The sequence below is a fragment of the Achromobacter pulmonis genome, assembly GCF_902859765.1.
Classification (GTDB): Bacteria; Pseudomonadota; Gammaproteobacteria; order Burkholderiales; family Burkholderiaceae_B; genus Achromobacter; species Achromobacter pulmonis.
In genome coordinates, this window is sequence record NZ_CADIJV010000013.1 from 57,672 (window position 1) to 110,102 (window position 52,431).

At 62.5% G+C, this 52,431-nt stretch carries 64 protein-coding genes (1 of these 64 cut by a window edge); 47 read left to right on the forward strand and 17 right to left on the reverse strand.

Going from position 1 to position 52,431, the window contains the following annotated elements; translation table 11 throughout:
* Positions 1–146 carry the final stretch of a GNAT family N-acetyltransferase gene (locus HV701_RS12990; RefSeq protein WP_175133439.1) on the forward strand. 340 nt of this gene lie to the left of the window's left edge, so 146 of the gene's 486 nt are visible here — the last part of the coding sequence; its start codon lies off the left edge, out of view; it ends in the stop codon at positions 144–146.
* Positions 147–261: 115 nt separating this feature from the next.
* The gene (locus HV701_RS12995; protein WP_175133440.1) at positions 262–894 is read left to right on the forward strand and encodes an FMN-binding negative transcriptional regulator; all 633 of its coding nucleotides are present in this window, start codon (positions 262–264) and stop codon (positions 892–894) included.
* On the opposite strand, the gene HV701_RS13000 is transcribed toward HV701_RS12995, so the two are convergent.
* On the reverse strand, positions 854–2,122 hold the full coding sequence (locus HV701_RS13000) for an MFS transporter (protein ID WP_175133441.1): 1,269 nt from the start codon (positions 2,120–2,122) through the stop codon (positions 854–856). The two genes, HV701_RS12995 and HV701_RS13000, sit on opposite strands and share 41 nt — an antisense overlap.
* Positions 2,123–2,199: 77 nt before the next feature.
* Between HV701_RS13000 and HV701_RS13005 the strand changes: the two genes are divergently transcribed.
* From HV701_RS13005 to HV701_RS13015, 3 genes are all read left to right on the forward strand, one after another.
* Positions 2,200–2,940 carry an ArsR/SmtB family transcription factor gene (locus HV701_RS13005; RefSeq protein ID WP_175133442.1) on the forward strand — a complete coding sequence of 247 codons (741 nt, stop codon included), beginning with the start codon at positions 2,200–2,202 and terminating at the stop codon, positions 2,938–2,940.
* Between the two features lie 133 nt (positions 2,941–3,073).
* On the forward strand, positions 3,074–3,724 hold the full coding sequence (locus HV701_RS13010; protein WP_175133443.1) for an N-acetyltransferase: 651 nt from the start codon (positions 3,074–3,076) through the stop codon (positions 3,722–3,724).
* A gap of 227 nt (positions 3,725–3,951) precedes the next feature.
* Positions 3,952–4,224, forward strand: coding sequence for a hypothetical protein (locus HV701_RS13015; protein WP_175133444.1), 273 nt, complete (start codon positions 3,952–3,954; stop codon positions 4,222–4,224).
* Between the two features lie 76 nt (positions 4,225–4,300).
* Here HV701_RS13015 and HV701_RS13020 read toward each other — a convergent pair whose 3' ends face one another.
* The 3 genes from HV701_RS13020 to ypfJ all read right to left on the reverse strand — a co-directional run bounded on the left by HV701_RS13020 (position 4,301) and on the right by ypfJ (position 6,637).
* The gene (locus HV701_RS13020; protein ID WP_175133445.1) at positions 4,301–5,068 is read right to left on the reverse strand and encodes a DUF1828 domain-containing protein; all 768 of its coding nucleotides are present in this window, start codon (positions 5,066–5,068) and stop codon (positions 4,301–4,303) included.
* A complete protein-coding gene (locus HV701_RS13025) occupies positions 5,065–5,601 on the reverse strand; it encodes a hypothetical protein (protein WP_175133446.1) in 537 nt (178 codons plus the stop codon). Before HV701_RS13025 ends, HV701_RS13020 begins: the two co-directional genes overlap by 4 nt.
* Positions 5,602–5,782: 181 nt before the next feature.
* Entirely contained in the window at positions 5,783–6,637 is an 855-nt protein-coding gene (gene ypfJ, locus HV701_RS13030; protein ID WP_175133447.1) for a KPN_02809 family neutral zinc metallopeptidase, read from the reverse strand.
* Positions 6,638–6,725: 88 nt separating this feature from the next.
* Here ypfJ and HV701_RS13035 point away from each other — a divergent pair, with 88 nt between their 5' ends.
* The 4 genes from HV701_RS13035 (at position 6,726) to bamC (ending at position 10,304) form a co-directional block, all read left to right on the forward strand.
* Complete coding sequence (locus tag HV701_RS13035) at positions 6,726–7,352, forward strand: L-threonylcarbamoyladenylate synthase (protein ID WP_175133448.1); 627 nt, start codon at positions 6,726–6,728, stop codon at positions 7,350–7,352.
* 169 nt (positions 7,353–7,521) lie between these two features.
* Entirely contained in the window at positions 7,522–8,169 is a 648-nt protein-coding gene (locus HV701_RS13040) for a site-2 protease family protein (protein ID WP_175133449.1), read from the forward strand.
* A gap of 87 nt (positions 8,170–8,256) precedes the next feature.
* Positions 8,257–9,162 (forward strand): 4-hydroxy-tetrahydrodipicolinate synthase, encoded by a 906-nt coding sequence (dapA, locus tag HV701_RS13045; RefSeq protein ID WP_175133450.1) that lies wholly within the window; start codon positions 8,257–8,259, stop codon positions 9,160–9,162.
* 17 nt (positions 9,163–9,179) lie between these two features.
* Entirely contained in the window at positions 9,180–10,304 is a 1,125-nt protein-coding gene (bamC, locus tag HV701_RS13050; protein ID WP_175133451.1) for an outer membrane protein assembly factor BamC, read from the forward strand.
* Positions 10,305–10,483: 179 nt separating this feature from the next.
* On the opposite strand, the gene HV701_RS13055 is transcribed toward bamC, so the two are convergent.
* The 3 genes from HV701_RS13055 to mutS all read right to left on the reverse strand — a co-directional run bounded on the left by HV701_RS13055 (position 10,484) and on the right by mutS (position 14,791).
* Positions 10,484–10,711: an endopeptidase gene (locus HV701_RS13055; protein ID WP_175133452.1), complete on the reverse strand. Its 228-nt coding sequence runs from the start codon at positions 10,709–10,711 to the stop codon at positions 10,484–10,486.
* A 217-nt stretch (positions 10,712–10,928) separates the two neighbouring features.
* Complete coding sequence (locus tag HV701_RS13060; protein ID WP_175133453.1) at positions 10,929–12,122, reverse strand: ribosomal protein uL16 3-hydroxylase; 1,194 nt, start codon at positions 12,120–12,122, stop codon at positions 10,929–10,931.
* On the reverse strand, positions 12,119–14,791 hold the full coding sequence (mutS, locus tag HV701_RS13065; RefSeq protein ID WP_420867815.1) for a DNA mismatch repair protein MutS: 2,673 nt from the start codon (positions 14,789–14,791) through the stop codon (positions 12,119–12,121). The genes HV701_RS13060 and mutS overlap by 4 nt, the downstream gene beginning before the upstream one ends.
* Positions 14,792–14,960: 169 nt before the next feature.
* On the opposite strand from mutS, the gene HV701_RS13070 reads away from it, so the two are divergent.
* Together HV701_RS13070 and HV701_RS13075 are read left to right on the forward strand one after the other, a co-directional pair.
* Positions 14,961–16,244 carry a tyrosine-type recombinase/integrase gene (locus HV701_RS13070; RefSeq protein WP_175133454.1) on the forward strand — a complete coding sequence of 428 codons (1,284 nt, stop codon included), beginning with the start codon at positions 14,961–14,963 and terminating at the stop codon, positions 16,242–16,244.
* 51 nt (positions 16,245–16,295) lie between these two features.
* Positions 16,296–18,077, forward strand: a complete 1,782-nt coding sequence (locus HV701_RS13075) for a P-loop NTPase fold protein (protein WP_175133455.1) — start codon at positions 16,296–16,298, stop codon at positions 18,075–18,077.
* Between the two features lie 31 nt (positions 18,078–18,108).
* Here the strand turns inward: HV701_RS13075 and HV701_RS13080 are convergent, their stop codons facing one another.
* Positions 18,109–18,381: a helix-turn-helix transcriptional regulator gene (locus tag HV701_RS13080; protein WP_175133456.1), complete on the reverse strand. Its 273-nt coding sequence runs from the start codon at positions 18,379–18,381 to the stop codon at positions 18,109–18,111.
* Between the two features lie 220 nt (positions 18,382–18,601).
* Here HV701_RS13080 and HV701_RS13085 point away from each other — a divergent pair, with 220 nt between their 5' ends.
* Positions 18,602–19,009: a hypothetical protein gene (locus HV701_RS13085; protein ID WP_175133457.1), complete on the forward strand. Its 408-nt coding sequence runs from the start codon at positions 18,602–18,604 to the stop codon at positions 19,007–19,009.
* A gap of 10 nt (positions 19,010–19,019) precedes the next feature.
* On the opposite strand, the gene HV701_RS13090 is transcribed toward HV701_RS13085, so the two are convergent.
* A complete protein-coding gene (locus HV701_RS13090) occupies positions 19,020–19,436 on the reverse strand; it encodes a hypothetical protein (RefSeq protein WP_217467962.1) in 417 nt (138 codons plus the stop codon).
* Positions 19,433–20,227, reverse strand: coding sequence for a ParB/RepB/Spo0J family partition protein (locus HV701_RS13095; protein ID WP_175133458.1), 795 nt, complete (start codon positions 20,225–20,227; stop codon positions 19,433–19,435). Before HV701_RS13095 ends, HV701_RS13090 begins: the two co-directional genes overlap by 4 nt.
* Positions 20,228–20,343: 116 nt before the next feature.
* Between HV701_RS13095 and HV701_RS13100 the strand changes: the two genes are divergently transcribed.
* Positions 20,344–21,006 carry a hypothetical protein gene (locus HV701_RS13100; protein WP_175133459.1) on the forward strand — a complete coding sequence of 221 codons (663 nt, stop codon included), beginning with the start codon at positions 20,344–20,346 and terminating at the stop codon, positions 21,004–21,006.
* Positions 21,007–21,053: 47 nt separating this feature from the next.
* On the opposite strand, the gene HV701_RS13105 is transcribed toward HV701_RS13100, so the two are convergent.
* Entirely contained in the window at positions 21,054–21,290 is a 237-nt protein-coding gene (locus HV701_RS13105; RefSeq protein WP_175133460.1) for a hypothetical protein, read from the reverse strand.
* Positions 21,287–21,415 (reverse strand): hypothetical protein, encoded by a 129-nt coding sequence (locus HV701_RS26950; RefSeq protein WP_276529849.1) that lies wholly within the window; start codon positions 21,413–21,415, stop codon positions 21,287–21,289. Before HV701_RS26950 ends, HV701_RS13105 begins: the two co-directional genes overlap by 4 nt.
* 364 nt (positions 21,416–21,779) lie before the next feature.
* Here HV701_RS26950 and HV701_RS13110 point away from each other — a divergent pair, with 364 nt between their 5' ends.
* Positions 21,780–22,481 (forward strand): hypothetical protein, encoded by a 702-nt coding sequence (locus tag HV701_RS13110; protein ID WP_175133461.1) that lies wholly within the window; start codon positions 21,780–21,782, stop codon positions 22,479–22,481.
* Between the two features lie 157 nt (positions 22,482–22,638).
* Here HV701_RS13110 and HV701_RS13115 read toward each other — a convergent pair whose 3' ends face one another.
* Positions 22,639–23,751, reverse strand: a complete 1,113-nt coding sequence (locus HV701_RS13115; protein ID WP_175133462.1) for a hypothetical protein — start codon at positions 23,749–23,751, stop codon at positions 22,639–22,641.
* Positions 23,752–24,348: 597 nt separating this feature from the next.
* Complete coding sequence (locus tag HV701_RS13120) at positions 24,349–25,020, reverse strand: S24 family peptidase (protein WP_175133463.1); 672 nt, start codon at positions 25,018–25,020, stop codon at positions 24,349–24,351.
* Between the two features lie 37 nt (positions 25,021–25,057).
* Between HV701_RS13120 and HV701_RS13125 the strand changes: the two genes are divergently transcribed.
* Positions 25,058–25,297 (forward strand): helix-turn-helix domain-containing protein, encoded by a 240-nt coding sequence (locus tag HV701_RS13125; protein WP_175133464.1) that lies wholly within the window; start codon positions 25,058–25,060, stop codon positions 25,295–25,297.
* A gap of 146 nt (positions 25,298–25,443) precedes the next feature.
* Here HV701_RS13125 and HV701_RS13130 read toward each other — a convergent pair whose 3' ends face one another.
* Positions 25,444–25,941 carry a hypothetical protein gene (locus HV701_RS13130; protein WP_175133465.1) on the reverse strand — a complete coding sequence of 166 codons (498 nt, stop codon included), beginning with the start codon at positions 25,939–25,941 and terminating at the stop codon, positions 25,444–25,446.
* A 73-nt stretch (positions 25,942–26,014) separates the two neighbouring features.
* The gene (locus tag HV701_RS13135; protein ID WP_047991489.1) at positions 26,015–26,218 is read right to left on the reverse strand and encodes a hypothetical protein; all 204 of its coding nucleotides are present in this window, start codon (positions 26,216–26,218) and stop codon (positions 26,015–26,017) included.
* Here HV701_RS13135 and HV701_RS13140 point away from each other — a divergent pair.
* Positions 26,217–26,483, forward strand: coding sequence for a hypothetical protein (locus HV701_RS13140; RefSeq protein ID WP_060721559.1), 267 nt, complete (start codon positions 26,217–26,219; stop codon positions 26,481–26,483). The two genes, HV701_RS13135 and HV701_RS13140, sit on opposite strands and share 2 nt — an antisense overlap.
* An 11-nt stretch (positions 26,484–26,494) precedes the next feature.
* Here HV701_RS13140 and HV701_RS27025 read toward each other — a convergent pair whose 3' ends face one another.
* On the reverse strand, positions 26,495–26,827 hold the full coding sequence (locus tag HV701_RS27025) for a hypothetical protein (protein WP_420867816.1): 333 nt from the start codon (positions 26,825–26,827) through the stop codon (positions 26,495–26,497).
* A 178-nt stretch (positions 26,828–27,005) separates the two neighbouring features.
* Here HV701_RS27025 and HV701_RS13150 point away from each other — a divergent pair, with 178 nt between their 5' ends.
* The 31 genes from HV701_RS13150 to HV701_RS13300 all read left to right on the forward strand — a co-directional run bounded on the left by HV701_RS13150 (position 27,006) and on the right by HV701_RS13300 (position 52,309).
* Positions 27,006–27,533 (forward strand): phage regulatory CII family protein, encoded by a 528-nt coding sequence (locus HV701_RS13150; RefSeq protein ID WP_047991486.1) that lies wholly within the window; start codon positions 27,006–27,008, stop codon positions 27,531–27,533.
* Positions 27,534–27,682: 149 nt separating this feature from the next.
* Complete coding sequence (locus HV701_RS13155; RefSeq protein WP_175133467.1) at positions 27,683–27,832, forward strand: hypothetical protein; 150 nt, start codon at positions 27,683–27,685, stop codon at positions 27,830–27,832.
* On the forward strand, positions 27,825–28,130 hold the full coding sequence (locus HV701_RS13160; protein WP_175133468.1) for a hypothetical protein: 306 nt from the start codon (positions 27,825–27,827) through the stop codon (positions 28,128–28,130). The genes HV701_RS13155 and HV701_RS13160 overlap by 8 nt, the downstream gene beginning before the upstream one ends.
* Positions 28,121–28,603 carry a nuclease domain-containing protein gene (locus HV701_RS13165; RefSeq protein ID WP_175133469.1) on the forward strand — a complete coding sequence of 161 codons (483 nt, stop codon included), beginning with the start codon at positions 28,121–28,123 and terminating at the stop codon, positions 28,601–28,603. The genes HV701_RS13160 and HV701_RS13165 overlap by 10 nt, the downstream gene beginning before the upstream one ends.
* Entirely contained in the window at positions 28,600–29,445 is an 846-nt protein-coding gene (locus HV701_RS13170) for a helix-turn-helix domain-containing protein (RefSeq protein ID WP_175133470.1), read from the forward strand. Before HV701_RS13165 ends, HV701_RS13170 begins: the two co-directional genes overlap by 4 nt.
* Positions 29,417–30,175: a replication protein P gene (locus tag HV701_RS13175; RefSeq protein ID WP_175133471.1), complete on the forward strand. Its 759-nt coding sequence runs from the start codon at positions 29,417–29,419 to the stop codon at positions 30,173–30,175. The genes HV701_RS13170 and HV701_RS13175 overlap by 29 nt, the downstream gene beginning before the upstream one ends.
* Positions 30,172–30,612, forward strand: coding sequence for a VRR-NUC domain-containing protein (locus tag HV701_RS13180; RefSeq protein WP_175133472.1), 441 nt, complete (start codon positions 30,172–30,174; stop codon positions 30,610–30,612). Before HV701_RS13175 ends, HV701_RS13180 begins: the two co-directional genes overlap by 4 nt.
* Entirely contained in the window at positions 30,612–31,256 is a 645-nt protein-coding gene (locus HV701_RS13185; protein ID WP_175133473.1) for a hypothetical protein, read from the forward strand. The genes HV701_RS13180 and HV701_RS13185 overlap by 1 nt, the downstream gene beginning before the upstream one ends.
* A 508-nt stretch (positions 31,257–31,764) precedes the next feature.
* Positions 31,765–32,772 carry a hypothetical protein gene (locus HV701_RS13190; RefSeq protein WP_175133474.1) on the forward strand — a complete coding sequence of 336 codons (1,008 nt, stop codon included), beginning with the start codon at positions 31,765–31,767 and terminating at the stop codon, positions 32,770–32,772.
* Positions 32,773–33,001: 229 nt separating this feature from the next.
* Positions 33,002–33,331: an HNH endonuclease gene (locus HV701_RS13195; protein WP_254595169.1), complete on the forward strand. Its 330-nt coding sequence runs from the start codon at positions 33,002–33,004 to the stop codon at positions 33,329–33,331.
* 200 nt (positions 33,332–33,531) lie between these two features.
* Entirely contained in the window at positions 33,532–34,014 is a 483-nt protein-coding gene (locus HV701_RS13200) for a phage terminase small subunit P27 family (RefSeq protein WP_068951814.1), read from the forward strand.
* Between the two features lie 3 nt (positions 34,015–34,017).
* Positions 34,018–35,736: a terminase large subunit gene (locus HV701_RS13205; RefSeq protein WP_175133476.1), complete on the forward strand. Its 1,719-nt coding sequence runs from the start codon at positions 34,018–34,020 to the stop codon at positions 35,734–35,736.
* Positions 35,736–36,962: a phage portal protein gene (locus tag HV701_RS13210; protein WP_175133477.1), complete on the forward strand. Its 1,227-nt coding sequence runs from the start codon at positions 35,736–35,738 to the stop codon at positions 36,960–36,962. The genes HV701_RS13205 and HV701_RS13210 overlap by 1 nt, the downstream gene beginning before the upstream one ends.
* Before the next feature lies 1 nt (position 36,963).
* A complete protein-coding gene (locus tag HV701_RS13215) occupies positions 36,964–37,602 on the forward strand; it encodes an HK97 family phage prohead protease (protein WP_175133478.1) in 639 nt (212 codons plus the stop codon).
* 65 nt (positions 37,603–37,667) lie between these two features.
* Positions 37,668–38,858 carry a phage major capsid protein gene (locus HV701_RS13220; protein WP_175133479.1) on the forward strand — a complete coding sequence of 397 codons (1,191 nt, stop codon included), beginning with the start codon at positions 37,668–37,670 and terminating at the stop codon, positions 38,856–38,858.
* Between the two features lie 48 nt (positions 38,859–38,906).
* The gene (locus HV701_RS13225) at positions 38,907–39,221 is read left to right on the forward strand and encodes a hypothetical protein (protein ID WP_175133480.1); all 315 of its coding nucleotides are present in this window, start codon (positions 38,907–38,909) and stop codon (positions 39,219–39,221) included.
* A 1-nt stretch (position 39,222) separates the two neighbouring features.
* A complete protein-coding gene (locus HV701_RS27030; RefSeq protein ID WP_175133481.1) occupies positions 39,223–39,528 on the forward strand; it encodes a head-tail connector protein in 306 nt (101 codons plus the stop codon).
* On the forward strand, positions 39,528–39,863 hold the full coding sequence (locus HV701_RS13235; protein WP_254595170.1) for a phage head closure protein: 336 nt from the start codon (positions 39,528–39,530) through the stop codon (positions 39,861–39,863). The genes HV701_RS27030 and HV701_RS13235 overlap by 1 nt, the downstream gene beginning before the upstream one ends.
* Positions 39,860–40,354 carry an HK97 gp10 family phage protein gene (locus tag HV701_RS13240; RefSeq protein WP_175133483.1) on the forward strand — a complete coding sequence of 165 codons (495 nt, stop codon included), beginning with the start codon at positions 39,860–39,862 and terminating at the stop codon, positions 40,352–40,354. Before HV701_RS13235 ends, HV701_RS13240 begins: the two co-directional genes overlap by 4 nt.
* Positions 40,347–40,697 (forward strand): DUF3168 domain-containing protein, encoded by a 351-nt coding sequence (locus HV701_RS13245; RefSeq protein ID WP_175133484.1) that lies wholly within the window; start codon positions 40,347–40,349, stop codon positions 40,695–40,697. Before HV701_RS13240 ends, HV701_RS13245 begins: the two co-directional genes overlap by 8 nt.
* Entirely contained in the window at positions 40,694–41,131 is a 438-nt protein-coding gene (locus tag HV701_RS13250) for a hypothetical protein (RefSeq protein ID WP_175133485.1), read from the forward strand. Before HV701_RS13245 ends, HV701_RS13250 begins: the two co-directional genes overlap by 4 nt.
* A gap of 97 nt (positions 41,132–41,228) precedes the next feature.
* Positions 41,229–41,876: a phage tail protein gene (locus tag HV701_RS13255; RefSeq protein ID WP_175133486.1), complete on the forward strand. Its 648-nt coding sequence runs from the start codon at positions 41,229–41,231 to the stop codon at positions 41,874–41,876.
* Positions 41,877–41,963: 87 nt separating this feature from the next.
* Positions 41,964–42,281, forward strand: a complete 318-nt coding sequence (locus tag HV701_RS13260; RefSeq protein ID WP_175133487.1) for a phage tail assembly chaperone — start codon at positions 41,964–41,966, stop codon at positions 42,279–42,281.
* A 38-nt stretch (positions 42,282–42,319) separates the two neighbouring features.
* Positions 42,320–42,589 (forward strand): DUF1799 domain-containing protein, encoded by a 270-nt coding sequence (locus HV701_RS13265; protein WP_254595171.1) that lies wholly within the window; start codon positions 42,320–42,322, stop codon positions 42,587–42,589.
* 35 nt (positions 42,590–42,624) lie between these two features.
* Positions 42,625–48,222, forward strand: coding sequence for a phage tail length tape measure family protein (locus HV701_RS13270; protein WP_175133488.1), 5,598 nt, complete (start codon positions 42,625–42,627; stop codon positions 48,220–48,222).
* Positions 48,219–49,109, forward strand: a complete 891-nt coding sequence (locus HV701_RS13275; RefSeq protein ID WP_175133489.1) for a hypothetical protein — start codon at positions 48,219–48,221, stop codon at positions 49,107–49,109. Before HV701_RS13270 ends, HV701_RS13275 begins: the two co-directional genes overlap by 4 nt.
* Complete coding sequence (locus HV701_RS13280; RefSeq protein WP_175133490.1) at positions 49,087–50,556, forward strand: phage tail protein; 1,470 nt, start codon at positions 49,087–49,089, stop codon at positions 50,554–50,556. Before HV701_RS13275 ends, HV701_RS13280 begins: the two co-directional genes overlap by 23 nt.
* On the forward strand, positions 50,556–50,996 hold the full coding sequence (locus tag HV701_RS13285; protein ID WP_175133491.1) for a hypothetical protein: 441 nt from the start codon (positions 50,556–50,558) through the stop codon (positions 50,994–50,996). Before HV701_RS13280 ends, HV701_RS13285 begins: the two co-directional genes overlap by 1 nt.
* Positions 50,997–51,101: 105 nt before the next feature.
* Positions 51,102–51,545 (forward strand): hypothetical protein, encoded by a 444-nt coding sequence (locus HV701_RS13290; RefSeq protein ID WP_054435073.1) that lies wholly within the window; start codon positions 51,102–51,104, stop codon positions 51,543–51,545.
* Between the two features lie 3 nt (positions 51,546–51,548).
* Positions 51,549–52,040 (forward strand): hypothetical protein, encoded by a 492-nt coding sequence (locus tag HV701_RS13295; RefSeq protein ID WP_175133492.1) that lies wholly within the window; start codon positions 51,549–51,551, stop codon positions 52,038–52,040.
* Between the two features lie 2 nt (positions 52,041–52,042).
* Positions 52,043–52,309 (forward strand): hypothetical protein, encoded by a 267-nt coding sequence (locus HV701_RS13300; protein WP_175133493.1) that lies wholly within the window; start codon positions 52,043–52,045, stop codon positions 52,307–52,309.
* Positions 52,310–52,431 lie beyond the last annotated feature (122 nt).

The following is a 52,431-nucleotide window of genomic DNA, read 5'->3' on the forward strand; positions in this document are numbered from 1 at the left end:
GCCAGGCGCGCCTTGAGACCGACACCTTCAACACACAGAGCCGCGCGTTCTATGGCAAGCACGGCTATGTCGAGGCCGACACTTACCCTGACGAGGAATGGGACAGCGGCTTCACCACGGTGCTGCTGGTCAAGGCGCTGGCCTGACACGGCGCGGGCATGGCGCCATGGCATGGCTCCATGAATTGCGATGCCTATGGCTCTGGCAATGGGGCCAGGGCGGCGTTAAGGTGGGCTTTTCTTACCGACCACGTCATTCGCCATGTACCTGCCGTCCGCTTTCCGTGAAGACTCGCCCGAGGTCCAGCACGATTTCATCCGCGCGCATCCTCTCGGGGTGCTGATGACCGGCGGGGAAGGCGGGCTGATGGCCAACCACATTCCCTGTCTGCTCTACCCAGAAGGGCCGCAAGGCGTGCTGCGCCTGCACATGGCGCGCGCCAATCCCCAATGGCGGGAACTGGCCGCGGGCGCCGAATGCCTGGTGGTGTTCCATGGCGCGCAGGCCTACATCACGCCGTCCTGGTACGCCACCAAGGCCGAGACACACAAGGTCGTTCCGACCTGGAATTTCGTCGCCGTGCATGTCTGGGGCAGGCCGACGGTGCACGATGACGCGGCCTGGGTACGGACCCAGATCGGCGCCTTGACCGACGCGCAGGAGAAGGCGCGGGTCGAGCCCTGGCGGGTGGAGGACGCGCCCGAGGATTTCATCGCCGCGCAGATGCGCGCGATCGTCGGCGTGGAGATCGCCATCACGCGCATCGAAGGCAAATGGAAGGTCAGCCAGAACCGCAACGCCGCCGACCGCCAGGGCGTGGCGGCCGGGCTGGCGGGCGAGCATGGCGACGCCGTCATGGCCGGGCTGGTGGCGCGTCGCGGCGGCCTGGATTGACGTGGCGTGAGGCGCCTCGGCCCCAAGCCAGGCAGACGATCGCCGCCGCCTGCAGGGCCGCCGCCAGCGCCAGGAACCCGAACAAGGGGTGCGGCCCCTGGCCGGACAGTGTCCGCAGCACGCCGAACACGGCCGGCGCGAAGGCGTAGGCGGCCTGCGACAGGGCCACGATCAGCGGCACCACCCGCGCCGCGTCCGCACGCGTGAATTCGGCCTGGGCGATCAGCGGCGGCAGCGAGGTGGCGTTGCCAATGCCGGCGCCGAACAGCAGCACGCCCAGCCACACCGCCCAGGTGTGCTCCATGGCCAGCATCAGCACCAGCGAGCCGGCGATCTGCGTGGCGTACGACAGGCAGGCCACCAGGCGGCGGTCGGCCGCCGGCGGCATCAGCCAGCCCACCAGGCTGCGGCCGGCGATGGCGCTGGCCGTGGCCAGTCCCATGGCGATGCCGGCGGTCTGCGCGCCCAGCAGCGGCGCCAGCAGCGACAGCAGGTGGGCGATCAGGCCGATCTGCGCGAACAGGCCCAGCGCCATGCCCGCGCCCAGCGACAGGAAGGCGCGGTCGCGCCACAGCCGCGGCACGGCCGGCGCGGTCGCCGCCTGTGCCGGCGCCTGCGGCGGCAGGCCGTCGGGATGCTGGCCCAGTTGCCGGGGCGTGACGGCGAAGACCCGGCGCGCCAGCACCGCGATCACGATCACCATCGCCGCGCCTACCCACGCGGCGGCCTGCGCGAAGCCGCAAGCGCCGATCAGGAATACCCACAGCGGCGAGAACACGATGCCGCCGACGCTGGCGCCGTTGTAGGCCATGCCCAGCGCGGCGGGCCGGCGCTGGACGAACCACGGCGCGATCAGCGCGTTGACCGCGGCCGCGCCCAGCGTCACCCAGCCCATGCCGGAGAACAGCGCGGCTGCATACAACTGCCATGGTTCGGCCGCGCGCGCCCAGCCGGATACGCCCAGCGCCAACGCCAGCGCGCCGGCCACCGTCACCGCCGGCACGCCCCAGCGCCGGTACAGGCGCGGCAGGTTGGCGACGATCAGGGTGCCGCACAGAAAATGCAGCGTGACGGCGGCCGATACCAGGGCCACGCTCCAGCCGGTGCGCTGCACGACTGCGTGCAGGAACACGGGCGGGCCGTAAAAACCCACGCCCCAGCCGAAGATGGCCAGCACGAAGGTGGCCTGGAGGACGGTCCAGCCAAAGAAACGAGTCGGGGTGTGCATGACGGTGCGCGCTGTCTTGTTGCGATGACTCGCAGTATGCTTGTGCCTGCACACAACACTTTGGCCTGGGCCGAATCATGGAATCCGAGTTCGCCGACATCAATCTCTCGGCTGTCGCCGGCGCCATCGCCGATCCGGCGCGGGCCCGCATGCTGTGCCTGCTGCTCGATGGCCGCGCCCGCACCGCCACCGAGCTGGCGGCGGCCGCCGACATCGGCGCGTCCACCGCCAGCAGCCATTTCCAGCGGTTGCGCGAGCAGGGCCTGGTGGAGCAGGCGGCGCAGGGCAAGCATCGCTATTACCGGCTGGCCAACGCCGAAGTGGCGCGGGCGCTGGAGGCCTTGCTGGTGGTGGCGGGCGCCGAACGCGCGCCCTTCAAGCCGAATACGCCGTCAGCCCTGCGCGAGGCGCGCACCTGCTACGACCACATGGCCGGCACCCTGGCGGTGCGCGTTCATGATGCGATGCTGGCGCGCCGGTGGCTCACCGCCGATGGCCGCGATTACGTGTTGACGCCGCTGGGCGAGGCCTCGCTGGCGCAGGTGGGGGTGGACGTGGCGGGGGCGCGTCAGCGCCGCCGCCGCTTCGCCTGCCCGTGCCTGGACTGGAGCGAGCGCCGCTCGCACCTGGGCGGCGCGCTGGGCGCCGCCTTGCTGGAGGCGCTGCTGCAACGCGGCTGGGTCGACAAGGACCTGGATTCGCGCGCGCTCTCCGTCACGCGCAAGGGCGCGCGGCAGTTTCCCGCATTTTTCGGCATGTCCGGGGAGGCGGCCGCCGACGCGGTGGACTGGAACCAGCAAGGCGGCCACGCCGCCTAGCGTTCCCCGGCCGGGGACTCCCCCGGCTTGATGCGCTTTCCCTCGATTTCACTTTCGCCCCCCGCGGACCGGCTGGCTGCGGGGGGCGCACATCTTTTTTTCATCGGGCATTTGCCCTGTACAGGAGGTGGCCTTGCCTACGCTGGCCCTGCACCTTCTCCGCCGCGCCTTGCCTTGCGCGACGGAGCTGCGCATCGACGTCAACCACGGTCCGCGCGAAGTGGAAACCGAACTCGATGCCATCCACGACCGCATGAACCGGCCCTCGGATCGCCTGCATGGATTGCCGGAGGTTCAAACCGATATCCCTGGCCTGGTGCTTCGCTACCGCGAAGCCGATGGCGAGTATTACGTGTACGTGGTGGATGTGCGGCGTGGGCGGCTGGCGGGCTATACGGTGTTCAACCGCCTGATCGAAGTGGGCCGGCGCGCCGACCCCTATGTGCGCGCGCCGCACTCGAAGTACGCCGCGCCGTACCAGGGCATGGGGCTGGCCACGGCGGTGTATCGCTGGGGGCTGGAGGCGGGGCTGTGCATCATGAGCGGAGCGCGCCAGTCGGTCGGCGCCCATCGCCTGTGGCTGGGCCTGGCGCGTGACTACACGCTGGGCTACGTCGATCTGCGGCGCAAGCGCCTGACCTATCTGGGCGCGGCCGTGACGGCGCCGGTGCTGGGCGACCTGCATACCCGCATGTTCCTGCTGGGACGGGGCTGGAGCCTGCCGGACTACCTGCGTGCCACCGCCATGCAGGTGGCCGAAAGTGCGCTTTCGCAACAGCCCTAGGGGAAATCCCCGGGACGGATCCGCGCGGCCCGCGCCGGACGACCCTGTCATCCGGCTGTAAGCCGCGTCCCGCCTGCCTGTCGCCGCCCTTGCCGAATCTGCCGTGGAAACGGGGACGCAATTTCCGCATTGCAACAGTGTTTCTATCGGCAGCTCACGTTACAAAACATATCTGAACTGTCATGGGCAGGCGCGGTATGCTGAATCGCAGAAAGAGGGCATCCGAAGTGCATCAGAACAACTTGATCTACAAGGGATACCGGCTGACGGCCAAGGTTTCCCGGGGCGCCGGCGCTGAAGTTCAGGCGTTGCCCAGCGGCCCCGTTTTCATCGCATCGATCATGGTGGTCCAGGCGGGCGCCGTGCAGGAAGGCGGCGACGAATATCCCGTGCCATGCTTTGCCGAGGGCGGTTTCGTGTACAGCCCGCGCGAGGCCGTGCATGCCGCCATCCTGCATGGCCGCGAGATCGTCGACGGCCTGACCCACATGTCTACCTGACGCCGGGGCGGCGCCGGCAAGGCGCGCCATGGCGGCCATGCGCCACCGCGCCTGGGGTGCGGCGGCCGCGCCCGCCTTACTCGGCGGCGAAAACCGCTTTCCAGTCGCGCGTCTTGGCCAGCGTCAGCACGCTGGCCGATTGTTCCAGGATGGCCACGGCCTTCTTCAATTCCTCGGCCGAGGCGCCATCTTCCAGGATGACCATGCGCGCGTTGCGGGCGTTGGCCATTTTCACGTCCGACATCTTGCCGTGGGTCTGGTAGACCTGGGTCCAATCCATTTTCTTGCCGGCCTTCAGGGCGATCGGCTCGATATAGGTGAGCGCAGTGCTGCCGGCCGCGCGCACGGCGAAGGCGAAGTCGGCGGTGTGGCCGCTGCTGCCCTTGGCGCGCGCGCCCTTGACCATGCGGTTGGGGCCGACGCCGGCCGCCAGCGCCCGGCCCACCTGGGCGCGAAAGCGCAGCTGGCTGAAGCGCGGCATCCATTTGGCGCACTGGAACGACAGCGCCATGGCCAGCTTGACGGCGTCCCACAAGGCTTCCTGCAATTGCTCGTTGGGGCCGGTGGCGACGATGGCGCCGGACTTGTCAAAGTGCGCCAGGCTGACGCCCGGGGTTTCGTTGAGGAAATCGATGCGCTTGGCCGCCACTTCGATCCCGTAGCTGGAGGCGTGCATCGCGGTCTCACAGGCGTCGGTGAGATAGAAGGTGTCGTCGTCCGGATAGGCGATGAAAAACGCCGCGTGCTGGCCGTCCAGGCCCAGCGTCATCGGCGCGATTGCGCGGATCGCGTGTTCTCCCGCCGGCAGGACGGTCCAGCCGGCGGCTTCCAGGAAATTGCTCATAGGATCAGTTCGATTTGTCGGCCCTTGAGGGGATGCGCGAAACCGCCGGTCAGGGTCAGGTTGGCCCTCGGCAGGAAATACTGCATCAGCTCGGCGATGGTATGCAGGGCGGGCACGACGGGCGCGGCGTAGCCTTCGCCTTCGTCGACCCAGATATGTTCGTGGCTGCGGTCGGCCAGCGGCTTGCGGTAGTGCGGCCGGTCCTGGCCCACCAGACTGGTGTGGAAGGCGTCATCGGTGTCGACGCCGAAAACGCGGTGCGGGCCGACGAACAGGCTGGCGCAGAAGGCTTCGGCCAGGAAGATCGTGGCCTGGCCGTGCACGTCGGTGCGGGCGCCGCGATAGGTGGCGCGAAAGATCACGTCGTCGCGCACCTCGCCCTTGACGCGGCACGGGCTGGCGAATTCCATCCATTGGGGGCTGATCGCGGCCGGCTTGGGGGTCCAGGTGACCGGTTTGACGGTTTCCTTGGGCTCCGCAAGGATCTCTTGCACCTCATCAGGGGTGATTAACGGTTCGAACTTGTTGGCCATGGAACGGATCTAGAGTCGGGAAATGCACCGCCGGGCCGCCCAGCGGAAAAGCCCCCTCGCGGGGGCTCTGACCCGCGCCGCCGGATGGGCGCGGGGGCGTAATCTTACAAGATGAAGACGGTGCCGGTCTGTTCGCTGTACGGATATACAGCCATGGCGGCCGGCGCGCCGGCATGCCGGGCTACAGCGAACTGGCGGCGAAAGTATCGCATTGCTTGAGGCTGCCGCTTTCCAGGCCGCGCTTGAACCAGCGCACGCGCTGCGCCGACGAGCCGTGGGTGAAGGCGTCGGGCACCACATAACCCTGGCTCTGCTTTTGCAGCCGGTCATCGCCGATGGCGGTGGCGGCGGCCAGCGCTTCCTCGACGTCGCCGCTTTCGAGGATATTGCGGGCGGCGTTGGCGCGCTGCGCCCACAGGCCGGCGAAGCAGTCGGCCTGCAGTTCCATGCGCACCGACAGCGCGTTGGCCTGCGAGGGGTTGCGCCGGCGCAGGTTGTCGACCTGGTCGGAGATGCCCAGCAGATGCTGGACGTGGTGGCCGACCTCGTGCGCGATGACATAGGCCTGGGCGAAATCGCCGGGGGCCTTGAAGCGGCTCTGCAATTCGTCGAAAAAGGCCAGGTCGATATAGACCTTGCTGTCGCCGGGGCAGTAGAACGGCCCCATGGCGGCCTGGCCGGTGCCACAGGCGGTGGGCGTGGCGCCGCGGAACAGCACCAGCTTGGGCGGCACATATTGGCGGTTCAGGTCTTTCTGGAAGATGGCGCTCCAGGTGTCCTCGGTTTCGCCCAGCACCTTGGACACGAAGCGCGCCTGCGGGTCGTTGGCGGGCGGCCGGGTGGCCGGGCCGGTCTGCTGCTGCGTCGGCGGACCTTCGGCCATCTGCAGCACCACGCTGGGGTCGATGCCGAAATACATGGCCACCAGGGCCAGCACGATGGTGCCGATGCCGATGGTGCCGCGGCCGCCGATGCGCGGGCCGCTGGCGCGGCGGTCTTCCACGTTGTCGCTCTCGCGGGAATCGTCCAGGCGCATACTGTGTCTCCGGGCGGGCCCGCAGGGCCGCCATGTGTTGCCAGTGCCGCGATGGTGAAGCGGCCTTCAAGAGTGTTAGGATAAACCCATGGCTCTCCATTTAGATATCCACCCCGCGAATCCGCAACCGCGTCTGCTCAAGCAGGCCGCCCAATGGCTGAACGACGGGGGCCTGGTGGCGGTGCCCACTGATTCCAGCTATGCGGTGGTCGCGCGCCTGGACGACAAGAACGCGGCCGACGGCCTGCGCCGCCTGCGCGGCCTGGACGAACGCCATCACCTGACGCTGCTATGCCGCGACCTGGCCGAGATCGGCCACTTCGCGCGCGTCGACAACCGCCAGTACCGCCTGCTCAAGGCCGCCACCCCGGGGCCCTGGACTTTCATCCTGGAAGCCACCAAGGAGGTGCCGCGGCGTGTCTCGCACCCGTCGCGCAAGACCATCGGCATCCGCGTGCCCGATCATGCCGTCATGCTGGGCCTGCTCGAACAGATGGGCGCGCCGCTGCTGTCCACCACCCTGATCCCGAAGGGGGAGGACGAGGCCCTGAACGACGCCGAGGCCATCCGCGAGCGCTACGCCCACGACCTGGCCGCCGTGATCGACGCCGGCGCCTGCCCGCAGTCGCCGACCACCGTGATCGACCTGACCGGCACCGAGCCGGCCGTGGTGCGGGTGGGCCGCGGCGATCCGGCCACGTTGGGCCTGGCCTGAACCCCGGTCGCCCGCGCCGGCAAGGCGCCGCCGCCATCCGCGGGCCGCTTGCCCGCCGCGCGGAAGGCCTGGCCCGCGTCCGCGGCGCTGCCGGCCGCTGCGGCGTCTTGCTCCGTTCCGTTTTTTGCCGCGCCTTTCTTCGCGCGGCTCCTCTACAATCCGGTTCGCCATGAACGAGATCATCCAAACCATCGCGGTCTACGCGATACCGGTCATTTTCGCCATCACCCTGCACGAGGCCGCGCACGGCTACGTCGCGCGCATGCTCGGCGATCCGACCGCGTACCAGGCGGGCCGCGTCAGCCTGAACCCGGCTCGCCATATCGACCCGATCGGCACGCTGCTGGTGCCGGTGGTGATCCTGCTGACTTCCAAGCTGCTCGGCAGCCCCGGCATGCTGTTCGGCTGGGCCAAGCCGGTGCCGGTGGATTTCGGCCGCCTGCGCCGCCCCAAGAAAGACATGCTGTGGGTGGCGCTGGCCGGGCCCGCCGCCAATCTGCTGATGGCCATCCTGTGGGTGTTTTCGCTGCGCCTGTTTCTCGAAACCGGCATGCAAGAGAGCTTCTGGTTCGAAATGGCCATGGCCGGCGTGCAGGTCAACCTGGTGCTGATGGCGCTGAACCTGCTGCCGGTCCCGCCGCTGGATGGGGGACGTATCCTTTTCAGCCTGCTGCCGAACCGCCTGGCCTGGCAGTATTCGAAAATCGAGCCGTATGGCCTGGTCATCGTGGTGGTGCTGTTGGTCACCGATGTGCTGTGGATATTGATGCGTCCGGTATTGGCTTTGGGGACGGCTATCGTCCAGTGGTTTCTGTAGGAATTTGGCCAATATCCGTTAAACTCAGCGGTTTCACTGATTCTGGCCCTGGGGCATCCCGCCGTGGGGCTTTGGAGCCCTTCACTTATGGCATCCCCTGCACCCGCCGCAGGCGTTAATTTCCAGGGCAGCATGGTGGCCCTTGTCACCCCGATGCAGCCCGACGGCAGCCTGGACTACGCTGCCTACCGGTCGTTGATCGACTGGCATATCCAGGAAGGAACCGATGCTCTGGTGGTGGTGGGCACCACCGGGGAGTCGCCGACGGTCTCCATGGAAGAACACGCGGAATTGATCCGCGTGGCGGTCGAGCATGCGGCGAACCGCATCCCGGTCATCGCCGGCGTGGGCGCCAATTCCACCGATGAAGCCATCCACCTCACGCGCCACGCCAAGGCGGTGGGCGCGCAGGCCGGCCTGTCGGTGGTGCCGTACTACAACAAGCCGTCGCAGGAAGGCCTGTACCGCCACTTCCGCGCCATCGCGGAAGCCGTGGACCTGCCGACCATCCTGTACAACGTGCCCGGCCGCACCGTGGCCGACATGAGCACCGAAACCGTGCTGCGCCTGGCCCAGTTGCCGGGCATCATCGGCATCAAGGACGCCACCGGCGACATCGCCCGCGGCGGCCTGCTGCTGCGCGAGGCGCCGGCCAGCTTCCAGGTGTTCAGCGGCGACGATCCCACCGCCGCCGCCCTGATCCTGCTGGGCGCGCGTGGCAATATTTCCGTCACCGCCAACGTCGCGCCCAAGTTGATGCGCGACTTGTGTGCCGCCGCCCTGGCGGGCAATGTGCCGAAGGTGCGTGAACTTAATGCGTACCTGGCCCGTCTGAACAAGGCTTTGTTCGTTGAAGCCAATCCTATTCCCGTCAAGTGGGCGCTGGCCGAAATGGGCCGCACCGCACTGGGCTACCGGTTGCCGCTGGTGGAACTGGGCGCGCAGCACCACGAAACGGTGCGTCGCGCGCTCCAGGAAACGGGCCTGCTCTAAATATCGTGAGGATACGTATGAACAAGCGTCATGCCGGTATGTCGGCATTGATGTCTCTGGTGTTGTTGGCCGGCTGCAGCGAGGTCAACCAATTCCTGGGCAATGAAGAGTCCGTCAACTACAAGAGCGCCGTCACCCAACGTGGCGAGCCGCTGAGCATTCCGCCCGACCTGACCCAGGCCGCCAGCGATCCGCGCTACCGCGCGCCGGCGTCGGGTTCCACGACCTATTCGCAATTCCAGCAGCAGGGCCAGGCGCAAGCCACGGCGCCCAAGAGCAGCAACGTGCTGCCGAACCGCCAGGACATGCGCGTCGAGCGCGATGGCGACCTGCGCTGGCTGGTGGTCGATCGCCCGCCCGAGGACGTGTTCCCGCGTCTGGTCGACTTCTGGACCGAAAACGGCTTCACCGTCGCCAGCAACAATCCGGCCGCCGGCCTGATCGAAACCGACTGGGCGGAGAACCGCGCCAAGATCCCGGAAAGCTGGCTGCGCCAGGCCCTGGGCGCGGTGCTGGAATCGGCCTGGGATAGCGGCGAGCGCGAAAAATTCCGCACCCGCGTCGAGCGCGTCAACGGCCACACCGAGATTTTCGTCAGCCATCGCCAGATGCTCGAAAAGCGCGTCGGCGGCGACGGCATGCAGGTACAATGGCAGAACGGCAAGGAAGACCCGGGCCTGAACGCCGCCATGCTGGCGCGCATGATGGTCTATCTGGGTACCGACGTCGACAACGCCCGCAAGCTGGTGCAGCAGGCCGAGGCCGCGCCGCAACAGCCGGCGGTGCAACAGGACGTGCGCGCCCAGGGCGCTGCCCTGATCGTCAACGAATCGTTCGACCGCGCCTGGCGCCGTGTCGGCGTGGCCTTGGACAGCGGCGGCTTCTCGGTCGAAGACCGCGACCGTTCGGCCGGCGATTACTACGTGCGCTACGTCGATACCGACACCGGCGAGCAGATCGACCAGCCGGGTTTCTTCAGCCGCATGTTCTCGGGCGACAAGAAAGCCGAGGCGCCGCAATACCGCATCCACCTGGTCGCCAGCGGCGATCAGACCAACGTGACGGTGCTGGACGCCAAGGGCACGCGCGACAACAGCGCCACGGCGCAACGCTTGCTGAGCGTGCTGAAAGACAAGATGTGATGTCCCTTCTTCGCGTGGCGCCTTGGCGCCCGCGTCGATCCGGAAAAGGCCCCTCGGGGCCTTTTTTTTTGGGTGCGGCCGGCGAGGTGCGGCCGGCCTGCAATCGCCCGTGCACAAAAGAAAACCCCGGCGCGAGGCCGGGGTTTTCTTTCCTGGATCAGGGCGGGGGGGGGCTCTGATCAGGAAGCGGGCGTGGTCGAGCCGCCGGGGGCATTCGAGCCGCCGCCAGGCGTGGTGGCTGGGGCGGGAGCCGGCGCCGGCGAGGTGGCCGGCGAGGGGCTGGAGGGCGCCGGGGCGCTGGCGCCCGGCGTGGGGTTGTTCGCGGGCGCCGGGGCATCTTCCTTCTTGTTGCAGGCACTGAGCGAGACCGCCAGCACCGACGCAATAATCAAGGTTTTGCTCATCATTTTTAGACTCCTGTAGATGACGACTCTTGAAACCCCGTCAGGGGAAACCAAGACTCAGGCTACAGGAAGCCGTAAGCGATGCGAGTGTGGAAATTAAAAAGGTCGCATCCCAATGGCAACAAACCTTTCCACGCGGTGTGATGTCTTGCTGTATGTGACCTGGCGTACAGACCTCATTGCGTTCTGTGCAAGACGGATACGCACAGGTGTCCGGATACTACGGGGCGACGTAATGAATCCAGCCCGAGTCCAGCCAATCCGCCAGGCAGGCGCGGGCGTCATCCGACAGGCGCGCGCAGGCCGGATCGGCGCAGTCCAGGCTGCGCGCGTCGGCCAGTTTGCACAGCGCGGGCGCGGCCGGCGTCATCGCGGTTTCGCCGTTGATGAAGAGCTGCTTGCCGCGATAGAGCATGCGGCTGCGGCGGTCCAGCACCAGCCTTCCGGCGGCGGGCCAGTCTTCTTCCAGATCCACCTCCAGGCCTTGCGGGCCATCGAAGACGCTGAGGTTGCTGGGTTCGGTCAGCCAGCAGCCCAGGAAGCGCGAGGCCAGCGCGTCGTCAAAGCGCAGCTTGCCGACGGTGTCGAGCGTGGCTTGGACCAGCGCGTCCGGCACCTGGGCCGGCGTGGCCACCGCGGCCTGGGCCGGGTCGCGGTAGACGGCCGACAGCTTGGGGCCGGGCAGCGCCGGTTCGCCGTAGGGGCCGCCCAGCAGCCCGACGCGCGCCATCACCTGGTCGGCGGCGGCTTCGAGCAGGCCGCGCGCCAGCGTGGCCTGCGTGGGGGCACGGAAACCGATGGAGATGGTCATGCAGCCGTCGCCCATGGCGATGCCGTCATGCGCGGCCTGCGGCGGCAGGTAAAGCATGTCGCCCGGCGCCAGCACGGCCTGTTGCTCGGGCTGGAAATGGCTGAGGATCTTGAGCGGCAGCCCGGGTTCGAGCGACAGGTCCTTCTGGCGCCCGTAGCGCCATTCGCGCTGGCCGGCGGCCTGCAGCAGGAATACATCGTAGCTGTCGAAGTGCGGGCCGACGCCGCCGCCATGGCTGGCGATGCTGATCATCACGTCGTCCAGGCGCGCATCGGGGATGAAGCGGAACTGCTGCATCAGTTCGGCGGCGGCATCGCTGTGCAGGTCGACGCTTTGCACCAACAGGGTCCAGTCGCCTTCGTTGTCCTTCGGCAGGCGGGCGAAAGGGCCGCTTTCCATCTGCCATTCGCCGTTCTCGCGCCAGATCAGGCGCGATTCGACGTCGTCGCGGCGCGCCAGCTTCTTGATCGCGGCAAGGGTGACCGGCGGCTTGAAATCGGGAATGGCCTGGCGGATCAGCAGCGGCTTCTTTTGCCAGTAGCGGCGCATGAAGTCGTTGGGGCTCTGGTTGCCCAGCAGCGGCAGGGGATGGTCGAGGTTCATTGCAGGTGCTTCTTCAGGCGGTAGAGGGCGTCCAGCGCTTCGCGCGGGGTCAGGCTGTCGGGGTCGATGGCGGCGAGTTCCTCGCGCAGCGTGTCCAGCGCCTCGATGGTGTCGGCGCGGTCGGCGGCGGCATAGGCCTGCGCATCGGCGTCGGCCGCGGCGGAGAACAGGCCCAGTTGCGGCGTGGGCGCGCCTTGCGCTTCGAGCCGTTCGAGTTCGCGGGTGGCCTGGCGGATCACGGCGGCGGGCACGCCGGCGCGTTGCGCCACCTGGATCCCATAGCTGCGGCTGGCCGGGCCTTCGCGCACTTCGTGCAGGAATACGATGCCGCCAGCCGATTCGGCCGCCGCCAGGTGGACGTTGGCCGAGGCGGGCTGTTCGGCCGGCAGGCGCGTCAGCTCGAAGTAGTGGGTGGCGAACAGCGTCAGGGCGCGGTTGTGCGCCAGCAGGCGGCAGGCGATGGCCCACGCCAGCGCCAGGCCGTCGTAGGTGGAGGTGCCGCGGCCGATCTCGTCCATCAGCACCAGGCTGTTGGGCGTGCTGGCCGCGAGGATGGCGGCGGCCTCGGTCATCTCCATCATGAAGGTCGAGCGCCCGCCCGCCAGGTCGTCGGCGGCGCCGATGCGGGTGAAGATGCGGTCGATGCGGCCGATGCGGGCGCGCGCCGCCGGCACGAAGCTGCCGATGCGCGCCAGCAGCACGATCAGCGCCACCTGCCGCATGTAGGTCGATTTACCGCCCATGTTGGGACCGGTGATCAGCAGCATGCGCCGCGCCGGATCGAGCCGGCAGCCGTTGGGCGTGAAACGTTCGATGGCCTGTTCGACCACCGGGTGGCGGCCAGCGTCGATGTCGATGTCGGCCTGCTCGGACAGTTCGGGGGCGATCCAGTCGTGGCGTCGCGCGTGTTCGGCCAATGCGGCCAGAGTGTCCAGCTCGGCCAGCGCGCCGGCGCAGTCGGACAGCGGGCGCACGTGTTCGGCCAGCACGTCCAGCAATTGCTCGAACAGCCATTTCTCGCGCGCCAGCGAGCGGTCCTGCGCCGACAGCACCTTGTCTTCCCAGGTCTTGAGTTCCGGGGTGATGTAGCGCTCGGCGTTCTTGAGGGTCTGGCGGCGGCGGTAGTCTTCCGGCACCTTGGCGGTCTGGCCCTTGGTGACTTCGATGTAGAAGCCGTGCACGCGGTTGAATTCGACGCGCAGGTTGCTGATGCCGGTGCGCTCGCGCTCGCGCGCTTCCAACTGCACCAGGAAGTCGCCGCCGTCGGCGGCCAGGGCGCGCAGTTCGTCCAGTTCGGCGTCAAAGCCGGCGGCCAGCACGCCGCCGTCGCGGATCGCCACGGCCGGTTCGGCGGCGATGGCGCGCGCCAGCAGGGCGGCCAGCGCCGGGTCCACCGACAGGTGCGAAATCAGGTCATTCAGGCGCGGCGCGGCGGCCATCGGCGCCACCAGGTCGCGCAGCGCGGGCAGCGCGGCCAGCGCATCGCGCAGGCTGGCCAGTTCGCGCGGACGCACCGAGCGCAGCGCCAGCCGCGCGGCGATGCGTTCGATGTCGGGGAAGGCGTTGAGCGCGCCGCGCAGCGTCTCCAGCAGGCCGGCCGAGCCGAAGGTCTGCTCGACATCCATGCGGCCGGCCAGCAGCGTCGAGATGGCCTGTTGGCGGGCCTGGGCCGGCGCGTTGTCGCGCAGGGGATGGTGCAGCCAGCGGCGCAGCAGGCGGCTGCCCATGGGCGTGCGGCAGCCATCCAGCAGCGAGAACAGCGTGGGCGAGTCTTCGCCCGACAGCGTCTGCGTCAACTCCAGGTTGCGGCGCGTGACCGGGTCGAGCAGTACATACTGGCCGGGCCGCTCGGCCGACAGGCTCTGCACGTGCGCCAGCGCCTGCGACTGGGTGCGGGCGGCATAGCGCAGCAGCGCGCCGGCGGCGCAGATGCCGGCCGGCATGTCCTCGATGTCGAAGCCGGCCAGCGTATCGGTCTTGAAATGCGCCAGCAGGTGGGCGCGGGCGCCGTCGCTTTCGAAGTGCCAGTCCGGCACGCGCGAGCGGGCGCCCTCGAACGCGAAGTCGAATTCGGCGCTGTCGGCGCAGACGATCTCGGCCGGCGCGATGCGGTGCAGTTCGGATTCGAGTTGTGCCGGCGCGCATTCGGTGACGCGGAAGTCGCCGCTGGCCAGGTTCAGCCAGGCCAGGCCGGCGCGCGGCGCGCGGGCATTGCCGGTGACGAACACCGCGGCCAGCGCGCGGTCGGCCTTGGCCGGCAGCAGCGCGTCGTCGGTCAGCGTGCCGGGCGTGACGATGCGCACGATGCGGCGCTCGACCGGGCCCTTGGAGGCGGCTGGATCGCCGATCTGTTCGCAGATGGCGACGGACTCGCCCATCGCCACCAGCCGCGCCAGGTACTGCTCCATCGCGTGCACCGGCAGGCCGGCCATGGGAATGGGCGTGCCATTGGACGAGCCGCGCTTGGTCAGCGTCAGGTTGAGCAGGCGCGCGCCGCGCTCGGCGTCTTCATAGAACATTTCATAGAAGTCGCCCATGCGGTAGAACAGCAGCAGGGGGCCAGCCTCCGCCTTGAGGCGGAGGTACTGCTGCATCATGGGGGTGTGGCCTGAAAGCTGATCGTCCATTTCGGCCTGTGATTTGGGCTTCTTGCCTTGTGCTACTTGCATTTCCACGGGGAAAGTTGGGTGAATCGTGTTGCTTATATGGCCCAGCAACGCCCATCAAAACCCGCCAACACTTGCCGGTTTGGCGTAGGTTTTGGAGGGGTCGAATTGAGAAGTTACGCCGCTTGGGATAGGATTCTCGCAAAAGTTACGCCAGAGAATCCACCGCCCTATGCAATTCGACGCCCGCGCCGCCAAGCTGCTTGAACCAGGCCGACACCTTACCATTGATGGCTACCCGGGGCTGCGCCTGGAGGCCTCCGCGACCACAAGAACCTGGATCTACCGATACAAGAGTCCGGTGAACGGAAAGATGCGCCAGAAGAAGCTGGGGCGGTGGCCAGCCATGTCAATTGCCGGGGCTGTTGTCGAGTGGGAAAAGCTACGCCAGCAGCGCGAGGCAGGCATCGACGTGGCGGTAGAAGCCAAGCAGCAGCGCCAGGCCGCCAAGGCCGCCGCGGTGGCGGCCCAGGAGAAGGCGAAGGGGGCGTTGACGGTGAAAGATGCCTGCGACCTGTACCACGCCGGCCATATCAAGCACCATCGGAGCCTGAAGGGGCAAGTTGAAATCGCGCGGACTTTCCGAACGATGTTGGGTCCGCTTGCCGACAAACCCGCCGAGGCCGTCACACGGGCCGACGCGTTCGCCCTGATTGAATCGTTCGCCCACATCCCTGTGCAGGCTCAGATCCTACGCCGCGAACTGGGGGCGGCCTGGGACTATTGCCATGACGCGGGCAAGCTGCCTGAAACCGTGCCGAACTGGTGGAGGGCGATCCTCCGGGGAAAGCTGAAATCGAAAGGGAAGGCGATCAATGGCAAGAAGAGTGGCGTCAAGAAGCGTGTGCTGTCGCCGGCAGAGGCAGGGGAATTGATCCCCTGGTTGCCTAACTTTTCGCGCGACGTGGAAGATTTTTTGACGCTATATCTCTGGACTTGCGCCAGAGGTGCCGAAATCGGAGCGATGGAGGCCGAGGAAATCTCGGAAGAGGCTGATGGTCTGTGGTGGACCGTGCCAAAAGAGAAAACGAAGAATGCGAAGCGGGCGGAGGCCACGGATTTCCGCGTCCCGCTGGTCGGTCGTGCCGAGCAGGTTGTTAGACGTCGGAAGGCTGCATACGAGAGCGGCTACCTGTTCCCGTCCTATGGAAAGTCCGGCCACTGGGAACAAAAGTCAGTTCAGACGCGGGTTTACTACCATCAGCCCTATAGCGAAACGTCGCCGCACAGGAAGCGTGTCCGCTTGACAGTAACCCATTGGGCTCCTCACGACTTGCGGCGCACGTCGCGTACGTTCCTGGCTTCGCTGGGATGCCCGCGGGAAGTGGGCGAGGTAATACTGGGCCACATGCTTCCAGGCGTGGAGGGTGTCTACAACCGGCATGCGTATGACGACGAACGTCGCCTGTGGCTCGGGCGGCTGTCCAGTTATCTTGAGCATCTAGCGGCGAATTAAAAATAGAATACTATTAGAAACATCTGGTTTTATTTTATATGGACGGCTCGCATGCATGTTCGGGAATCGTTAAAAGAATTTATCCGATCCAAATCTGCGGAAGCCGTTGTGCTCCAAGGGCCTTGGGGGGTTGGAAAAACTCATTTGTGGCGAGAGGCAGTTCAGGAGTGGCATCAGCCAGACTCCGCGGCGCGGTACGCTTATGTATCGTTGTTTGGGGTTAACTCTCTGGACGCCCTCAAAGTCGCAGTGGCATATGCAGACGGCTTTGACGCTGATAGCAGCGGTCGCGATGCTCCCAATGAACAAGCTCAGCTCAAAGCTGGGCCATCCTCGCGGTCCAAGTTCTTCAAATTGGATCGTTGGAAGAAGCAGGGAGCGCGCATAGCAGGGGCGATTAAACGCGGGGCCCCAGTGGCCGCAGCGGCTGCGCCAGGGAAAATTGGTGGGGGAGCAGGGCTTTCGCAGGCTCTGAACGCACTGGCTTTTTATCGCATTCGGCAGCAGTTGATCTGCTTCGATGATCTTGAACGGAGAGGAGCGAACTTATCTATCAGGGATCTTCTAGGGCTCGTCTCGTTCTTGGTGGAGCAAAGGCAATGCCGGGTATGCGTGATTCTTAACGATCAGCAAATAGTCGGTAAGGAGTTGGACGAATGGCGCGCGCAACGAGAGAAGGTCTTTATTGCTGAGATTACGTATGACCCAAGCTTGGAACATACACTAACCGTCGCATTGGACAACTCAAGGTCCGAAGTATGGCTTGAACCCGCTCGAATCGCTCTTGAGGAGCTCGGCCTTAAGAATATTCGGTTGGTGCGTCGTATGACTCGCATGTTAGGCCTGGCGTTCAAAGCGAATGTGCCCGCTGCATTGGTGAACAAGGTCGTGCGGGAGACTATATTTTTGATGTATTCCCATAGCGGAGCCGGTGAGGGCGCGCCGCCGTTGGATTTTGTTATGAAATTCAACTCAATAACGAGAATGGTCCAGCGGATGGCCAATGGGTCCGAGGCCCACCCGGAGACTGAAGAAGAGGCTCGATGGTCGGAGTTGATTCAATCCTATGGCTTTGACGGGAGCGGTGAGATTGCGAAAGTGCTCTGTGCTGGTGTTAGATCTGGATTCCCAGACTTGGATCGACTTTCGCGGGAGCTTGAGGCTTTCAACCAGAGCCATTCTCGGGATCTAGAGAAAATGGCATTCCGAGATTCTTGGGCCTTATATCACGATTACGTGACTGAGAATTGCGAGGAAACTCTAGACTCTTTGGATCGAAGTTGGCCTAACGCGTCCTCACACAGCGAGGCCACAAGTTTGCTCGCCGTTGTAGGTAAGTTTCGCCTCTACGGTCGGGGCGAGCGTGCTTCTCAGTTCATAGATCAATGGATTCAAGAGAGGGTTGGGGAACGAGTCTATGAGCTCGAGCCTCGTGCCTTAAATGTCTTCGACACTATTACAGACGAGGAGTTTCTGGCGAAGGTGACGGCTGCGCGCCTTGCCAATGTAGTGACCATGCCTTTGGCAGATGCGTTGCATGAAATTGCGCAGCGTAGGGAGTTGGACGCCTCGACACTTGCTATAGCCAAGTCCACAGTTGAAGAACTGTTGACCGCACTGGAAGAGAATCCGGGGCCTCACCTATCGTCAGCAATTTCCGTGTGCCTCGAACTAGGTGGTGCGCACGGCCCTGACACCTGGGGATTGGCAGCGACTCGAATGCGCGAAGCACTTTTGATAATCGCAGGCCGTTCGCCGTGGAGTGCAGAGCGGATGTGGCACAAATACCGTGTATCACTGCCTGATGCCTCTGCGGACATTGCCTCACCTTAGAATGAGGCATGATAGAGCGGCATATTGGCCGCTATGTCGATGGGCCCGTTGAAGTGTTGCCTCCAGTTGCCGCCTTCGGTTTTCGGGCGCTGGTGTTGTATGGGGGGAGTAACGTCGAACGGGGGCGGGTCAACGCCCACTGCATAATTTCTGTGTAAAGGTATCCAACGCGGCGGCCAGACAGCTCCCGAGGGGCGGGAAACTCGCCCCTACTGACCATGTTCTGAATAGTGGACTCGGCAAGTGTGGTGATGGACGCCGCCGTGGGCAGGTCGACGTACACAGGCTCAATTCGAAGCTCCATGTTTTGTTTCTCCAACGGAGAACGGCGGCCGCTTTGCAGCGGGCGCCGTTCGTGTGGTCAGTTATCTTTTTGGGGCGCGGTTAGCGGTAGCCGCGGGGACATCTGGCGCGGTGCGGAGGAGGCGCCAGGCCGCCCGCCGGGGCGGCGTTGTTCTGGTTGGTCATGCTGACACCCCGATGGGGTTGGGGTACGATCGCGCCCAGACAAATGGAGAGCATCCTTGAACGCGAAGACGGTAATCAGCCGCAGTGCGGCATTGCTTGGGTTGTATTTGGCCACCGTTGGCGGGCAACCTGCCAAAGCCCAGCAGACTGTGGATGCCGTGCCTCTGTGCAAGGCGGCGATCAGCATTCTTATGGGGCGCCCAATCTCGTCCATGTCTGGTTCGGAGCAAGATGGTTTGGCCACCGTATCCTACGCCAGGGCGTCTGATGGAGATACGTTCAAGTACCAATGCAAGATCGAGCAATCCAGGGTGATCTGGCGCAGCCTCATCGACGGCAAATGGGGCCGCTGGCGCAATGATCCGCGCGACGAGAAAGTTACGTACAAGGTCGAGGGCGAGAAGCTGACGGTGTTCCTGGACGACTACAAACGGGAAACGCACACTCTGTCCAGCCTGAAGTAGGTCGTCCATATCATGCCCCGCCTTCGCCCCGCTGGGCAGCATGGCGGACCCAGATGCAAACCGGTCCCCAGTCTTCGGTGTCATGGATGGACAGGACAAACCAGCCTTCGCCGTCGGGGCGGGGCGGTTCCCAGGCGCTGATATTGGAATCGCCGGCATCGCCCCAGTACGCGACTACGGCCGGGTGGTCCTCGGGCTCGCTTTCCAGATAGGCAATGTGGGTTTGCAACTGCTGGGCCTCGAACCACGCGGCGGCCTCGGCATCCTGGCCTTCTTCGAATTCAGGATGCGCCGGATGGGTCCAATAGCCGTCGCTGTCGCGTTCCACCGGGGCGGCCTGGATGAAGGGGGCGGGCACGTTCAGGGCGGCGCCCAGGAGGCTACCGAGTGCGGCGTCGGGGCTGGTCTTGGGGGCGGGGGTGTTCATGCGGTGGCTCCTTGTTCCTCGCCAAGCACCCAGCGCAGGGCAGCGGCGTAGTCTCCCTGGGCCTGCTCCAGCGCGGCCAGGATCTGCTTGCGGGACTTCACGCGGGGGCGCTCTCCCATGACGGCGGCTTGCTGGCGGCTGCGTTGGTGGGGCTTGGCGTCCTTGCCTGCCGCTACCAGGTCGGCCACCTTCGCCCGTTGCTCTTCTGGCTTGAGTTTCGCCAGGGCTTTGGCATGGGTAAGGGTGATTTGCCCTGCCTCGATGGCATCCTGGACGACCTTGGGGCTATCCAGCAGGGCCAGCGTGTCGCGTACCGTGGCGACGCTGCAGTTGTAGATGACGGCAATTTGGTCTTCACCTTTTCCCAATGCTAGGTGCCGGCGCATCTTCTCGGCGCGGCCGAGCGGACTGTCGGCCGTACGGGCCTCGTTCTCGCTGGCGATGGCGTCCAAAGCCGATTGCCGCTTGCCGGCGTACACCACTGCCGGAATCTGTCGCTCGGGTTCACCGCGGTTGCGGCGCCATTCGTTGGCGAGTCGGGCCGCCTTGACGCGTTGGCGCCCGAATACCACCTCGGCTTCGCCGGTCTCGGGGTTCTTGGAGACTGCGATGGGTTCCAGCACGCCTTGGTAATCGATATTGCGGGCCAGGGCTTCGTCCACCGGCAGATGGACACGTGCGTCGTACAGCGGGCTATTTTCGTCGGTGACGAGGGCCAGTTTGGCGGGGTCGAAGTTGAGCAGGTTGCTTTGGCCTTCTGCGCCATAAACGTCTTTCGATTTTTTTGCCATGGTCTGTTCAGATTGAAGTGAGTGGACAAAGGGGGGGCTGGCCGGCCTGGCGGGGCGGCTGACACCTTGAGAAGGTTGGGATACGATTCGCGGCAACCAATTGCCGAGAGAAAGTGATGAAAAAGGGCGCCATATCCCAATTGAAGGTTATGGGCATGATCGCAGCGCTTCCCCTGCTGCTTGTGTTCTTCTGGAAATTCCCAGCCGGTTCTTCTGAATGGGCCTCTTGGGTACAGGCATTTGGCTCCATTGGGGCCATCATTGGCGCTATCGCAATTGCTACGTACCAAGCCGAAGCAAACCGGCAGCAACTTGAATCGATGGCCGAGACAGCCGCGATGCAGCGAGTGGTCCAACTGAAGGCGATTCGGGGTCTATTACACGAATGGCAAAATGCGCTGACGTCAACGTCGGTCACGTTCCAGACGACCGGTGCACAAAGCTTGGAGCCTATAGTTCAATACGCCGCGGCTAGGATCAGGCCTGTACAAACCGCATTTAGAGCGCTTCAAAAAATCCCATTTCACGAAGTTCCGCAGATATACATTGGCACGGAGGGGCTGAACTTGGTGATTCAATTCGAGCATGTTTTGTCGAACCTGGAGGATCTAGCAGGACTGGATATGAGTGCTTCTGATGCGGTGGTTCGCGCCAATGAATGCATCAATAACATCCGCACGTTTACCGGCAGGTCGGTTGAGACCCTGGAGAAGATCGGCGATGTTGTGGAAAGGTACGATGGGAAGGTATCGCCGCGGATCCACGCGTTTGACCTCTAGGGGCGAGTGTGCGGCTTGCTTGCAGCTCACCCCGCCAGATCTCTTTTTTATGCAAGCAAGCTCAGCAGCCAACTGAGTATCTGGCGTCCACAAAGCACGAACATCGCCAGCGTGGTGCCGGCTAGCCAGCCGACCGAGGGCGGGATATCAGCGTCCTCGCTCCAGTTGCCTTTGCCGGCGTGGTCACGGGGAGCGATGAAGTCGCCCGCCTTGCGGGCGGCCTTTGCGATGATGCACAGGGGGCGGACGCGGGCCGGGGGCGCGCTTGTGCAGATGGTGTTCATTGGGTGGCGCTCCAGGGGTCGGCCGCGACGTAACGGCGTGAGAAGTAGTCGCCGAGGGGCGCCAGCACCAGCCGCGCGAACGCGAACAGGCCCAGGCCCCAGGCGAGGGGCTCGATGTAGGTCATGGGGATTTGCGCGGATGCGCGGTGGTGAGGCTTCGGAGAGCAGGCCGGAAGGCCCGATCAGTTCACTTCCAGGATGAAAGTCACTTTTTGCGCCGGTGACGAAGCGGCGCCGGCCCGCTCTCCGAAGCCGCCCCGGCGTTCGGGGCATGGCTTGCGGTGCTACTTACTGACGTCACGGCCGAAGTTGGCAACGTCGATCAGTTCTTCCAGGAACCGTATGAAGGCGGCGAGCATGGGGAAGTCTCCAAGGGGATCAGGCAACAGCGCCTGCCGATGCCCCGCACGCGGGGCATGGGGAGGAGCTTTTCTAAATTGCGTGGGCGTCTCGCTCTAACTAGAATCCGAGCACTTGGAGGAAGGAGCGATGAGCAAGAAATTGACCTGGATCGGAATTGCGATCACCGTGGCCTACCTGACGGCAGCAGTCCTTTTGGGCTGGGGGAAATGGGATCAATTTTCGGAGATGAAGCCGAATGAAATTGGTGATTTCCTTGCCGGCGTTGTGGGGCCTTTAGCCTTGCTTTGGCTTATCCTCGGTTACTTTCAGCAAGGAGAGGAACTACGTGTCAGCACCGAGGCGTTGCGGCAGCAGGCGGAGGAACTGAAGCAATCTGTGGAGCATCAGCAGGACCTGGCTGAGGCCACACGTCGCCAAGTCGATGTGCAACTTCAAGCCTTTGCGCAAGACAGAAAGAAGGAGCGTGATGCTCTTCGCCCGATAATGTGGTTGTCCACCAGGGGATATTCGAGTACTGAAGGCGCTACGCAGGCCAACTTAAAGCTGGAAAATATTGGACATCGTGCTACCGAAGTGTTGGTCGAGTGCCGCTTAGGCAGTCGGGAGTTGCCCAGGTGGACCTTTGATACGCTGGGGAAAAATGAATCTGTGAAGCTATGGGCGAGCGGGTTGCGCCGCGAGGATATTGGGAGAATACGGTTCGTGGTGGCTTGGGTAGACGGTGCAGGAGAAAAGGGCATTCTTGAGTTTCCCGGGACAGTCGAACCCGTCACACCCCATGGTGTTCGAGTTGTGCTGGGGAGACCCTTTGAGCGAACGGATTGTTAGCAACGCTTGAAGCACCGCCTTTGGAGGCCACTTCCTGCATTTGGGTGGATTAGCAATTTGGCTTGGTACAGCCCGGCTGATGGGTAAGCGCTGGCCCGCAGCGCGGGTCCAAACCCGCTTTTTGGCAGCTCGCTGCTAGCACGAGATCCAATAGTTATTAATCATCATCCCAAGTTGTCATGGGCGTACCAGCTATCGAAACATAATGCTTCCGCCCCTCTTTAATTAGTTCATCGTGGTTCTTGCCGAGCTTTTCGCACAAGCGTCGGATTGACGTGTCTAGATCTTCTATGCCGGTGATCTTTCCGTCCTCTACGGCTATCAATCCTAACGAAATAAGTCGCTTCTTGGACATGGGTGTCATGGGTGGTCCGATTTCAAGGGCTGCATGTCTGATCTCTGCAGTGTCTCCCATGCTACAGATTGTTTCCATCGCTTTGAGTTTGGACTTCGCGGAATGGGTGGTGCGAGCGATGCTCCTGATTGAGTTCAGGCCTCGTTCAATATACTCGTCTGCCAACGAGTTTTCTCGTTGGTCAAACGCATGCTCTCGCCGTAGCTTACGGATTTCTTCGCGACGAGTGCGTTGCTGACGTGATTCCGCAAAGCGCGAAAATGGTGTAGATATTGCCGAACCTAATAGCACAAGAACTGCTATAAGGACTAAAAATGCGAAAAAGTATATTGGTGTACGAATCAGCTGAACCCAGATTGAGTTTGCCCCGACCGCCTGGCTGAACCAGGAACCTTGCTCGGCTGAGGAGTCGATGCTTGTTAAGGGTATGCCCCGCATACCTGCAATTTTTCCTAAGATTTCGATTTTGGGTCGATTCCCCTCCGCCCCGAGAATGAGGAAGTTCACCGATATAGTGTCACCGGGTTCGATGATTATTGGAGCGATCACTATGCTGTTCGCATCCGTAATCAGTTTGACGTGATCCCTCAGGTAGTCGTTGGAGGTCAGAGCGCTGGGCCTATCAACAATCTGAGCTTCCTGGACCGATATGCGAACTGGTGCATTCGAGTCAAAACTGTCTAACCTGACCTCAGAATTTCCTTCGTTGCGGAGTGTTAGATCTGCAGACCAAAGGCTCTTCTTCGCCTCACGCAGATCTATGCCTCCATACGAGATGTCGAGGCCCCCAACAGGCTTTAACACATCGAAAACCGGGGAAAGGCTATTTACTACGGCTGTCAGTGCGGGCTTTCTTTCGTAGAACATCCCAAAGTAAACAGCAAGGATGAGGCTAAAAAGCGTGACCGCTGCCATTACTCCTGGTGATTTCGTCCATGACCATATGCGAGAGGGTAGTGATTTTGACATCGGGAAGTCGTCCAGCGCGGGTGATTCGGCATTGTGCCAAATTAGTCCATGACAGGGCCACCTATTTCTAGCGTGCGAAATGCCGATGCTTATAGAATGCCAAACAGGCGGAGCCTTGAAAGAGGGCGGATGGTCATATAACGACCGCGAACTCAAGCACTAGCTGATGACGGATGTTGCTGCGCTACTCGGAATAATGTTGGGGGACCGAGGGGCCGGGGTTATCGTCGCCACGCCCGGCTGGGCGTTGCCTGGCTGAACTTCGCGCCAAGCACACAGGGGCCAGGCTGTGTGCCTGGGTGATCCTGTTTCGCCCGTCCTCCCTCTCGGGGGCGGGCGGCCTCGATTGTTAAAGAACGATCGCAAAAGCGACTTTGACAAGCGCCGCTTTGACAGCGCTTGGATCGAAGTATCGACAAATCGATATTCATTGTCAATCGAAATGTCGATAAATTTATGCTTCATGGTGCCTGGTCGAAAAAAAACCGCCAAAGCGGCGGTCGAGTAGGGGGCCCAGGTATCAGCCTCCGCGGTCCGTAGCGTCTAGAACTCCCGGTACTTGCTGGGCATGAGCACGGAGCCGATAGCGTGGACTTGATGGACCTCGGGTAGAGGAAGGGTCAGTCGAGTTCCGCCATTAACGGATTGCACCGTGTAGGCGTCACCTCCCTGGAAGAGAAATTCTTTAACCATCTTGCGCCCATCATTAAGCGCAATGGCTACATATTCGCCGGCTGCGGGCGAAGAGTTGGGTTCGACAACTACGTACCAGCCATCTCGGATAGCGGGGAACATGCTGTCGCCACGAACCCGTAGCGCATACGCGTCCGGGTCGGATGAATGAGCTTCTACAAAGCCATCTACGCCGCGCGTTTGCACCTCTTCATACCAACCGTTCTCCCCAAGGCGCGCATAGCCCACCACATGGATCTTCGATGCGGACGGGCGCTTGGGACGTTCTGCGACTTGACCTGCCAAAGGCTCGCCATCGCCGTCAGCGAGCCATCGGGCGCTCACTCCATAGACGTACGCAAGCCTGGCGGTGTAGGTGGACGATGTCGATCCATTGTTTTCAAGATCCGATAGCGTCCCCTGGCTCATACCAGCCTTGTCCGCCGCCTGCTTCTGTGTAAGGCCGGCCGCCTTTCGGGAAAGCTTTAGCCGAGCGCCGAAAGTGTCGGCGGGGTTTTGGGCGAGGAGAGTTAGCAAGAGCATATCGGGATTCTGATAGTCGCAGGCATTGATTTATCGATTGACCGAATATCGATTAATCGATATTCTTCCGCCTATGGACTGGAAATTGATCATTCAAGACCTTTGCTCCCTGGGACTTACCCAAGAGCAGATCGCCGTTGAAGTTGGCCTTAAGCAGCCGACCATCGCCGGCATTCTCTCGGGAGCGCAGAAGGATATGAAGTGGCAAAACGGCGAGCGCCTAAGGGCCTTGCACTGCCGCCTCGCCCGGCAGCCAAACGAGGGCGCCCATGCATAGCTCCGCCCAGCAAAGCCACCTGGCTATCAACGTCGAGTCCGTTGTTTGGATGGGCGGGAAGGGGATTGTCATTGAGAGCGCTTCGCTTCCCCGCGGTACGGACACGTTTTGGATGGAGTTAGGCGCTGGCCTGGGCTATCTCGAATTCAAGGCTGTGGAAGGTTGTCGAGCCACTTTCCAAGCCAAGAGATCGCATCCGGCGACTTATCGAGTCCCAGGTCTACTAGTTTCATTACGACATGTTTTGTGGCGTCGGCAGGCAGCGATCGAAGCCGAGCGAGGAATCGTTGCTTATCGGGAGGCGGCAGGTCGCTTGCCAGAATCTTCGCCTCGATCAGGGCTTTGATGGTGTCGTCATGAAGCTTGATCGTCACCACGCCCAGGATTGCCGAGAGCCCGCCATCGTCTGCCAGGAAGTCGATGGCTCGGGCGGTTGCCCGAATGCTGACCGCTTCCCTTGGCCATTCCTGAAACTTCGGCCCGCTGACCTCCAGAAGCCCGTGTCCCTCCAGGTATCGGATTTCCGGATAGGCGTCTTTGGCGGAATGGCCGCCGATTCCATCGTTGCAGATGAACCAGTCCGGATGCGCAGCCACGGCCGCTGCAAGGATGTCGTGTTCCCGGTCTCGCCTGTACTTATCCATTTTCGAACCTTGTTGTTGTTGTTGTTGTTGTTGGGACCGCGTCAGCGCGGGACTCGTGTGTGTCGTCCGCAGCCTAGAAAGGCTTGTCTTCCGTCTTGGTGGAGGGCCTGTCGATGGACAACGACATCTTGGTGGTGGTGGAGAACGCGACGCCATTCCCAAAGTTCATTTCGTGAATCCGGACGTCAACTTCAGCGCCGCAGAGTTCCGAGAGGGCCTTTGCGATGGTGGCTTGAATCTCTTCAGTCGAATGCTTTTTTAGAGGGAAATCAAACATGGAAGGCTTTCCTTTTCAAAGTGAGCAGCCTGTTCTCTTGCTTCTCAGTTGCGCCGAAATCTTTGGCCGCCCACCGATGAGCGAACGTGCGGTCAAAGTCTATTTCCACGCGGTGGGTGTGGGCGATGTTGGTCGTTTGGTGACCACGTTGCATCAGGCTATCCGCCATGGCGACCGCTTCCCGACTCCGCACGACCTGCGAGTGGCGATGGGGATTGACCCTATAGGTCCGGCCTTCCCGGTGGGCGAGATGAACCATGTATAGGCCGATTTATGTCAATGCGTCTGACCTGGGGGCGCTGGAGTCGCGCTCGTTTCGAGGGTGCGAAGTGCCGACTGCATTTGCTCTATCAGGTCTCGAAGCTGCGCAGGCGTTAACGCGTAGTGCCGACCAGGGTTGGCCTCTTCTGGGCGTTGCATGGGATTCGTCAGGAAATCGAACTTGATTACCGCCAACCCAAGTTGTGGGACGGGCCCAGCCGTCCAATTTGCGACAGGGAAAAGCGGAATGTTTTCAGCCATGGTCAGCCTCCTCCAACAGGGGCGAGTGAATTGCGTGAGAGCGACCATTCTAAGGGGCTGACCGCCCATTTTCAGGAGAAAGCGCATGTATAGCGCGACGACGCCGGCCCAGCCGACACCGCAGCCGGGATTGCCGGCCAAGCAAAGCGACAAGGTCCAGATCGGGCCGCTGGACGTTTGAAGTTTGTTCTTCATGTCGCACATCGTAGGGCAGGGGGCTTTACCCCGAAACCCTGATCGCACCTGGATTTCAAGGTAAGACCTGATGACCCATCGCTACACACAGATCGACCCGCATGACGCGCTGTACATCAGCGTGCAGAAGACGCCCGGGGGCGTTGAAGAGTTGGCGGCGTTCATGACAAACCGCCGCGGCGTGTCGATGCACGCAGAAACCCTGCGCCAGAAGCTGCGCAAGGTGAAGGGCCAATCCATGTCCCTGGACCTTTTCGAACTCGCCACCGAATGGATGCTGGAGAAGCAAGGCGGGGCGGACTATGCCCGGGATTGGCTGCTGGCCCTGGCGCTGCGTCACGGCGTGGCCGCCAACATCCTGCCGCCGGCGCCGCATCACGCGAACGAGGTGGACGCCGCCCGCCAGAAGGTCATGGAAATGTCGCACCTCAATGGCGAGTTGTCGGCCGTGGCCATCGAGGCGTTGGCCGACGGTGCCATCTGCACTGCCGACGCCTCGGCCATCGTGACCGAATGCCGCAAGATCGTGGAGAAAGCCCAGCGCCTGATGCGCAACGTCCAGCGGGCGGCAGACGACAAGGCGAGGGCGGGATGCTGACGCGTGGAGATTCGGGGCGCCCGGTGCGCGCATTACGCGCGCCTGCGGCTGGCAAGGGGGCGGCGCTGTCTCGCGTAGCGGCCATGATGTGTGGCAACGCGAAATTCCAGCGGTGGGTTGTATCCCGCATCGGCGCCGCCCCGCAGGGCGTGAGCCCCAACCAGCACGCGGCGCAGTTCGTGCGCAACGCCTGCGGTATCGACAGTCGCGCGCAGTTGGACCACAACGCCACCGCCGCGACTCTGTTTCATGAGGCCGTTCGCAAGCCGTTCCTGAAGTGGAGCGGCCTGTATGCGTAACACCTTGCACATGTTCAAGGGCTACCGTGTGCCGCCGGAGACCGCGCAGGCGGTGCGGAAGGCGATCATCGACACTACCCGCGAGGTGGACTTGTCCGCCTTGCGCGCACTGGTGCTGCCAGCATTGGTCGCCGTCGATCCCTGGCCGCGAAGCTCGCGGGAGGACGCCGCGGTTGCTGCGGTCGACTCGTTCCTATTCGACGCGGTGCGCGCCGGCCTAGTCAAGCGCCATTCGAACGGCTGGCGCTTTTCCCATTGGCGCCGGGTCAAGAAGCAGCAGGGGGCGGTATGTCGTTGAGCCGCAAGACGCCATTGCGCCAGAAGACGCCCATGAGGCGTGGCAAGCCCATGCGCCAGGGCGCCGCCCTGAAGTCGAGCGGGAAGCGCATGTCGGCCCGCCGCAGCACGCCGCGCGCCACCAAGACCGTGTACCGCAACCGCGCCTTGTTGAACCTGGCCAAGGGCAAGCCCTGCTTGCTTCAGATTCCCGACGTGTGCATCGGCGGCACGCAGACCACGGTCGCCTGCCATTCGAACCAGGCGAGGCACGGCAAGGCCGGTTGGCTGAAGGCGCACGACTGGGCTGCAGCTTGGGGTTGCAATGCGTGCCACGCCTACATCGACCAGAACACTACCGGCGCCTCCTATGACGAGAAGGTGGCCTTGTGGGAAGCGGGCTTCGAGAGGACGCGCCTTTCGCTGATTGTGCTCGGCGTATGGCCCATCGAAGCCGAGATTGGGTATCAACTTTTGTATGGAGAGTCGCCATGAGCGTGAAAGTCATGGGGATGGTGTTTGACCGGTATCCGAACGGCGGCGGGGAAATGATCCTTGCGCTTGCGCTCGCGGACCATTCCAGCGACGACGGGACTGGCATCTATCCCTCTATCGCGTCCCTGGCCGAGAAGACGCGTCAGTCCGTGCGGGCAGTGCAGTACCAGCTGCGCGGCATGGAAAAGGCGGGTTGGCTGATCCTGGTCAACGCGGGCAATGGAGGGCGCAATATGCGCCGCGAGTACCGCATTTCTGAGGCCTGGATAAAGGGTGCAGATTTTGCATCCCTCAAACCGGCCGCGCATGAGCAAGAAAACGGTGCAGATTTTGCACCCGTTGAAGAAGCGGAAAAGGGTGCAAACCACGACACAAAGGGTGCAACTGACGACGTAAAGGGTGCAAACGACGACACGAAAGGGTGCAACGGGTTGCACCCGCATATAACCGTCAATGAACCGTCAGAACCATCAAGAACCGTCAAAGGCGCGCGCAAGCGCTCGCCAGGGTTCGATCCGATGAACCTGGAGTTGCCGGACTGGCTCGATGCGGAACTGTGGGGGCGCTGGGTGCGTCACCGCGTGCAGATCCGCAAGCCGTTGACCGAAGAGGCCGCCAAGCAGCAGGTGGTCGACCTCATGGCCTTCCGACAGCAGGGGCATACGCCGGAGAGCGTCATTGCCCATGCCATCGGCAGAAGCTGGCAAGGCCTGTTCGCACCGAATGGCGCCGTCGTCGGAGCTTCGTCCAGGCCCGGCAAGTTCAACCCCACCGCACACGTGAACCGCAATCGCACCTCAGGAGCAAACGGCTATGACGACGGTCGCACAATCGACGGGTAATCGGTCCATGTGGGCCGTGCCGATGGCGAAGCTGGACGGGATTTCCCTGATCGACCATCTGTGGAACCGGCTTTCCGGCACCTATGGCGGGCGCTGGCTGAAGGACTTCCCGGATATGCAGAGTATCGAGAACTGGAAGGAGGCCTGGGCGGAAGCGTTCGACGAAGAGCGATTGACGCCGCAGGACGTGGCCGAGGGCCTGCGGACGTGCCGCCGCATGTCGCCCGATTGGCCGCCGAGTGTTGGCGAGTTCATCCGGGCGTGCCGGCCGGACCTGGAGCCCGAGGTGGCTTTCCACAAGGCGGCAGCGGGGATGGTCGCACGCCACAACGGCGAACAGGGCCATTGGCCGCACCCGGCGATTTTCTGGGCGGCGGTGGAAGTGGGGGCGCACGACATGCAGCATTGCTCATACGCCACGATGAAGGCGCGGTGGGATCGAACATTGAATGAGGTGCTGGCCCGTGGCGATTGGAAGCCGGTCCCAGCCATCGCCAAGGCGTTGCCCGCCACGCCCGTGACGGCTGCAAGCCGCGCCCAGGCAGAAGAGCAGATGCGCAAGATCGGCGCTACGGGGATCATGGACCAAAGCGGACGGGATCCGTTGCGCGGTTGGAAGCGCATCATCGCCGAGACGCAGAATCCGAAGGGCCGGCGCTACTCCCCGGGCGTCGTGGCGATGGCTCATAACGCGCTGCGGCTGGGCACGGACCTGGGGGCGCAAGTATGAGCCGTTGGCCGCGCTACCAACTGACCGCCACCAAGACTGGCGTCAAGGTCAAACCCGCAATCAGTGAGGACGTTATCCAGGCCCAGGTGATTACATGGGCCAAGCGCCAGGTCAAGGTGTGTCCAGAGTTGGGCCGACTATTCCACGTTCCCAACGGCGGCCAGCGTCATGCGGCGGTTGCCGCGAAGTTGCAGGGGCAGGGCGTTAAACCCGGCGTGCCGGACCTGTGCCTACCGGTGCCGCGCTTTGGCAGCCATGGGCTGTGGATCGAGATGAAAACTCAGGAAGGCCGCGTAAGTCCGCACCAGAAGGATTGGATTGAGTTTCTTCGCTCCGCCGGCTACCGCGTCGAGGTTTGCCGCAGCTTTGACGAAGCGCGTGATGTGTTGCTGAGCTACCTGAATCCGAAAGTACCTTATTCCCCGGAGATTTACTGATGACTGCCCTGACCCTCTCTCGCTTGCCCTCCACTCCGGTGGTCGAGGTCAAGCCCAGCCGGCTGTTCGCAACCGCGCACGCCGCTTTGACCTTTGCCTTCAACCATTCGGATCAGGTCTATGACAAGCCCATGATGGCTCGTATGGCACAGGCTCCGACAGATGGGGGCAAGGGTCTTGGCGGGACCGATGGCGCAGGCCAGGCCGCCTATGTGTTTCGAACGCTGGAACCGATGCCTGTCTTGTACCGTGCGATTTTGGTTGCGCGCTTTGCGCCTCGCACGGACAGATGCAAGTGCTGCCAGGGAACCGTGGACCGTCACGATTGGTTGGCCGCGATCCGCCAGATATCGGACGCAGCTGCTTGCGACGCGCTGTCGGCGCATCCGACGCCCCGCATTCTGAGGGATGCCATTGTGGCGCGTTACTTCGGCAAGGAAGTGAAGCTGTCGGACGCAGCCGACCGCGCCGGCGTGAGCGCTGCTACTGCCACCAATCACAACGGCAAGATCAAATTGTGGCTGTATGGCACCCGTACCACCAAGCATAAGGACGGCGGGCGCGGTGACGGAAAAAAAGGCATTGAGGCGCTCGCCATGGAATACGCCGCCGACTTGCTGGCTGCCAAAGGTCTGTGCGACTGACTGTCTTGTCAGATTAAAATTTCTCTGCTAAAGTTCGTCCTGTTTAGTCACTTTGAAAAAGTGCGTCAGCAAAAACCCGCCGAGCATAAGCCGGCGGGTTTTTGCTAAACAAGCTACCCGCGGCCGCTCTTGTTCTTTGTGGGGTCCACAATTTTGTAGCCCTGACCGGGCTTTGGAGTGGGCGGAAAGGGCTCGTTTTTTACAACGGTCCGTTCCTTTCCTGTCCCACCGCCGCGAGGTCCGACGATTTCGTATTGGCCGGATCGATTGGCCTTTTCTCCTGGCTTCTTCATCGCATAGCTCCTTTGATAGTTGGCTGGGCGCATACGCGTCCCGCGAAATACCATAGCAATAAAAGCTTACGTAATCGTAAGTGTTTATTGTTTAGATGCTACAACGTAGCTAATTCGCGCGTCCCCGCACTGATCGTTTGTCCGGCTTCCATAGAAATTATCAAAATGTAGTTTTATGTTAAAAACGCCCAAACCGGTCTGGAGTGGCGTGCAAGATGAAGAAGCTTGTGATTGGAAATGAAGCCCAGGCGATCGCAGCGATCGAGAAGGCACTCAGCAAGGAAGGCTTCAGCAACGATATCGTTGCGTTGGAATTCAAGAATTGGCCTATTCTTGAAATCGTTCTAGAAGGGCCTGGCTATAAGAGCACAATCACTCCAGACATGGCGAAAGCTCTGGTGGAGTTGCAAAGGGCGTTGAATCGAACCTTTGCTCGTTACGCTCACGGTGAGGCATCGGCAGTTCGTCTAACCGACAAAGAGCGGCAAGAGATCCAGTTCAAGGCGAAGGTCGAAGACGGCTGCTCATTAATCAAGGTCGACCTCAGAGAGTTTTCTGGAAAGCTGGCAACTGCGGTGGCGGATAAATTGACTCCTGAAATGTTAGTCGCGAGCATTGTGGGCGTGGCTGTCGTCGCGGGCAGCACGATGGCCTATAAGGCCTATCTGAACGCCAGAACGAGAAACAAAGAAATCGAAAGTTCTGACAAAACGCGAATTGCTTTGTCAGAACAAGAGACCCGACGCCTCGAAGTGGTGGCAGGCTTGAAGGCAAAGGTTGCCAGCCTACGGCCCATTGAGCAGGATTTCGATGACGTGCGCGACGATATTGTCCGTGGCATTTCCGACGCGTCGACCCTGGAAGTTAATGGAGTCGAAATCACGCGGGAGACTGCGATGACGGCGGCGAAGACGTTGCGGGTGCGTTCGACTGACGGTCAAGCAAACGGAACGTATTACGTGGATGAATCGAGCTTTAGAAACCCTCACGAAACTCGCATCATGGTGAGAAACGCGTCCACTGAACAGCAGTTTCCGGCCAGCTTCAAAGACAGCAGCTTAAAGGGGGCGCAAATCCAACTTCTTAAGGATGCTGCATTTGACCGAACGAGGGTGTACTTGAGCATTAACACTAAGGAGCGGCGAGGAGAAATCGTCTCGGCGCAGATTGTGGGAGTCAAACCCCAGCCTAAGCAAAAGCGTCGCATCATCCGGCGCCGTTAGGCTGACGAATACCTCTCCCGCTTGACGTAATTTTGCATTGCCGCCCTCAGCAGGGCGGTTTTTTTTGTTCAATTTGTTGCCCCGTCCCGCACCAAAGAAGCTACGTGTTGCTCCGGTCGAGAGGGCAGCGCTTCGCGCCGCACGGCGCTTGCGACAAGATCGGGAGGTGGGGATGGCAAGGCGAACGGTGTTCCCTTGTCGGCATCGAGGCTGCGCAGCTTTAGTGCGTATGCCCGGCTATTGCGACAAGCACGCGAGCGAGGCGATCGGATGGAGGCCCGACCGTGACAGGGGCAACCGGCACCAGCGCGGATATGGCGCGGGCTGGGATAGGCTTCGAGCGCTGATCCTCAAGCGCGATCGTTACCTGTGCCAATGCGAGGAATGCCAGCGAACCGGCCGAGTGCTGCCGGCCACCGAAGTGGACCATCGGATACCGAAGGCCGAGGGTGGCACCGACGAGCCGCACAACCTATGCGCGATCAACGTGGAGTGTCACAAGCGCAAGACAGCCAAGGAAAGCGGCAGAGCCCGCGCGAAGTCGAAGCGGTGGCCCTGACCCTAGGGCGTCCCGGATCGCCGGCTGCCGGGCTGCTGCGGCGGTCTGCGGTGCCGGCCGAGGCTCGACGGGAGGGGGGAGGGTCAATCTCTGGGCCGAAGGCCGCCAGTACCGCCCGTTCCGTCTTTTTTTTACGCCCGCGAAAAATGAAATTTAGCGGATCGCGCAATTTGCGCACTTTTTGACCAATGGAGTAGGTCATGCCAGGAGTTGCTGGGCGCTCCGGGCGCAAGCCGAAGCCGGCGGCAAAGAAGCTGGCGGCGGGCAACCCGGGAAAGCGTGCGATCAATAACGACGCGCCGTCATATGGCGAGATAACAAACGTCTTCGCGCCTGAATGGTTGCAGGGACACGGGCGCGATCTGTGGGAACACTTGGCGCCGCTGTTGTGCCGTGAAAAGATCCTGCAGGCCACCGATATCCAAAACCTGGAAGCCTACTGCGCCGCCTATGGCAGGTTCCGCTGGGCGGAAGAGGACATTCAGAAGAATGGAATCGTGGTGGCTGGCTCGCAGGGCGGACCGCTGAAGAACCCTGCGGCGACCGTCGCCAACGAGGCGTTGAAGCAGATGGCGACCTATGGCGCATTTCTCGGGCTCGACCCGTCCAGCCGGCAGCGCTTGCAAGGGCCGAAGAAGGCCGGCAAGGGGAATCCCTTCGCCGCGCTGCTGGGCGGAGGCTGACTGATGGCCGCGCCCCAGTACCCACGGGTGGCGCAGGCGCTGAAATTTGCAAAGGACGTTGTGAAAGGCAAGGTTCCGGCCTGCCGCTACGTTGTCCTGGCCTGCCAGCGCCACCTGGATGACCTTACCGCCAGCAAGGTGGCGAAATATCCGTATCGATTCAATGCTGCCGAGGCAGAAAAAAAGCTCGCGCTTATCGAGTTGATGCCCCATACAAAGGGGGAATGGGCGTTCAAGCGTCAGTTGGTGACGCTTGAACCTTGGCAAAAGTTCGGCTTGGCGGCAACGTTCGGTTGGGTGAAGAAAAAAGGCGGTTTGCGCCGCTTTCGCGAGTCCTATTGGGAGGTGCCGCGTAAGAACGGCAAAAGCGTGATCGCCGCGGGCGTCGGGATATCGATGTTCGTGGCTGATGATGAGTTCGGCGCCGAGGTGTATTCGGGGGCGACCACCGAAAAGCAGGCCTGGGAGGTGTTCCGGCCCGCGCGCTTGATGGTGCAGCGTTCCCCTATGCTGATTGAGCATATGGGCATTGAGGTGAACGCGCAGGCGTTGGCCAGGCCGGAGGACGGCAGTCGATTCGAGCCGGTCATCGGTAATCCGGGAGACGGAGCCTCCCCATCCTGTTCAATCGTCGACGAATACCATGAACACGACAGCGCGGCCTTGTACGAAACCATGCTGACCGGCATGGGCGCGCGCCGCCACCCGCTGATGTTCATCATCACCACGGCCGGCGCGAACATCGAGGGCCCGTGCTACGACAAGCGCCGCGAAGTAATCGAGATGCTTGAGGGCCTAGTGCCCAACGATGAGCTTTTCGGCTGGATCTGGACGCTGGATGAGGGGGACGATTGGACGGACCCCAAGGTCTTGGCAAAGGCGAACCCCAATATGGGCGTCTCCGTTTATGCCGACTACTTGGTAAGCCAGCAGCAACGCGCCATAAAGCAGGCGCGTTTTACCAACACGTTCAAGACCAAGCACTTGAACGTGTGGGTGACGGCGAAAGCGGGTTTCTTCAACCTGCAACAGTGGGAAGCCTGCAAGGACGAAACGTTGACGCTGGAGCAGTTTGAGGGGCAAAACTGCATTCTCGGTTTCGACTTGGCGCGCAAGCTGGATATGAACAGCATGGCGCGCGTCTTCTACCGGGACATCGACGGCAAGCGCCACTACTACAGTGTGGCCCCGCGTTTTTGGGTTCCGGAGGATACGGCCAACGATATCGAGAACCGCCGAATGGCGGAGCGGTTTCAGAAGTGGATCAATACGGGGCATCTGTACACGACGGAAGGCGCGGAGATCGACTATCGCGATATTCACGCAGAGGCTTTGGATGCGAACCGGCTGAACGCTGTGGAGCAGTCGCCGATAGACCCGAGTGGGGCAACAAACCTCTCGCATCACCTGGACGATGATGGGCTAACCCCCGTCACCATCGTGCAGAACTACACCAACATGAGCGATCCCATGAAGGAACTGGAGGCGGCGATTCAGTCCGGCCGTTTCCACCATGACGGAAATCCCATCATGACCTGGTGTATCAGCAACGTTATTGGCAAGAACCTGCCCGGTAACGATGACGTGGTGCGTCCCATCAAGCAAGGCAACGACAACAAGATCGACGGCGCGGTGGCGCTGATCATGGCCGTGGGCCGCGCAATGCTGCCTCCGGTGGCACCGAGCAACCCCTACGGCAAACGTGGATTGAGAACGCTCTAATGGCTTGGTACTCGAAATTTCTTCCGATGTCGAAGAAGGCGGCATCGCCGCCGGAGGTTATTGACAGCCCCGACAAGCTGGCGGCCTTCTTGGGCGGCGTGCAAACGGGCGCCGGCGTTGCGGTGTCAATGCGCGCGGCGATGCAGTACTCGGCCATGATGTCTTGCGCTCGCGTGATAGCCGAGGATATTGGCAAGTTGCCGCTGCACCTGTACGAGCAGGACGGTCGAATGCGCGAACGGCTGGCGGATGACCCGTTGTCCACGCTCCTGAATGTCGCGCCCAATGAGTTCATGACCGCGCGGGAATTCTGGGAGACCTGCGGTCTCCACTTGGCTCTGCGAGGCAACTTTTACGCCTGGAAGAATGTGGTGCGCGGTACGGTCCGCGAGTTGCTGCCACTACATCCTGGCTCTGTCGTTCCGAGGCTGCGCAGTGATTGGTCAGTGGTCTACCAGGTCACCTTTCCCAACGGAAAGGTCGACATCTTGCCGCAGGATGCGATTTTTCACGTTCGCATCCTGAGCATGGACGGACTGAACGGATTGGACCCAATAACGTACTTCGCGCGCGAGGTGCTGGGAGAGGCAATCGCCGCTGACCGCCAGGCGCAAGGAATGTTTCGCCAAGGCGCGAAGCTGTCCGGGGTGCTCTCGACTGAGGGGACGCTGAATGATGACGCCTACGCTCGCATCCGAGAAGACTGGGAACAGACATACGGCGGGGTGGAGAATGCCTACAAGGTTGCGATCCTCGAAGGCGGGCTGAACTTCAAAGAAATCAGCATGACCAACGAACAGGCGCAGTTTCTGGAGCAACGCAAGTTCAAGCGCGGTGAGATGGCGGGGCTATATCGGATTGCACCGCACAAGATCGGCGACCTGGAACACGCGACCTTTTCCAACATCGAGCATCAAAGCCAGGAACATGTGACCGACTGCCTTATGCCGTTGGCTACCAAGATCGAAGCCCGCATTCGGGTGTCGCTGGTGCCAAAGGACCGCAGAAATCGAGTTTTTGCCAAGTTCAACATGAACGCCCTGCTACGTGGCGACATGACGGCGCGGGCCAACTACTACACCAAGCAAATCCAGAACGGCGTTTACTCACCCAACGACGTGCGCGAGCTGGAGGACGAGAACCCCCGGGACGGCGGGGATATCTACCTCACGCCTTCCAATATGTTGATCGACGGGAAAGTGCCGGCGGCGCCGGCGAAGGAATGATATGGAAATCAAACGCATCTCTGTGCCCTTCGAAATCAAGGAAGTGGCGGACACCGGAGAGTTCATCGGATACGCGTCGGTCTTTGGCGTGAAGGATGCCTACGACGAGATCGTGGTCCCCGGCGCCTTTGCCGACTCCATCGCGGACTGGAAAGGGAAGAACGCGATGCCGCCCATTCTCTGGCAGCACCGCAGTGGAGAGCCCATCGGTGTGCATACCGAGATGCGCGAGGACTCGGTGGGGCTGTACATCGAGGGAAAGCTGGTGATGGGCGTTTCGCGCGCCCAGGAAGCACATGCGCTCATGAAGGCGAAAGCCGTTCGCGGGATCTCCATCGGCTTCGTCACACGAGAAGACAGCTTTGATCGCGTGAGCGGGGTCCGGTCCCTCAAGCGTGTGGACCTCTGGGAAAACTCCATCGTGACGTTCCCGGCCAACCCTGCGGCGCAGGTTACGGGCGTCAAGCGGCTGCAAGAGGCCGACAGCATTCGGGACTGCGAGGCCTACCTACGGGATGTGGCGGGTATGTCGCAGTCGGAGGCAAAGGCATTCGTGTCTCGCCTCGCCGGTATCTCTCAACGGGATGTTGAGAGCGTCCAGGCGCTGCAACGGCTGAAATCTGCCATGCGCCTCTCGTAAGTGGCTTTCAACGCAACCAATCAAGGCCCGCCAAGCGCGGGCCTTTTTCATTTCAGGAAGGAAATATGGAACTGAAACAGATCATCGAAGACCTGGGCCGCTCGTTCGAAGAATTCAAGAGTGCCAACGACCAACGTCTGGCCAAGCTCGCCAAGGGCGAAACGGTCGAATCGCTGGAAGCCAAGCTGGCGAAGATCGACGCCGACATCAAACGCCTGGACGACCTGAAGTCGGCCGTGGAAGACCTGGAAAAGCGCGCCAATCGCATCGGCGTGCCCGGCGCCGAAGACCCGGAAGCCGCTGCCTACAAGTCCGGCTTCGACAAGTTCATGCGCAAGGGCGACTCGTCCGAGATCGAGCAGAAGGCCATCAATACGGGCACCGAGGCCGATGGCGGCTATGCCGTGCCGGAGCAACTGGATCGCCAGATCATCCAGTTGCTGCGCCGGACGACCGCCATGCGCGATCTGGCCCGAGTTATCACCATCGGCACCCCCGACTACAAGAAGCTGGCCAACCTCGGCGGCGCGGCCGGCGGCTGGGTCGGCGAAGAGGACGCCCGTCCGGAGACCGCCCATCCCAAGCTGGGCCAGGTATCGGCCTACATGGGGGAAATCTACGCGAACCCCGGCGCCACGCAAACCTCGCTGGATGACGTGTTCTTCAATGTCGAACAATGGCTGAACGAGGAGGTGAACATCACCTTCTCGGAGAAGGAAAACGCGGCGTACACGTCCGGGGACGGCGTGAAGAAGCCGAAGGGCTTCCTGGCCTATCCCGTCGCGCTGACCAAGGACGGCACGCGACCCTTCGGCACCATTCAGGTGGTGGACACCGGAACGGCCGGAACTTTCAACGGCGACAACCTGATCGACCTGGTGTACGAGGTCAAGAAGGGCTATCGCCAGAACGGCAAGTGGTCGATGACCACGATGGGCCTGAAGATGGCCCGCAAGCTCAAGGACGCCGAAGGCAACTATCTGTGGCAACCGGGCCTGCAGGCCGGCGAACCGTCGTTGCTGCTGGGCTATCCGGTCGTCGAAAACGACGACATGCCGGACCCCGTGGCCGATGCGTTGTCCGTGGGCTTCGGCGACTGGAAGCGCTTTTACACCATAGCCGACCGCATCGGCACGCGCATCCTGCGTGACCCGTATACCAACAAGCCGTATGTGCATTTCTACACCACCAAGCGTGTCGGCGGCATGGTCGAGGACTCGCAGGCCGTCAAGCTGCTGCGTCTGAAGGCGGCTTAACCATGCCCGGCCGGCCCGCGTGGCCGGCCTGGTCTTCTGGAGATTGATATGCCGATCAAGATCACGAAGGCGTTTCAGTGGTCGCCCAACGGTTACGACGTCACCACCGTCGAAATCGGTGAGCATGAATCGTTGCCAGATCGCGCGGCCGAGATCGCTTTGCAACTTGGTGTGGTTGGTGAGCAGGAGCAGACGCCGGCCACTCCGCCTGTCGCGGTCGTGGCTACGGCGGCGCCGGAAAGTGCGCAGAATGGAGCGGGCAGCGAGCCGTCTCAAGTGCCGAGCGCCGCCAGTGAAGGGGCGGCAACCGACCAGACCGAGGGTAAGTCCGGCCGGCGCCGCAATCGTGCTGCGGGGGCGTGACATGGTTGATAACTGGCTGACGCTGGAAGAGGCGTGCAGTCACCTGCGTACAGATCCTGGCGCCGAGGCTGACCCGGATATTCGGATGGCTCTGGAGGCGGCTAAGGCGGTCGTTTCGGACTACCTGCGGCGCCCGATACCATGGGCCAACGCCGCGGGGGAGGTCGTGCCTGTCCCTGGCAGTGTCGTGGCTGCCACAAAGCTGGTTCTGGGTGAACTATACGAGAACCGCGAGGCAGCAGCGAACCCGCTGAGCGAAGGGGTGAAGCTCCTCCTTTGGCCGCATAGAAACGTCAGGATCATGTGATGAGCGCCGGCAAACGAAATCGCCTACTGGAAATCCTGCGCCGTGGTCAAAGGCGTGACCAAGCAAACGACCTTATCGATGAGTGGGAGCCAATCGGAAAAGCCTGGGCCTCCATTCGATACGTCTCGGGGATCGTCGCAGTCAAGGCGGGAGCCGAGCAGGAAGTGACCAAGGCCAGCATACGCCTTACCTATAGGAGAAACATCGAGATGGGGATGCGCTTGCGCCACGGGAACGACGTTTTTGAGGTCGATGTGGTTCTGCCTGACGAGGATCGCCGCCGGCATGTGGACCTGGTGTGTCGAAAGCTGAGCGAGCGCGAGGTGGTGGCATGAGGAAGGCCAAGCTTTTCCGGCCAAACTCGGTTTCGTTCACGATGGAGGGGGACATAGAGGCCCAGGTGGGCGCCTTCTTTGATCGAATCAAGGAAGAGGCATTGCGCCCCGCGGCGCACGCGATGGCCGTCGTCTTGTATGACGAAATGCGGCTGCGTGTGCCCCATCGTCTTGGCAAGCTCCAATCTGCCATTTATCGCTGGTTCGACGACAAGCGGTCGACGCCGGATCGGAAAACCTACATGGTCGGCGTCAACGTCAAGAAGGCACCCCATTGGTGGCTGGTCGAATATGGGCACTGGCGGCGCCATGCCGTTGTCCAGTTGGACGATGGGGGTTGGATCACGCTGAAGAACAAGCCGCTCAGAGTGCCCGTCTTTGTCCCGGCCCAGTCCTACCTGCGGTCCTCTGTGGACGCCAAGCTCAAGGCTGCTGCGGAGGCCGGCCGTCGGCGGCTGGCCGAGAAGGTGCGGGAGATTCAGAATGGTTGAATCGTTGATGCTCCAGGCATTGGCGCCGATCTTCGAAGGGCGTGTATATCCCGACGCTGCGGCCGGCGATACGCCGATGCCTTTCGCCACGTTCCAGCAAGTCGGGGGCACGTCCACAGTGTTCATGGACGGCGCCTTGCCGGACAAGCAGAACGCCCGCATGCAGATCACCGTATGGGCAAAGGGCAGGGCGCAGGCGTCGGAGCTTATCGCCAAGGTGCAGACGGCGTTGTGCGGCGCGCCGTACTTCGGATTGCCTCAAGGGGCGCCCGTCTCGCTGCGTGACCAGGAAACCGGCTTTAAGGGTGCCATGCAGGACTTCAGTATCTGGTACACGCCATGACGACTCCCATTGTTATCGCCGGTGCCAGCGTTGCTTTATGTGCCGATGTTCCGCGAGTCGTGGGGCCGGGTGCGTTTGATTCGCTGGCGTTCATCCCTATTCGAGGCGTGCGGGTCTCTGGCTCGCTTGTGCTTCAGTACCAGACTGCCGCCTTCCATGCCCTGGGAAGCGCTGCGCCATTCCAGCGCCGGGTGGCTCGGGCGCCCCAGACTTTGCAACTGGAGCTTCTGCGTCTGGTCGACCCAGGACAGGCCATGGTGCGGCAGGCTGTCGGGCTGGATAAGCCCTACAGCTACCGCATCACGCTGCCGCGCGTTGGGGCGCATTTCTTCGTTGCCCGCGCCTCAAGCCGTTCCCTCTCAGTCGGCAGTGCCACCGACCTGGCCGGCGTGACGGTCACTCTTGAACTGGAAAGCCAGATTGTCGAGCCGTAGCAGGCCGCTACATCCATTTCCGTCGTCTGCCCGCTTTGGGCAAAACCTACAGCCCGCGATAGCGGGCATTTTTTCGTTCAATGCAAGGAGCTTAGACATGTCTGTCTCTCTTCCGAACGGTGTTGTCCTGTCGCTCGCGACCGGCTACGCCAATTCGAAAGCCATTTCGGCGATCACCAACGCCAATCCCGCCGTCGCCTCCAGCGCGGCTCACGGCCTGGCCAATGGCGCCCTGGTCGAACTGAAATCCGGCTGGCAAAAGCTGAACGAGCGCATCTTGCGCGTCGCGGATGCCGCTGCTGGCACGTTCGCCCTGGAGGGTATGAACACCCTCTCGCCGATCCAGTTCCCGGCCGGCACCGGGGGCGGTTCCGTTCGCGAAATCACCACCTTCACGCAGATTTCGCAGATCCTGGAAGTGTCCACGTCGGGCGGCGAAATGCAGTTCGCCACCTACAGCTTCCTGGAAAACGACTTCGAAGCGCAGATCCCGACGCAAGCCAGTGCGCAGTCGCTGGCGATCACCATCGCCGACGATCCCTCGCTGCCCGGCTACAAGGCGCTCCAAGCCGCCGCCGAACTGCGTGAAGTGCGCGCCCTGCGCGTTGCGTTCCCCAATGGTTCGGTGCTGCTCTACAACGGCTACGTGTCGTTCAACGAGACTCCGACCATGACCAAGGGCGAAGTGATGGGCGTGCAGGCCACCTTTTCGCTACTGTCGCGGCCCGTTCGCTACGCCGCGTAATTTCCAAGGCCGGCCAAGCGCCAGCCTACGGGCCGCCCACGGACGGGTGGCCCGTTTTTCCCAATTCTCTATTTTTCGGAATCTCTCATGGCAAAGATCAAGTTCACCCTCACGCCCAATCCGACCTTCAAGCACAAGGTGCCGATGCCCATTCCGGGTGGTGCGTTCGCGGATGTGGAGTTCACCTTCAAGCACCGCGGCAAGGAGGAATTCACCGAGTTTCTGGAGCGCGCCAAGGACATGGACGACACCGACCTGGTGCTGGCCATCGCCAGCGGCTGGGAACTGGAAGAGCCGTTCGACAAGGACAACGTGGGTCAGCTGGTCGAGAACTACGTCGGCGCGGCCCGCGCCATCTTCACGGCCTACATGGACGAAATCGTCAAGGCCCGCCTGGGAAACTGACCTCGCTGGGTGCGGCGCTCTACCGCCGGCCTCCAGATGTGAAGGAACTGGAGGCATTCGGCCTTACGCCGGAAGACGTAGAGGCGCCGCCTGTCGAAATATGGCCGGAGAGCCAGCAGGCGTTCGAAATATTCGCTTCGCTGCGGACCCAGTGGCGGGTCAGCTTTGCCGGCGTGACCGGCCTGGACTATGGCGTTCTCTATCGCAGGCTTGACCGTCTTGGCTTGTCTGCCGAGCGATACGACGAGTTGGAAGACCAGATCCGCGTCCTTGAGGATGCGGCGATGCAGGAAATAAATCGCAAGTAGCCGCCTATGGGTGGCTTATCTTTTTGGAATGTGTCATGACTGATGAACTGGCCAGAAGTGTTATCCGGGTCGATGGTGACGCGTCCGGGCTGACTGCGGCCATGGCCGAGGTGACACAGGAAACCGGCAAAGCCAAGAAGTCGCTCGCAGCGTTGGGGCGTGACGCATCGCAAGGGATGACCAAGGCGGCCGAAGAGGGCACGCAGGCCGGCCGCAAGCTGGAGCGGGCCACGCAAAGCCTGGTGAACCAGATTGAGCGCCAAATTGCCGTGACCGGCGCGGGCGCACGCGGAACCGCCTCCTACTATGTGGAACTGGCAAAGCAGCGCGGCATCGACGCCAATCAGCTGAAGCCCTATCTGGACCAGCTTGAGGCCGTGACGCGCAAGCAGGCCGAGGCCAAGGCCGCGATCCAGGCCACCGCGCCGGCGGTCGAGCAAATGGGCATGTCGGCCAAGGCCGCCGCTGCGGCAATGCGCGGGCTGCCTGCCCAATTCACCGACATTATCGTGTCGTTGCAGGGCGGTCAGCGTCCCATGACGGTGCTGATGCAGCAGGGCGGCCAGCTGAAGGACATGTTTGGCGGTCTTGGTCCCGCTGCGCGGGCGATGGGTAGCTACATTGCCGGCCTGGTCAATCCGTTCACGCTGGCCGCCGGTGCGGTGGCATTCCTGGGGGCGGCCTACCTGAAAGGGGTAGACGAATCCCAGGCGTTTAACCGGACCGTCATTCAAACGGGCGGGGTTGCGGGCGTGACGGCCGGCCAGCTGCAGGACATGTCCCGCCGTGTGGGCGATGTGGCCGGCACGCAGGGAAAGGCGGCAGACGCGCTTAAGCTCTTTGCCAGTTCTGCCAAGGTCGGTGCGGAGAATATGGAGCAGTTCACCGCGGCGGCGGTGCGCTGGGAGAAGGTCACGGGCGCCGCCGTTGCCGATACGGTGCAGAACTTCATCGAGTTGGGGAAATCGCCGCTGGAAGCGGCCCTCAAGCTCAATGAGGGCATGAACTTCCTGACCGCGACGACGTATGAGCAGATCCGCGCGCTGGAGCGGCAGGGCAAGACCGCCGAGGCGGCGAGCGTGGCCCAGCGTGCCTATGCCGACGCGCTCAACGACCGCGCGCCCAAGTTGTCCCAGAATCTCGGGCTGCTGGAGCGTGCCTGGAAGGGAGTGAGCGACACCGCCCGTGGGGCCTGGGATGCGATGCTTGATATCGGCCGCGCCGGCACGCTTGAAGAGCGCATTGCCAAGCAGGCTGCGACCGTTCAAGCGCTGGAAAGCAAGCTTCAGGCTCGATTGGCTCGCGGTGCTGCCACCGGCAACATGGCCGATCTGATCAAGGCTGCCGCGACCGAACAGGAGCGACTGGAGCGCGAGTATTTCGAGGCCCAAGGCAAGGCGCAGGCCGAGCGGGACCGCCGCAAGGCGCTGGACCAGACGCAGTTTCGCGCCGACTACCTGGAGGACGACAGCCGCAACACGAAGCCGCAACAGCGCCAGCGCGCCATCGAGAAGGAGGCGGCGGCATTCCGCAAGGCGGCGGAGGGCCTGAAGGAAGGCACGGACGAGTATCGCCGGGTCTACGCTGCCCACAAGGTCAAGCTGGCCGATATCGACAAGCAATTTGAGGATAAGGATGCGGGCAAGGGCCCGTCCGGTGCCGAGTCGGAAATAGCTCGCCTGCGTGCCCGGATCGCAGAAGAAAGGGCGCTCGCGGTCGAATTGGACCAGCGCGGCTTGCACACGAGCAAGCTGAACGAGTATGAGCGGCGCTCGGCGGAAATCGGCGAACTGCTCAAGGGGAACCTCAAATCCCAGGTGCGGGCCAGCCTGGAGCGTACCAAGGCGCTGGCGACCGAGGCGGGAGCGCTGATGCGTGCCAACGCGGAGACGAAGGCTTTCCAAGAGTCCCGCGAGAAGTATTTCGCCAGCCTGGAGGACGGCGTAGCCAAGATCGCTCAAGAGGCGCAAAGCGTTGAAGACCAGGTTGCCACCTATGGCCTGAGCAAAGCCGCGCTGGAGCAGTTGACGATCGCGCGCCTGGAGGAACGCAAGGCCGCGCTCCAGGGGTTCGACGGCTCCGAGCGGGAAGTCGAACTCATCGAGAAGGAAATCGAGGCACGCAAGCGCTTGGGAGCCGCAATCCGGCAGAAGGACATCAAGGACGCCCAGAAGAAGGCGACCGACGAAATGGCGCGCGACTGGGAGCGCACCGTGGACAAGTACGGTGACGTGTTCCGCCAGGGCTTTGCCGACATGTTGAACAACGGCAAGGATGGCTGGAAGTCGTTCACGAAGTCGCTTGTCACGACGTTCAAGACGACTGTGGCGGACCAGATCTATCGGATGTTCGCCCAGCCGTTCGTGGCGACCATCATCGGCAACCTGGCCGGCGTGATGGGCAGCAGTGCGGGCGGCGGGGGCTTGGGCGGTGTGGCTGGCGCTCAAGGTGCTGTCGGCGGTGGGCTGAGCTTAATGAACGCCCTGAGCGTTGCGCGCACCGCCTATAGCGCCCTGACCGGGGGCTTCACGGCAACGCTCGCCTCGGGCATCTCCTCTATCGGCAGCGCGATTGGATCCTCGGCCGCGCAGCATTTTGCCCTGGGGATGACCGGCCAGGGGGCGAGCTTAGCGGCCGGCCTTGCCGGTCCGACGACGGCGGGCAGTTCGGCCGCCGCTGCTGGGTCCATGATGGCAAGCGCGATCCCGGTGGCTGGCTGGATCGCCGCGGGGATGATGATCAATCGCTCGCTGTATCGGGCAGGCTGGGATGCGGGCAACGGCACCATGGCGCCGATTGCCAAGTACAACCCGATTACCGGGCCCTCCCTATGGACCGATAAGGCGCTGCGTGCCGTGGGCGTGGGCGGTGAGTGGGCGTCGATCCTGTCGGGTTCGTCGCTTATCGCTCGCGCCTTCGGGCGCGGTGCCAAGCAGTACGGCGACACCACGATGGTGGGGGATTTCAACTCACTCGGCTTCAATGGTTACACCAGCACGCCCTGGAAGCAAAAGGGCGGCTGGTTCCGCAGCAGCCGTAGCGGGATGCAGGTCGGCGCCCTGGATGGCGACTTCCTGAGTGACGTTGGCGCAGCATTCGAACAGATGAAGACAAATGCGGCCGGCCTTGCCGAAGCGGTCGGCGTGTCGGCCACATCGCTTGCCACCTACCGCGATCAATTCCGAATCAAGCTGACCAAGGACCAGGAGGAAAACCAGAAGCTTTTGGAAGAGGCGCTGGCGAATGTGGGTGAGAACATGGTGCGTTCGCTGGTGCCGAACATCGCCGACTTTTCCAAGGAGAACGAAACCGCCTCAGCTACCTTGCAGCGCCTTGGGGCCAATCTGGGGGCGGCCAATCGGGCGCTCAAGTTGCTGGATCTGAAGCTCTATGACGTGTCGGTGTCGGGCGCGGCCACCGCCTCCAAGCTGGTGGACGTCTTTGGCAGTATTGACGCGATGAGCCAGGCGACTGCTCAGTATTACCAACTGTACTACTCCGAGGCCGAGCGGGCGAAGCTGAGCTTGGCCGACATGGCGGATTCGCTGAAGGGCCTCAATCTCGCCTTACCCAACACCATGGCCGAGTTGCGAGGGATGGTTTCGGCGCTGGATCTGACGACCGACGCCGGCCGCAAGGCTTATGTGGCGCTCCTGGCTATTGCGCCGGAGTTCGCCGCAGTCATGGAGGCTACCACCCGCCGGGGCCAGGAGGCCGCCAGCAAGTTACTGGAGGCGTTCACGGGCCGTGGTTCCCTCGCGGGTGCCTTGGACGGGGTGGCGTTGAAGGCGTTGTTGCTCGCCGATTCGTTGGCTCAGGTCGGCACGTCGACGGGGCAGATATCCCGCCTCTTTCTCGATCTGGATTCGGGCTTGCTCGATTTCAGTGTCTCCAATGTCCGATTGGACGGCTCGCTTTCGGGCGCTCAAGAGGCCAGTATGTCTCTGGTTGAGCAGATGGAAGTGCTGCGCAGCACGGTCGGTGGCACCGTCATTGACTTTGCCGGGTTGGCCGGGGCGCTGGAAAAGGTCGACTCCGACGTTTTTGTGGCGACCTTGACCGCCGCTTTTGAGCAGCTTGCCACCCGCATGCGGTCATTGTTGGACAGCATCGCCAATGAGCGAATAGCGGTCCGCCAAGCGGCCCAGCAGGTGCTGGACCCGGGAGCGATGTCGCCTGAGGCTATCCGCAAGGGCATCCAGGAGATTGCGACTGCCTTGCCTAGCAACGCCGGACTAGTGGCGGCTGGCGCGCAGTTGAACGATGCTGAGTCGGTGCTTGCGCAGAAGTTGAGCGCGCGAAATGCCGCGGAGCGGTCATACAACTCGGTCAAGGCGTCACACGACACCGCGACGGGAAACCTTGCCGCGGCCCAACAGCGGGCCACTGACGCTCAGGCGTGGCTGGACAAGCTTAACTGGGATATCTACGCGCCGAAGACGGTTCCGTACAAGAAAAAGAACTGGAAGGAACTGGATGCCGCGCGTTCCGTTGCCCAGGCGCAGCTACCCGCTGCCCAGCAGGCGCTTGCACAGGCCCAGGCGGCACTGGCGGCCGCGCAGGCCGCCGCAGCTGCGGCGCCGAGCGCGTCAGAGGTCAGCCGGCTACAGGCGGCCTATGCATCGGCCGTGACGGAAGCCGCCAGCGCGCAAGCGGTGGCGACCGAGGCGGCGAACAAGGCTCGCACCGAGCAGACGGCCTATGCGGATGCGTTGCAGAAGTTCGCCCTGGATGCCACCAAATCGGTAGGCAAGCTGGGCGAGCTTCGCGCGGAAACGCTGCGGTACTACGAAGCCCAGAAGGCGCTGGCGAACTTGCTCGCGGAGGGAGCCAAGGGCCTGCGCAAGACGGTGAAGGACTACCGCATTAGCCAGTTGTCGCCTGAAGACCAGTTCGCCAACTTGCAGGCGGATTACGCCAAGGCGTATGCCAAGGCCATGGGGGCTGATGGGGAGGAACTTGCCGGCTATGCCGACGAGTTGAACAACCTGATGTTGCCCATGCTGGAGGCAGCCAAGGGGGCGTTCTCCTCGGATGAGCAGTATCAGGCGTTCATCGCCACGGCCTTGGCTCGCGCCGAGGCTGTGGCGGGGCGCATGGATGCTGTGGCGCCGAAGGACTACCAGAAGGAGAGCCTGGACCTACTTGCCGAGATCGACGCCAAGCTGTTGGAACTGGAGAAATCTGCGCTTTCGGGCGATCAGGTGCTGACCAACGCGATCAATGCTGCGCGTGATGCGACGGTGAACGGGCTGCGACAGGTCGTCAACGCCTTGACCGGCAAGGCGGTCGCGGCATTTGCCAAAGGCGGCTTCCACACTGGTGGCCTGCGCTTGGTCGGTGAGAACGGGCCGGAACTGGAAGTCACTGGACCGTCTCGGATTTTCAATGCGGATCAGACGCGGGCAATCCTGGCGGGCGGTGACGACAGCCAGATGCTGGTGCTGCTGCGAGCGCTCTTGCAAGAGCAACAGCGACTGCGGGAGGAAGTCGAAAACTTGCGGATCGAGGCGCGGGCGACGGCGAGCAATACCGGCAAGGCGGCGCGCCAGTTGGATCGCATTGAAGCCGATGGCCTGGTTGTCCGGCCGGATGGTGCTGAAGCGCTACGTGTGGAGGTTATGAACGCATGAAAGTGATCAAGCCGGCTTCTATTGGCCGCGATCAGTTGGTTTCGTCCAGCGTGCCCGAAGATGAGTACGCCACCTATAACCCCTCCATTGATTATCCAGTGGGGGAGAAGGTGGTGTACGACTCCAAGGTGTACGAGTGCGTCCAGACGCCGAACAAGGGCAATACGCCGGGGGCGGCGCCGCTGTACTGGGCGCTGGCCGGACCGACGAACCGATGGGCAATGTTCGATAGCGAGGTAAGCACGCAGACGATTGGCGACAGCCCGTTGCGCGTGGTGGTGCGCCCTGGTTTGGTCAACAGCCTGGCACTGCTGGAACTCGTTGGGACGAGGGTTCATGTCGTCGGTCGCGAGGGTTCGGATGGGCCAGTTCTCTACGACACCGAACGCGTACTGGAAGGGTCGATAGTGACCAACTGGTACGAGTACTTCTTCGAACCGTTCTCGCCTCTGACGGAGCTTGTCCTTACCGACCTGCCGGCCTATGGCAGCCTGCATCTTGACGTGTCGATCTTCGCGCCGGAGGCGCAAGCCGCGTGCGGGGCCATGGTCTGCGGCACCGCCTATTTCATTGGCGAGGCGGAATACGGCGGCAGCGCTGGGATTGTCGACTACAGCCGCAAGGAAACCTCGGAGACAGGCGTTACGACGTTCCGCAAACGCCGGTTCTCGCGTCGTATGTCGCAGCGTCTGTGGCTTGAGGGCGCGCGGTTCGCGGCCGTATATCGGCTCCTGTCTGGACTTCGCGCCACTCCCTGCGTTTGGATCGGCACGGACGCGGAGGGCTACGGCCCCTTGACCGTCTACGGCTTTTATCGGGACTTTTCCATCGATATCGCATATCCCCTGGTGAAGTTCTGCAACCTTGAAATCGAAGGACTTACTTGATATGGCAATTACGAGCCTTCCGACCCCGCCCAGTCGAAGCGATCCGGAGAATTTTCCGGAACGGGCGGACGCATTTATGGCTGCGCTGCCCCAGTTCGCCTCCGAGGCCAACGCCCTGCAAGCGGAGGTGGCTGAGGCAGTCGCGGCGGCCGACGCTGATGCCTTGGAAGCTGCCTCCAGCAAAGCCGCCGCGCAGGTCAGCCAGAGCCAGGCTGAACAATCCGCGCTCGCTGCTGAAGTCTCTCGGCATGCCGCAGGCCAGATGGCTGACGAAGCGGGGGCGAGCGCGCAGTTGGCGCAACAGTGGGCCAGCAAGATAGGGGCGCCCGTCGATGGAGACGCTTTTTCGGCGAAGCACTACGCCGAGTTGGCTGCCAGGGGAGCAGGGCTGCCTGTCTATATGCCCGGCAGTGTGCCCCAGCTGGACGTTGGACCTATCTATATTGCAGGGAAGGGCATTGCAGAATGGAACCCGGGTACCGGCCATTATCACGTTCGCTTCGATACCCCTGTGGGGGCGGTGGCGTGGTGGCCTCTGCGCTCGTCCATTCCTGCTGGTCGTATCCCTGCGGACGGGTTCCTGCTGGCGCGAGCTACATGCCCAGAGCTGGCCCAAATGGTGATCGACGGTAAGCTGCCTGTGGTGACTGAATCGGAATGGCTGGCCGATCCGCTCAAGCGTGGCTGCTACACCTTGGGCGATGGCTCCACCACCATCCGAGTGCCGGACCTCAACGGGCAGTCAGCCGGATCTGTAGGCGCATTGTTCTTGAGAGGCGATGGTGCGCTCTCCAACAATACCAACGGCCTTATCCAGCGTGATGCGTTGCAGAACATCACCGGAAAAACTCGAAATTGGCTCACTCTCCCTAATTCCCAGGACCCAGGTGAAGGGGCGCTGCGAAAAGAAGATATCGGTTCCACGGGTTCAGGCGGTACGTCTGTAACTCTGCAATTTGTGAACTTGGGTTTTGACGCCTCGCGGTCCGCGAGAACAGCGGCAGAGACCCGACCCGTCAACGTTTCCGGCGTTTGGACAATTCAGGCTTTCGGCGTGGTCACCAATCCCGGAAGCGTCGACGCCGCGCAGTTGGCAAGTGACTATGCCGCGCTGAACTCGGCATTCCAGAATGCTCGCAGCCAAGTATTCGGTGTGGGGCAGAGCTATCAGGACGTCACGGGCTCGCGGGCATTCGATCTGACCGTCTACACCAACACAACCGGGCGTCCCATCGTCATCCATATTGGGTTCAACCTGTCAGGGTCTGGGATTGTGGAGGTTCAGATTCGGCCAAGCGGCGCCACGGGTTGGATTCCGGGAAATCTGATGGGTTGGCCCTCTGCTATTACCGGCATGTCGATGATGTGCGTTATAGCCGCGGGCGCGTCCTACCGAATGCAGAAGGGCAATTCAGCCACCATCAGCAACGTCTACGAGTATCGATAATGCAGACATTCAGAGATACAGAAACGGGAGAGTTTTGGGAGTTCGACAGCGACGTTCTAGTGGAAAGCGAGGGTGGAGTCTACAAATTTGTCGCGCCATTTGGCGGCGTTCTGGACACGCCATCCACTTTGGTTCAGTCGTCTCGGTCCCCGAGTGTTGAGGTGAAATATGTGCCCGCGTCAGTCTCCCGCTACCAGGGCCGCGAGGCCATGCGCCTCACGCCATTCACCAAGCAAGGAGAGGCGGACTGGACGTTGTTCGACGCATTCGAAGAACTGTTGAACGACCCCAGCACCCCAGCTTACTACCGTCGTGCCTGGGACGAGTTGCAGGCTTTTGAGCGAGAGAGCGCGATGCTCAATGCAGCGGCCGAAGTCCTGGGCCTCACTCAGGCCAAGCTGGATGACTTATTCCGGCTTGCGGCAGCTTTGAAGGCCTAGCGCCCGGCAACCACGTATTGGTCTTTTTCTTGCCCGCTTCGGCGGGCTTTTTTTCGTCCACACAACGGGAGGGCAGCAATGCGAACCCATCAAGGGAGTATTCGAATGGAACCCAGTTCCACCGGTTTGGGTGGCTTGGCGGCCTTGAAGGTCGCAATGGCTTACGGCATTCCCGCCGCCGTGGCCGCAATGCTCGGGCTGCTGATCATGCCGCCCCGCACCGCGCGGGAATTCACCGTTCGCACCGTTTGCACGGTCGCGTGTTCCTTCATGTTTGGGCCGGCCTTGGCCGGCGCAGTCATCGCGTGGAAGCCGGGCCTGATGGATGCCATGACTTGGTTGGCCCACCATGGCGCCGGATCCGACGATGCGCTACTGGCGAAGTTCTATGTCCTGGGGCCGAGCATGCTGCTTGCCGGCTTGCCGGCATGGTGGGTGCTGGGCGCCTACATGCGCTGGATGGCGAGCATGCGGCAAAAGGGATTATTGGAATGGTTGGCCGAGGCACGGGCCAAGCTGCTGGGCCTTCGGTCGGGCGGGGAGGGCTGAACTATGGACTTGAAGAAGATGATCTATAGCGCTATCACTCCCGCGCTGGCGCTGCTGCCGGCGCGCATGGACACGGCCGAAGCGCGCGTCATGCTGCTGGCAATCGGCCTACAGGAAAGCCGCTTTTTGCATCGGCGCCAGATCGGCGGCCCGGCGCGAGGCTTCTGGCAGTTCGAGAAGGGCACCCGCGCGAGCCGCGGCGGCGTGTGGGGCGTGTTCCTGCACGCGGCGAGCAAGGGCCACTTGGCGGCCTTGTGCAAGGCCCGCAGTGTGGCTTGTGACCCGGACGCAATCTATGCGGCGCTGGAGTATGACGACGTGCTGGCCGCTGGTGTGGCGCGGTTGCTGCTGTGGACCGATCCCAAGCCGCTACCGGCCATTGGCGATGCCGACGCGGCGTGGTCGCAGTACCTGCGCACCTGGCGCCCTGGAAAGCCTCAGCCGCAGACCTGGCCGGCGCTGTATGCCCAGGCCATGGCCGCGATGGAGGTCTGACCATGCTCGCATTCATGCAACGGATATGGGGCTATGTCGTCGCCGCTGCGGCGGCGGTTGTCGCGGTGGTGTTGGTCTATTCGCGCGGGCGCAGCGCCGGCCGCGCGGATGAGCGCCAGGAGCGAAACGACCGAATCAACGAGCAGGCGGCGAAAGCCCGCCAGGAGGTGCGCAATGTGGAGGATGAAGTGGCCCGTATGGGCGATGACGCTGTTTCTGATCGGCTCAAGTCTGGCTGGGTGCGCGGCCCCCGCCGGGGTGGGCGTTGAGTATTGCGACCATGCACGGCCGATCTACTTCGATTCGGATGCACAAGTCGAAGCTACTCCGTCGCAGGTACGCCGCCAAGTGTTGGACCGCAACGAGGTTTGGCGTGTCCTGTGCGATTCTC

What these genes read in the sequence shown, in the direction of transcription:
- HV701_RS13190 (WP_175133474.1), top strand. Translation starts at nt 31,765, where the DNA reads ATGAAGAAGCTTGTGATTGGAAATGAAGCCCAGGCGATCGCAGCGATC.
- HV701_RS27025 (WP_420867816.1), bottom strand. Translation starts at nt 26,827, where the DNA reads ATGCGCTTTCTCCTGAAAATGGGCGGTCAGCCCCTTAGAATGGTCGCT.
- bamC (WP_175133451.1), top strand. Translation starts at nt 9,180, where the DNA reads ATGAACAAGCGTCATGCCGGTATGTCGGCATTGATGTCTCTGGTGTTG.
- HV701_RS13185 (WP_175133473.1), top strand. Translation starts at nt 30,612, where the DNA reads ATGACTGCCCTGACCCTCTCTCGCTTGCCCTCCACTCCGGTGGTCGAG.
- HV701_RS13275 (WP_175133489.1), top strand. Translation starts at nt 48,219, where the DNA reads ATGAAAGTGATCAAGCCGGCTTCTATTGGCCGCGATCAGTTGGTTTCG.
- HV701_RS13295 (WP_175133492.1), top strand. Translation starts at nt 51,549, where the DNA reads ATGGACTTGAAGAAGATGATCTATAGCGCTATCACTCCCGCGCTGGCG.
- HV701_RS13005 (WP_175133442.1), top strand. Translation starts at nt 2,200, where the DNA reads ATGGAATCCGAGTTCGCCGACATCAATCTCTCGGCTGTCGCCGGCGCC.
- HV701_RS13255 (WP_175133486.1), top strand. Translation starts at nt 41,229, where the DNA reads ATGTCTGTCTCTCTTCCGAACGGTGTTGTCCTGTCGCTCGCGACCGGC.
- HV701_RS13220 (WP_175133479.1), top strand. Translation starts at nt 37,668, where the DNA reads ATGGAACTGAAACAGATCATCGAAGACCTGGGCCGCTCGTTCGAAGAA.
- HV701_RS13135 (WP_047991489.1), bottom strand. Translation starts at nt 26,218, where the DNA reads ATGTTTGATTTCCCTCTAAAAAAGCATTCGACTGAAGAGATTCAAGCC.
- HV701_RS13080 (WP_175133456.1), bottom strand. Translation starts at nt 18,381, where the DNA reads ATGGAGCTTCGAATTGAGCCTGTGTACGTCGACCTGCCCACGGCGGCG.
- HV701_RS13200 (WP_068951814.1), top strand. Translation starts at nt 33,532, where the DNA reads ATGCCAGGAGTTGCTGGGCGCTCCGGGCGCAAGCCGAAGCCGGCGGCA.
- HV701_RS13140 (WP_060721559.1), top strand. Translation starts at nt 26,217, where the DNA reads ATGGAAGGCTTTCCTTTTCAAAGTGAGCAGCCTGTTCTCTTGCTTCTC.
- ypfJ (WP_175133447.1), bottom strand. Translation starts at nt 6,637, where the DNA reads ATGCGCCTGGACGATTCCCGCGAGAGCGACAACGTGGAAGACCGCCGC.
- HV701_RS13270 (WP_175133488.1), top strand. Translation starts at nt 42,625, where the DNA reads ATGACTGATGAACTGGCCAGAAGTGTTATCCGGGTCGATGGTGACGCG.
- HV701_RS13215 (WP_175133478.1), top strand. Translation starts at nt 36,964, where the DNA reads ATGGAAATCAAACGCATCTCTGTGCCCTTCGAAATCAAGGAAGTGGCG.
- HV701_RS13225 (WP_175133480.1), top strand. Translation starts at nt 38,907, where the DNA reads ATGCCGATCAAGATCACGAAGGCGTTTCAGTGGTCGCCCAACGGTTAC.
- HV701_RS13035 (WP_175133448.1), top strand. Translation starts at nt 6,726, where the DNA reads ATGGCTCTCCATTTAGATATCCACCCCGCGAATCCGCAACCGCGTCTG.
- HV701_RS13210 (WP_175133477.1), top strand. Translation starts at nt 35,736, where the DNA reads ATGGCTTGGTACTCGAAATTTCTTCCGATGTCGAAGAAGGCGGCATCG.
- HV701_RS12995 (WP_175133440.1), top strand. Translation starts at nt 262, where the DNA reads ATGTACCTGCCGTCCGCTTTCCGTGAAGACTCGCCCGAGGTCCAGCAC.
- HV701_RS13130 (WP_175133465.1), bottom strand. Translation starts at nt 25,941, where the DNA reads ATGGATAAGTACAGGCGAGACCGGGAACACGACATCCTTGCAGCGGCC.
- HV701_RS13120 (WP_175133463.1), bottom strand. Translation starts at nt 25,020, where the DNA reads ATGCTCTTGCTAACTCTCCTCGCCCAAAACCCCGCCGACACTTTCGGC.
- HV701_RS13105 (WP_175133460.1), bottom strand. Translation starts at nt 21,290, where the DNA reads ATGAACACCATCTGCACAAGCGCGCCCCCGGCCCGCGTCCGCCCCCTG.
- HV701_RS13245 (WP_175133484.1), top strand. Translation starts at nt 40,347, where the DNA reads ATGGTTGAATCGTTGATGCTCCAGGCATTGGCGCCGATCTTCGAAGGG.
- HV701_RS13150 (WP_047991486.1), top strand. Translation starts at nt 27,006, where the DNA reads ATGACCCATCGCTACACACAGATCGACCCGCATGACGCGCTGTACATC.
- HV701_RS13165 (WP_175133469.1), top strand. Translation starts at nt 28,121, where the DNA reads ATGTCGTTGAGCCGCAAGACGCCATTGCGCCAGAAGACGCCCATGAGG.
- HV701_RS13170 (WP_175133470.1), top strand. Translation starts at nt 28,600, where the DNA reads ATGAGCGTGAAAGTCATGGGGATGGTGTTTGACCGGTATCCGAACGGC.
- dapA (WP_175133450.1), top strand. Translation starts at nt 8,257, where the DNA reads ATGGCATCCCCTGCACCCGCCGCAGGCGTTAATTTCCAGGGCAGCATG.
- HV701_RS13000 (WP_175133441.1), bottom strand. Translation starts at nt 2,122, where the DNA reads ATGCACACCCCGACTCGTTTCTTTGGCTGGACCGTCCTCCAGGCCACC.
- HV701_RS26950 (WP_276529849.1), bottom strand. Translation starts at nt 21,415, where the DNA reads ATGACCTACATCGAGCCCCTCGCCTGGGGCCTGGGCCTGTTCGCGTTC.
- HV701_RS13060 (WP_175133453.1), bottom strand. Translation starts at nt 12,122, where the DNA reads ATGAACCTCGACCATCCCCTGCCGCTGCTGGGCAACCAGAGCCCCAAC.
- HV701_RS13055 (WP_175133452.1), bottom strand. Translation starts at nt 10,711, where the DNA reads ATGATGAGCAAAACCTTGATTATTGCGTCGGTGCTGGCGGTCTCGCTC.
- HV701_RS13285 (WP_175133491.1), top strand. Translation starts at nt 50,556, where the DNA reads ATGCAGACATTCAGAGATACAGAAACGGGAGAGTTTTGGGAGTTCGAC.
- HV701_RS13180 (WP_175133472.1), top strand. Translation starts at nt 30,172, where the DNA reads ATGAGCCGTTGGCCGCGCTACCAACTGACCGCCACCAAGACTGGCGTC.
- HV701_RS13110 (WP_175133461.1), top strand. Translation starts at nt 21,780, where the DNA reads ATGAGCAAGAAATTGACCTGGATCGGAATTGCGATCACCGTGGCCTAC.
- HV701_RS13020 (WP_175133445.1), bottom strand. Translation starts at nt 5,068, where the DNA reads ATGAGCAATTTCCTGGAAGCCGCCGGCTGGACCGTCCTGCCGGCGGGA.
- HV701_RS13090 (WP_217467962.1), bottom strand. Translation starts at nt 19,436, where the DNA reads ATGAACACCCCCGCCCCCAAGACCAGCCCCGACGCCGCACTCGGTAGC.
- HV701_RS13290 (WP_054435073.1), top strand. Translation starts at nt 51,102, where the DNA reads ATGGAACCCAGTTCCACCGGTTTGGGTGGCTTGGCGGCCTTGAAGGTC.
- HV701_RS13025 (WP_175133446.1), bottom strand. Translation starts at nt 5,601, where the DNA reads ATGGCCAACAAGTTCGAACCGTTAATCACCCCTGATGAGGTGCAAGAG.
- HV701_RS13115 (WP_175133462.1), bottom strand. Translation starts at nt 23,751, where the DNA reads ATGGCAGCGGTCACGCTTTTTAGCCTCATCCTTGCTGTTTACTTTGGG.
- HV701_RS13205 (WP_175133476.1), top strand. Translation starts at nt 34,018, where the DNA reads ATGGCCGCGCCCCAGTACCCACGGGTGGCGCAGGCGCTGAAATTTGCA.
- HV701_RS13100 (WP_175133459.1), top strand. Translation starts at nt 20,344, where the DNA reads ATGAAAAAGGGCGCCATATCCCAATTGAAGGTTATGGGCATGATCGCA.
- HV701_RS27030 (WP_175133481.1), top strand. Translation starts at nt 39,223, where the DNA reads ATGGTTGATAACTGGCTGACGCTGGAAGAGGCGTGCAGTCACCTGCGT.
- HV701_RS13160 (WP_175133468.1), top strand. Translation starts at nt 27,825, where the DNA reads ATGCGTAACACCTTGCACATGTTCAAGGGCTACCGTGTGCCGCCGGAG.
- mutS (WP_420867815.1), bottom strand. Translation starts at nt 14,791, where the DNA reads ATGCAAGTAGCACAAGGCAAGAAGCCCAAATCACAGGCCGAAATGGAC.
- HV701_RS13070 (WP_175133454.1), top strand. Translation starts at nt 14,961, where the DNA reads ATGCAATTCGACGCCCGCGCCGCCAAGCTGCTTGAACCAGGCCGACAC.
- HV701_RS13240 (WP_175133483.1), top strand. Translation starts at nt 39,860, where the DNA reads ATGAGGAAGGCCAAGCTTTTCCGGCCAAACTCGGTTTCGTTCACGATG.
- HV701_RS13095 (WP_175133458.1), bottom strand. Translation starts at nt 20,227, where the DNA reads ATGGCAAAAAAATCGAAAGACGTTTATGGCGCAGAAGGCCAAAGCAAC.
- HV701_RS13260 (WP_175133487.1), top strand. Translation starts at nt 41,964, where the DNA reads ATGGCAAAGATCAAGTTCACCCTCACGCCCAATCCGACCTTCAAGCAC.
- HV701_RS13040 (WP_175133449.1), top strand. Translation starts at nt 7,522, where the DNA reads ATGAACGAGATCATCCAAACCATCGCGGTCTACGCGATACCGGTCATT.
- HV701_RS13250 (WP_175133485.1), top strand. Translation starts at nt 40,694, where the DNA reads ATGACGACTCCCATTGTTATCGCCGGTGCCAGCGTTGCTTTATGTGCC.
- HV701_RS13075 (WP_175133455.1), top strand. Translation starts at nt 16,296, where the DNA reads ATGCATGTTCGGGAATCGTTAAAAGAATTTATCCGATCCAAATCTGCG.
- HV701_RS13175 (WP_175133471.1), top strand. Translation starts at nt 29,417, where the DNA reads ATGACGACGGTCGCACAATCGACGGGTAATCGGTCCATGTGGGCCGTG.
- HV701_RS13300 (WP_175133493.1), top strand. Translation starts at nt 52,043, where the DNA reads ATGCTCGCATTCATGCAACGGATATGGGGCTATGTCGTCGCCGCTGCG.
- HV701_RS13195 (WP_254595169.1), top strand. Translation starts at nt 33,002, where the DNA reads ATGCCCGGCTATTGCGACAAGCACGCGAGCGAGGCGATCGGATGGAGG.
- HV701_RS13235 (WP_254595170.1), top strand. Translation starts at nt 39,528, where the DNA reads ATGAGCGCCGGCAAACGAAATCGCCTACTGGAAATCCTGCGCCGTGGT.